Origin of the sequence: Microbacterium hydrocarbonoxydans, assembly GCF_000956475.1 — a bacterium.
Lineage (GTDB): Bacteria > Actinomycetota > Actinomycetes > Actinomycetales > Microbacteriaceae > Microbacterium > Microbacterium hydrocarbonoxydans_A.
On the sequence record NZ_JYJB01000007.1, the window covers coordinates 113981 to 169915 of the forward strand.

Here is a 55935-nt window from a genome sequence, read left to right on the forward strand (position 1 = left end):
CAGATCAGCATCCTGCTTCTTCCCGACGTGCTCCAGTCCATGACGGCCGACCGTGTCGTACTCGAGTGCGATCCGAAGTTCCGGGAACAGGATGTCCGGCCAGACCTCGGTGTGGCGGAACAACGGTCGCGACACCTTCACCGCGTTCATGGCGGTGTCGAACTCGATTCGTGCGGCGAGTTCTGCACGCAGCCGGCCCTCCGCCGCGGACGCCGGCCGCGGCGCGCACTCGCTCACGAACGCAGTGCCCGTGGGAACCCCGGGGGTCTTGGTGCAGAGTGCCGGGGCCGGCCGAGGCGGCTTGCGGGCGATCGCGCGGGCTTCACCGAGTACGACCGGCTGAGGGCGGGCCAGGGTCGAGCACTCCGGGCACCACGCGGAGCGGCGTCGCACCCGACCAGGGCGTTCACGCTGCTCGGTCGGGGTGGCGGCGAAACGATGCCCGACCGCGCACTCCCAGCACAGGAGCACATCGGCCGCGAGGGGAATCTGTGACAGGGCGATGCCGTGGTTCAGATCCGGATGGTACTGCCTGATGAGCTCCGGATAGGCCGCCCATCCGGCACGGTAGGTGCCCACGGCATAGGGAACCGCGCGACCGCGGGAGAACTGCCGTCGCGCCCACCACTGCATCACCGGTTCCGGCACGCGCCGAACATAGACCCGGGCACGGACACCGTTCCGCTCCCCGCAGGCCCGCCACCGATGTCCGCCGTCCGTGCGACGATCCGGTCGTCGATGGAAGGACGGAAGGGCGGGAGGGCGGATGCGCGGAGAAGCCACAGTGCTGCACGCCGACCTCGACGCCTTCTACGCCTCGGTCGAGCAGCGCGACGCCCCGGAGCTGCGTGGCCGACCCGTCATCGTCGGCGGCGGGGTCGTGCTGGCCGCGAGCTATGAGGCGAAGGCCCGCGGAGTCCGCACGGCGATGGGCGGTCGGCAGGCGCGCGAGATCTGTCCTGATGCCGTCGTCGTGACGCCCCGCATGGACGCCTACTCCGCGGCGAGCAAAGAGGTGTTCGCGATCTTCCGTGACATCACTCCGCTCGTCGAGGGACTCTCGATCGACGAGGCGTTCCTCGAGGTCGGGGGTCTGCGACGGCTCGCCGGCACTCCCGAGCAGATCGCGGTCCGCCTGCGGGAGCGTGTGCGCGCGGAGGCGGGGCTTGCGATATCGGTCGGTGTCGCACGCACGAAGTTCCTCGCGAAGGTCGCCAGTGCGGTCAGCAAGCCGGACGGGTTGATGATCGTGGAGCCCGAGCGCGAGGAGGAGTTCCTGCTCCCGCTTCCGGTCGAGCGCCTGTGGGGCGTGGGGGCGGTGACGGCAGAGAAGCTGCACCGCTACGGCATCCGCACCGTGGGCGAACTCGCCGAGCTCGAAGCCGCAACCGCCGAGCGGATGCTGGGCAAGGCGACGGGCGCGCACGTGCATGCGCTCGCTCGCCTCCGAGATCCGCGGCCGGTAGACACCACGCGTCGCCGTGGGTCGGTCGGCTCCCAGCGCGCGCTGGGAAAGCATCCTCGTTCAGCCGAGGAGCTCGACCTGATCCTCACGCAGATCGTCGACCGACTTGCTCGGCGTCTTCGCGGCGGCGACCGCGTCTGCCGCACCGTCGTGCTGCGGCTGCGCTTCGGAGACTTCACGAAGGTAACGCGCTCCCATTCGCTTCGGATGCCGACCGACCGCACCGCGGTCGTGCTCACGATGGCTCGCGCCCTCCTGGCTGCAGCGCTGCCCGAGATCGCCGATCGGGGGATCAGCCTGCTCGGCGTCTCACTGTCGCAACTCGACCGCGCCGATCGTGTCCAGCCCGAGCTGCCGATCGACTGGGGCGATGAGGCGCGTCTGGATGGCGTTCTCGACACCCTGAGTGACCGTTACGGTGCGAGCTCCGTGTCGCGGGCGGCGCAGCTGGGGCGCGACCCGGGGTGGTCGTCTCCGATCCTGCCCGAGCATGAGTGATCGCGACTCGTTCCTCAGGCCTTGAGCATCGAGGCTCGTGCGATCAGTCCGCCGACCACGTCGAAGGTCGCGATGGTCTCCGTCGAGACGTCCGCATTGACGACCTTTTCCTGGGCGACGACCCACCGCGTGCCGAACTGCACGCTGGTCTCGATCACGCAGGACAGCTCGGGACTCTGCAGCCGAGGCTCGTAGAACGCGCGGATTGCCGCGGATCCGATCAGCGGTTCGGGCGCCACTCCCGTGATCACCGCCGTCTCGGCGTATGTCGCGACGAATGCGTCGAGGTCGTGCGCATTGAAGGCGTCGAGCTGGGCCCGGACGGTGTCGAGGGCGGTGCGGTCAGTCAATGCGAACTCCTCCGTTGACGTCGTAGGTCGCTCCGGTGATGAAACGGGCGCGTTCCGAGGCGAGCGACGCGATGATCCAGGCGACATCTTCCGGCCGGCCGAATGCGCCGAGAGGGATTCCTGCCTCGAGCCTCGCGCGCCCTGGGCCCTGAAGCTGGTCGGTGATGGCGCTCGCGACCGGTCCGGGAGCCACGGCGTTGACGCGGATGCCCTCGGCGGCCAGATGGCGCGCGAAGCTGCGCGTGATCGCGAGGATGGCTCCCTTGCTGGCGGCGTAGTGGATGCCGGTCTGCAGCGCGCCCACCTGGCCGGCGATCGAGGAGATGTTGATCACTGAGCGGTCGCCGTCGGCGGCGCGGAGCAAGGGGAGAGCCGCGCGGGTGAGGAAGAACGTGCCGCGGGCGTTGGTCTCGAGGACCATGTCCCACTCGGCGAACTCGATGTCGTCGTAGGGCGTGTACGGGCAGACGCCCCCGTTGTTCACGAGTACGTGCAGCGCGCCCCACCCGGCAGTGACATCGTCGATCAGCGCATCGATCGACTCCTGCTCGCGCAGGTCGAGACGTGAGATCCGGACCTCGGGCGACCCCGCACGACGACATTCCTCAGCGATGCGGAGAGCCTCGGCCTCCCGCCCGGCATACGTGATCCACAGAGCGGTGCCCTCGCAGGCGAGTTCGAGTGCGGCAGCGGTCCCGATGCCGGAACTCGCCCCCGTGATCAGTACGCGGCGAACGGTCATGCGTCTGATGCTATAGCAAATCCCGTGAGGATCGAGCGCCGTATCGGGGTCGTGCATCGATCTGCTAGATGCTATAGCATCGCTGACATGACCGCACCGTTCATCCTCGTCAGCGACTGCGACCTGCCGGGAACCGTCATCGAAGACACCCTCCGGCAGGCGGGGCTGCGCGCCGAGCGCGCCGCATCAGGCAGCGCTGAAGACATCGCCGACCTCGGTCGCGAAGCCGAAGGCCTGGTCGTGCAGTGGGCGCAGATCACGGGGGAGGTGATGGACCGGATGCCGAAGCTCCGCATCATCAGCCGAGTGGGCATCGGCTACGACATGGTCGACGTCGCGGCAGCGACCGCCCGTGGCATCGCTGTCGCCAACACCCCGAGCTACTGCATCGAAGAGGTGGCCGCACACACGATCGCGATGATCATGACCCAGGCCCGCGGCATCCCGGCCTATGACCGAGCCGTGCGCGCCGGCACCTGGAAGGCGGTCGAGGCGCACCCGCTGGCCGTGCGTCCGTCAGCCACGACCGTCTCCGTGCTCGGTTTCGGGCGCATCGGCTCGATGGTCGCCCGCGGCTGCCGCGCACTGGGCTTCCGTGTGCTCGTGGCTGATCCGTACGCCGCCGTCGAGTCTGTGCGTGAAGCGGGATGCGAGCCCGTCGGCATCCCCGACGCGGTGGCGCAGGCAGACATCCTCACGCTGCACGTGCCGCTCACCGACGACACCCACCATCTGATCGACGCGGCAGTCCTCGCCACCATGAAGGCGGGGGCGGTGCTCGTCAACACCTGCCGAGGTCCTCTCATCGACGAGGTGGCGCTTGCGACGTCGTTGCGCGCCGGGCAGCTGGGGGCCGCCGCGCTCGACGTGTTCGAAGAAGAGCCGCTCGCCGCCGACTCGCCGCTACGCGACCTCGACCAGGTTCTGCTCACCCCGCACGCTGCGTGGTACTCGCCTCAGGCGCTGGCTGATCTTCCCGTGCACGCCGCCGAGAACATCATCCGGTTCCTGGCAGGCGAGACCGTGCCGATCGTCAACCCCGTCTTCGCGACTGCGCTCTGATCTGAGGACATCATGGAACTCCTGCGACTCGGTCCTGTCGGCCGCGAACGCCCCTACGTCCGAGAATCCGGGATCGTGTACGACCTCGCGCCGCTGACCGACGAGATCGATGGCCCCTTCCTCGCCACGGACGGGATCATTCGCGCTCGCCAGGCCCTCGCGAGCGGCGCGCTCGCCGCGGTCGACGTCGACGGGCTGCGCATCGGCGCTCCGGTCGCTCGCCCCGCCGCCGTCGTCTGCATCGGTCAGAACTACGCGGCTCACGCCGCCGAATCCGGTGCCGAACCGCCCGAGCATCCGGTGGTCTTCTTCAAGCACCCCAACACGGTCGTCGGTCCGGATGACGTCGTGCTGCTGCCGCCCAGCGCCGAGAAGGTCGACTGGGAGGTCGAGCTGGCGATCGTGATCGGAAAGCCGGCTCGCTACCTGTCATCTCCCGACGCGGCCCGCGAGGTCGTTGCGGGATACGCGATCTCGAACGACGTCTCGGAGCGCGCGTACCAGCTCGACGTCTCCGGAGGGCAGTGGTCGAAGGGCAAATGCTCGGAGACCTTCAATCCGCTCGGCCCTGCTCTGGTCCCTGCCGATGAGATCGACGCACAGTCATTACGGCTGCGCTCATTCGTGAACGGCGAGCCGAGACAGGACTCGTCGACGGGGGACATGATCTTCTCCGTGCTGCAGATCGTGCACGAGCTGAGCCAGTACATGGTGCTCGAGCCGGGCGATGTGATCAACACCGGCACGCCGCAGGGTGTCGCGCTCTCCGGGCGATTCCCGTACCTGCAGGACGGCGACGAAATGACCCTCGAGATCGAAGGTCTCGGCCGTCAGCGCCAGCGCGCCGAACGCGTGCGCCTGAGCTGATCGCGGTTCATCCCGCGGCCTGTGTCCGGGGCACGGTTCCTTTCGCTGAGTGCACCGTGCCTCGGGCAGAGGCCGTCGGGGTGCCTGCGGCCCTTCCCGGGCTCCTCAGCCCGCGAAGGGCGTGGCGGGGATGCCGTGCACCCCCGGTCGCACGGCGAAGAGGGAGCCGGCTTGGGTGCCGTGGTGGGCGCCGAGCCCTTGCGCCGAGGTCGTGATGTAGAGCGTTCCCAGGTCATCGCCGCCGAATGTGCACGCGCTGACCTGGGGCACCGGGAGCTCGATCGTCGCGATGTGCAGCCCCGCGGCGTCATACCCGTGAACCGCGCTGCCACCCCAGAGGGCGACCCATACGCTGCCGTCGACTGCGACCGTGAGGCCGTCGGGCGCCCCCTGCGTCTCGGGGATGGAGACGAACGTGCGCCGCCCGCGGAGTTCGCCCTCGGCCACGTCGAACACGTCGATGCGGTGCGTGGCGGTGTCGACATAGTAGGCGCGGCGAGCGTCGGGCGAGAACGCGACGCCGTTCGACATCGTCACTCGCTGCAGCAACGTTGTGACGTGCAGCTCGGCGTCGATCCGCAGTAGGCCCCCGGCGTCGGGTGTGCTGTCGTAGGCCATGGATCCTGCCAGCAGCTGGCCGTGCGGATCTGCGCATCCGTCGTTCATGCGCACGCGGGAATCGTCGCCCAGCGTTGCCACCGCGCGAGTCTGCCCGTCGACGTCATCCGCGAGATAGAGGGTACGGGCGCCGACCGCGACGAGTCCCCCACCGGAACGGGGCCGGGCGAATGCCAGATACTCGTCGTCCACATGTTGCCGGCTCACGCCTTCCAGCCCGAGCGCGAGCAGATCACCGGCTTGTGCATCGACCCAGCGCAGCCCTCCCCAGCCCGGCCACCAGACGGGTGCTTCGGCGTGGTGAGCGACAGGACCTGTGACGTTCTCGGGGGTCATGCTTCTTCTCGCGGTTGAGTCTGCGGCGAGGCGGAGCGTATCGGGTCGGCGGCGCCCTCCGCGGAATCCGGCTGTGCGGAAGCGGAAGGCAGTTCCCGGGCCACCTGCTTCTCGAGCACTTCGACGGCCTCGTCGCTGAGCAGGATCAGACCGTCGAGCTCGTCGCGCACCCGCTTGTAGGCGACGTTGCGCTCGGCCTGTGTCGCCGACTCGTCGACGGCGACCTTGAGGAGCTGCTGCGCGCGGTCGAGGCGCTTGCGCTCCGGTTCGGTGAAGGTCGAGTCTCGCAGGCGCCGGGCGTCCTTCTCGGCGATCTCGAATGCGACCGCGTAGGCGCCGACCGCATCGAGGTACTCCGAGACCTGCTTCTCCGAGACCTTGGCGTCGGCGGATGCCGGGCGCAGAGCATCCGCGGTCTTCTTCGCCCTCAGAAAGGCCGCGACCAGGGGCTGGCGGCCGTCGCTCATGGCGGGGAAGGCGATGAGCTTAGCGACGTCGAGCTCGTAGTCGAGCCAGCGCGCGGTGATCTGGTCGTGCTCGGCGAAGAGGCGGGTGAGCAGTTCGCTCGGAGCGACGGATGCCGTGGTGTCGATGACCGCGGGAGCCTGGCGCGTCGGCAGCCCGCGTGCCTCGAGCTCGGCCTTCTTGATCTCCGCCTTCATGCGCAGCGTCTCGAGGCGGCGTTCATGGCGTCGCCTGGCCGCCCACTCCCAGCGCTTGGCTACACCGCCCGCCACGCCCATCACGGGAAAGACGATCCACCAGTAGTGGCCGAGCCAGTTCAGGAGCGGTTCCATGATGTGCTCAGCCTACTTCGCGAGGCCGTTCCGCCAAGGGGCAGAGGAGCCTCTATCGCATGCGCGCCCGGGCTGGCAAGCCCCGGGCTCATTCTCCGAAGGGTCGATAGATTCATCCTGCGTGGCTCGTACGCCCCTGCTTCGAGGGGCCAGGGTCGTATTTCGGGCGAGGCACGCGCGCCGGTGGTCGACTGCGTCACGTCGTTGTGCAGTCGTCCATCGGTTCCACGCGGGTCCCGGCCCTACCAGTCGTGGACCGTCCCGTCGGCGAGGCGGTTGTACGGCAGATAGGCCTGCTCGTACGGGTACCTGCCGGCCGCGTCGACGTCCAGTTCCACACCCAGCCCCGGCTTGTCGCCGGGATGCAGCAGGCCGCCCTGCCACGTGAAGCTCTGCTGGAAGACCTCGTTCGTGCGGGCGCCGTGCTGCATGTACTCCTGGATGCCGAAGTTGTGGATGCTGAGCCCCAGGTGCATGGCCGCCGCCATGCCCACGGGCGAGATGTCGGTCGGCCCATGCATGCCCGACTTGATCTGGTACATCGCGGCGTAGTCGAGCGTCTTCTTCAGTGCGCTGATGCCGCCCATGTGCGTGACCGCTCCGCGGACGTAGTCGATGAGCTGGTCGCGGATGATGTCCTTGAAATCCCAGACCGTGTTGAAGATCTCGCCGATCGCGAGCGGTGTCGTCGTGTGCTGGCGGACGAGCCGCAGCGCCTCCTGGTTCTCGGCGGGTGTGCAGTCCTCGAGCCAGAACAGGTCGTAGGGTTCGAGGTCCTTGCCCAGGCGCGCGGCCTGGATGGGCGTCATCCGGTGGTGACCGTCGTGCAGCAGCGGGATGTCGGGGCCGAACTCGTTGCGCACTGCCTCGAACACGCCGGGCAGGTGGGTGAGGTAGGCGCGGGTGTCCCAGTCCTCTTCGACCGGCCTCGCACCGCGGCGGGCCGGCTCGTGGTCGTAGCGCGCCTCGCCTCCGCCCGTGAATGCCGACTGCGAGGCGATGCCGTAGATCGCCTTCAGCCCGGGCACCCCGGTCTGGATCCGGATGGCGCGGTACCCCTGCTCGAGGTGCGACCGCACCGAGTCGAACAGCTGGGGGAGGTCGACGCCGGATGCGTGGCCGTACGCGAGCAGGCCGCTGCGGGATGCGCCGCCGAGCAGCTGGTAGACCGGCATCCCCGCCTTCTTGCCCTTGATGTCCCACAGCGCCATGTCGACGGCGGCGATCGCCGCCATCGTCACCGGGCCCCGGCGCCAGTAGGCGCTGCGGTAGAGGAACTGCCACGTGTCTTCGATGCGATCCTCGTCCGCGCCGATCAGGAGCGGCACGACGTGCTCGGCGAGGTAGGCGACGACCGAGAGCTCGCGTCCGTTCAGCGTCGCATCTCCGAGCCCCGTGATGCCGTCGGCCGTCGTCAGCTTCAATGTCACGAAGTTGCGGTCGGGGCTGGTGACGATGACTTCGGCCTTGTCGATGGACATCGGAACTCCTCGTTGAGAACTGGTATGGCACTCAGATCCAATCACTGCCATACCAGTCGCGTCAAGCTATCGTGACGGGTATGTCCGAGACATCGCCCCGACCGTCCGCCCGTGCGGTCGCGTACGGTCGCATCCGCGATGACATCATCGGCGGACGCTTCGCCCCCGGCGCACTGCTCTCCGAGAACGAACTCGCGGCCGCGCTCGGCATCAGCCGCCAACCCGTGCGAGAGGCGCTGCTGCTGATCGCGCAGGAAGGCTTGGTCGAGGTGCGGCCGCAGAGCGGCACCTACGTCACGCACATCGATCCCGATCGGGTCCGCGAGGCGCAGTTCATCCGCGAGGCCATCGAACTGGCATCGCTCGCGGCCTGCGCGGCTCCGGCGGAGGAGGACGAGCGGATGCTGCGCGATGTCATCGCGCGCCAGCGCACGGCATCCGACCGTGACGCCTTCTACCCGCTCGACGAGGAGTTCCACCGTGCCCTGCTGGGTCTTGCGGGGCACGCGAACGCCTGGGCCGCGGTGAGTGCGGCGAAGGGGCATCTCGACCGGGCTCGCTACGTCGGCATGAGTGCGACGCGCGGCGTGCAGGACTACGTCGACGACCATGAACGCGTCGTCGATGCGCTCGCCGCAGGCGACATGGATGCCGCGGCGGACGCTCTGCGCGAGCACCTGCGGTTCGTGTTCGCCGATCTCGAGGCCGTGCGGGAGGGGCATCCGGAGCTGTTCGAGGGTGCTCCCGCACCGCGCACCGGGCGGCCCTCGCGGCGATGACGCCCGCCGCCGTGAAACATCTGAAGGCGGCTCTTGTGCATGAAACCTTAGCCGTCTAGGTTTTCAGCGACAAGGGTGTCGCCGGATGTGCGCTCGACGGTGAGCGCCGTGACACCTGCCAGGCCGAAGGAGGCAGGCATGAGTTCAGTCAGCGGCGCAGCCGCCGGGAATCCATCGAACATGACGGTGGCCACGTCTGTGGCATCGCACGAGCATCACTGGCTGAAAGAGCCGACGGAACCGGCGAAGAAGGGCTACGTCACGTGGCTGATCATCGCCCAGTTCGTCTTCTTCGTCGCACTCCTCGGGCCGGCGATCGTTGGTATCGGCATCAAGATCACCTCCCTGGTGGAAGCGGGGGCGATACCCGAGAACGGCGCGACCGGCGCTGGTGCCGTGCTCGGCGGCGTCGGAGCGCTGTTCGCGACGATCGGCAACGTCGTCTTCGGCCGGCTCTCGGACCGGACCGCCTCGAAATGGGGTCGCCGCCGCATCTGGGTCGTGCTCGGCACCGTGATCATGACCGTGGCCTTCGCGATCATGGCGCTCGCCCCCAACCTCTTCGTGGCGACCGTGGGTTGGGCGCTGGCGCAGCTCGGCGCCAACATGACGCTCGCTCCGTTCATCGCGACGATCGCCGACCAGGTGCCCAAGTTCCAGCGGGGCAAGGTCACCGCCGCCGTCGGCATCGCGCAGAACGTCGGCATCCTGGGCGGCACCTACGTCGCCGAGTGGTTCCGCGCCGACCTCGTGATCATGTTCGTCGGGCCGTCGATTCTCGCGATCGCGGCGATGGTGATCTTCGCCGTCGTGCTTCCCGATCGCACTCTCCCGGCGAAGCCTCCGCGTGCGACCTTCCGTGAATGGTGGGAGACCTTCTGGGTCAGCCCTCGGCAGTATCCCGACTACGGGCTCGCCTGGTGGTCGCGATTCATGATCATGTTCGCGAGCTTCGGATTCACGACGTTCCGCTACTTCTACCTCATGAATCACGTCGGAGTGAGCGCCGACGACGTCGTGCCCATCATCTCGCTCAGCGTGCTGATCTACACGCTCGTGCTCGTGCCGACGAGCATCCTCGCCGGATGGTGGTCCGATCGGATCGGGAAGCGCAAGGTCTTCGTCTGGAGCTCGACCGCCCTGTTCGCACTGGGGACGGTCGCGCTGATCTTCGTGCAGGACGTGCCGACGTTCTTCATCCTGGAGGCGCTCATGGGAATCGCCTACGGCATCTACGTCGGCGTCGACCTCGCGCTCGTGGTCGACGTGCTTCCGAACCCCGACGACTCGGGCAAGGATCTCGGCGTGTTCAACATGGCCAACGCCCTTCCGCAGACCTTCGCTCCCGCGATCGGCGGGATCATCGTCTACATCGGCAGCGCGAACGGCAGCAATTACGCGCTCTGGTTCTCGATCTGCGGGGTCTTGGCGCTGATCGGCGCGCTGGTCATCTTCCCGATCAAGAAGGTGAAGTGAGCGCCTGACACAGACCGGGCGGCCGGATCCTCGGGGGACTCCGGCCGCCCCACCGCCGGCATCCGTCTCGAGGGAGCGTTCTCACCACGAATTGGTATATCTCCTAGACTTATGCCGATGACTCGTCGGGGGCAGTACGCGAAGGGCGCCGCGAAGCGGGAGGAGATCCTCTCGGTGGCGCTCGACGTCGTGGCCGAATTCGGATGCCGCAGCGCATCGAACCGCGAGATCGCTCGCCGCGTCGGGCTCACCCAGCCCGGGCTCATGCATTACTTCGGTTCGCGCGAAGAGCTCTACATGGCCGTGCTCAAGGCCCGAGACGCCCGCGACGTCGCAGAGCACTGGGTCGGCAAGCCGAACTTCGAGGGATTCCTCGACGTGATCGAGCACAACACGCGCGTGCCCGGTCTCGTGCAGCTGTACGTCGAGTTCTCGGCGGAGGCGAGCATCGGCAAGCATCCGGCCCACGAGTACTTCGTCGAACGCTACGCCTGGGCGCGTGACCTCTCGGTGCAGTCCATCAGGACCGCGCAGGAGAGCGGCGAATTCGGCCCGAACATCGACGCCGAGGTGATCGCCGACATCATCGTGGCCACCGCCGACGGTCTGCAGCAGCAGTGGCTGCTCGACCGCTCGATCGACATGGTCGCACGCCTGCGCGCCGTGTGGAACGGCGTCGCCGCGCTCTCGCATCTCGGCCCGACCGCTGGCGGCCCCTCCGACGGCTGACCTGCCGTCGGGCCCCGCCCGAGACTGTCACCAGCAATAGAGGGAGCCCTGATGGAGGATCGGCGCAGCGAGCGAACACTGCCTGGCGACTACCTCGTGGGAATTCACCTTCTCATCTCGGTTGCTTCCGCGATCGTCATCTGGGCGAGGATCCTCGAGATCGCCGGATGCGCAGAAAACGAGTGCGACTATCCACTGGTCGGATCATCGACCCGGACATTCTGGTGGATGGACTTCCTTGTCTTCATCGTCGCCTTCGGGTTGTACATGTTCCTCAGAACTCGAATTCGACGGTCCTGGATCATCCCGGCCAGTGGCGGTGCCCTCGCCCTGATCGGATTCCTCATCGCCAACAGCGTGCTGAGTGGTGCACTGAGTTGACCTTCACCACGTCCGTCTCGATCGGCGTGGCCCGCTGACCCTCGGCAAGGCGTGCAGATGCACCTGTCATCAGGGCGTCGAACCGCGACCCGGTTCGGGACGTCGGCAAGGCGGCGGGATGTCGGCGTCGTGGTGGCGGGCCGAGGCACGGGAACCGCGTTGAGGGATTCAGCCTCGCGTGTCAGGATGAGCGCATCCGGCTTCAGAGAAGCCGTCCGTGGTGTGAGGGAGCGAACATGCAGCTGGCGATGGTGGGACTCGGACGGATGGGCGCGAACATCGTGCGGCGCCTCATGCGGGACGGGCATGAATGCGTGGTCTACGACGTGAATCCGGACGCCGTCGCGACGCTCGTCGCCGAGGGTGCGTCCGGTGCCGACAGCTACGCCGATCTCGCGGCCAAGCTGCAGACGCCGCGCGTCGTGTGGCTCATGGTGCCGGCATCCATCACCGGTCAGGTCGCCGACGAGGTCGCTGCCGTGCTCGACCGCGGCGACATCATCATCGACGGCGGCAACTCGAACTACCGCGACGACGTGCGCCGCGCCGCGGCGCTGCGCGAGCGCGGCATCGAGTTCGTCGACGTCGGCACCAGCGGTGGGGTGTTCGGTCTCGACCGCGGCTACTGCCTGATGGTCGGCGGATCGGATGCCGCGGTGCAGCACCTCGAGCCGATCCTGCGCACGATCGCCCCCGGGGTGGGTGAGATCGAGCGCACTCCCGGCCGTGACGGCGAGCTCGCCCCCGAAGAGCAGGGTTACCTGCACTGCGGGCCGTCGGGAGCCGGGCACTTCGTGAAGATGGTGCACAACGGCATCGAGTACGGCATCATGGCCGCGATCGCCGAGGGGCTGAACCTGCTCGAGAACGCCGACGCCGGGGTGCGCGAAGCCGAGCACTCGGCCGAGATCGCCCCGCTCGAGGAGCCGGAGTTCTACCAGTTCCCGATCGACACCGCGAAGGTCGCCGAGCTGTGGCGCCGCGGATCGGTCGTGTCGTCCTGGCTGCTCGACCTCACGGCGGCCGCGCTGCACTCCAACCCGCGTCTCGACGGGCTGGCCGGCCGCGTCTCGGACTCGGGGGAGGGTCGCTGGACGGTCAAGGCGGCGGTCGATGTCGGGGTGCCCGTGCCGGTGCTGGCGGCCTCGCTCTTCGAGCGCTTCGCCTCGCGCGACGAGGACCGCTTCGCCAACCAGGTGCTCTCGGCGATGCGTCTGCAGTTCGGCGGGCACCAGGAGCGCCCGGCCGGCGATGTCCTCGAGGCGGGCGGTCGAAAGGTCGACGAAGGCTGAGTCGCCGGCGCGCGTCGTGCAGGCTCCCGCGGGGCCCGTCTGCACTGGACGTCGGCCCAGAATACGGATGTCGGTCGAGAATGCCCTTCTCGGCCGACATTCGTATTCCGAGCCGACATCCGTCATCGAGCGACCGCTCAAAAACTTGACGCGTTAAGGTTTTCGCGGAAGACTCGGAGCCGCGCCGTCCCCATGAGGCTGTGGGGGCGGCGTCGGCTCCGAGCGCAGGTACCCGCCTGCTTCGGGGTCGCACCTCGTCACACAGCCGTGGCGAGCCGTCCGCTGAAGGAGTCATCACCATGCACCGCAGAACAGTCCGCATCGTCGTCGTCGCCGCAGCCCTCGTCGCCGCGACGACGCTCACGGGGCTCTCGGCATCCGCCGCCCCGGCCGTCGACGTCCACGCCGGCAAGGACAGATCCGACAAGAACGCCCTGGTCATCTACCTGACCCGGCACGGCCGCACGATCCTCAACACGACCGATACGGTGCAGGGCTGGGCGGACTCGCCCCTCCTCGTCGGCACGCAGGAAGCCGCGACCGCACCCGTCGCGAAGGTCGATGAGGGGCGCCCGCTCGCCTTTGCGGTCGGCGCGAACCTCGAGTCGGCCGTCGGCTCGTTCGACGCCGTGTACTCCGCCGACGGGAAGCGCCACTTCGAGACCGCGACCTACATGCTCGCGGGTGCGGAGGAGGCCAAGCTCGCCGTCGCCCAGGATTGGCGTCTGCGCGAGATCAACTTCGGTCAGTACGAGGGCAAGGAGAACAAGGAGCTGTGGTCGGCCGCGGTCGAGCACCTCGGCTACACGATCGACCACGCCGCCGCTCCGACGGCCCCCGCCGACGCCAGTGGCCAGAACGGCGGCTGGCAGACCATGCAGGGAATCGCCATCACGCAGCACGGTCTCTACGACATGATGGCGGCCGTGAAGGCTGTCGCCGACGCACCGCAGCTGGGCCTTCCCGCCGAGGACTGCGCCGACGTGAACGCCCGCATGACCGAGGCGCTCACCGAGATCGCTCAGAAGGCGAAGAAGAAGCACGACGACACCGTGCTCGTCGTATCGAGCGGACTGTCGATCAGCTGCTTCGCGGGCGCTCCCGACATGCGCACCGTCGACGGCGGCATCCCCGCCATGCCTCCGACCGGTGTCCCGAACCTCGGCGTGACCAAGCTCGTCTACAAGGACGGCGTGTTCACGGTCGACGGCGCCGTGGGCTCGAAGGCGTACTACCCGCAGGGCTGAGCCTGCGCCTCCTCCCGAACGTTCGACGCGTGTTCGGGAGGACTTCGCACGTTCGGGAGGGGCTTCGGATGCTGAGGCTCCTCCCGAGCGCGGGTTCTCCTCCCGAGCGCGGTCGCGGTCAGACCGCCGTGTGCGTCGCCACCCCGTTCACGAGCGTGAGCAGCACGCGTGTGCGCAGCAGCTCCTCCGGCGAGCACGTGAGCGGGTCACGATCGACCAGAGCGAGGTCCGCCGCCCCGCCGACGACCAGCGCGCCGCCCTCGGATCCGATCGAGCGGTGCGCGTGCGTCGTGTATCCCTCGAGTGCCTCGGTCGCCGTGAGGCCCTGAGCGGCGCCTACCGGGGCTGATCCCGGCACTGCCACGGAACGGCGCTGCTGAGCATCCGCCATGATCTCCCACGGGTCGAATGCGGCCACCGGCCAGTCCGAGCCGAGCGCCAGGACGGCCCCGCTCCGCCGTACGTCGGCCGTGCGCCATGCGCGCGCAGCGCGCTGCGGACCCAGGCGGCGCGACCAGTCGTCGCTGCCGTCTGCGCGCACGTGATGGGTGCAGTGCGTGGGCTGCATGCTCGCCATGATTCCACTGCGCCCGATCACGGCGATCACATCGTCCTCGGCCGATTCGATGTGCTCGATTCGGTGCGGCACGCCGCCGGAGGGCAGGGCGGCGAGGGTCTCGGCGGCGAAGCGGATGCCGCGGTCGCCGATCGCATGCGTCGCTGTCGGCACGCCCTCGTGGTCGAACTGGCGGATGCGCTCGGCGTAGGCCTCTGCCGGCACCCAAGCTGACGAGGTGCCCTCGCCTTCGGAGTCGGGGCGCGAGAGCCAGGCGGTGCCGCCCTCGACGGTGCCGTCGATGAAGAACTTCACTCCTTCGACGCGGTATCGGCGGCCGCCGTGACCCTGCAGGGCGATCAGTTCGGCGATCTCGGCATCCGTCGTCTGCGGGGTGACCCAGGGCGAGATCCGCAGCCGCACCGGCAGTTCGCCCTCGCCCTCGATCGCGGCGAGCAGATCGAGCGCATCGTCGTCCTGCAGGTCCATGACGTGCGCCGCGGTGATGCCGACCGCGGCCATGTCCTGCAGCAGCCCGCGCAGCTGCGCCACGCGATCGGCGAAGCCGTGCGCGGGAAGCTCCTTCTCGACGATCTCCATGGTGGGGAACTCGATCAGGTGGCCGGTGAGATTGCCGTCGGCGTCACCGGCGGCGCCGGATCCGTCTGCGTGCGTGATCGGGGCGTCGATGCCGGCTCGGGCGAGAGCGGATGCCGAGGCGATGCCGGAGTGGGCGTCGAACATCTTGATGTACGCGGGGCGGTCGGCACCGAGCACCTCGTGCAGGGCCGCGTTGTCGATCGGCCGGCCCTCGAACGCGGTGGGGTCGAGGCCCCACGCGAGGAACCATTCCTCTTCCTCCTGCTCCGCGCGCCCGCGCTCGAGCGCAGCGAGCAGCTCGGCGTAGGTGTGCACGTTCGTGAGCGAGAGTCCGCGGACGATGCCGAGGCTGTAGATCGGGTGGCTGTGCGCGTCGACCAGCCCCGGGATGATCGTCGCGTCCGGACGCGTGATGAGTTCGGTTGCGGGGCCCGCGAGCGGCAGAACCTGAGCGCGGGTGCCGATCGCCGTGATCCGGCCGGCGGTGATGGCCACGGCATCCGCTCCGTCCGGGGCCTGGGGAGAGAGCGTCCGCACCTGAGCCCCGACGACGATCGTGTCGACCACGCTCACTCCTTCAGGTCGAGGGTCGGCGTCGGACGACGGAAGAACCGTGTGACGATGAGCAGCAGCACGAAGCCCACCGCGAGCCACGAGAGGCCAACGACGAACGTCATGCCGGAAAGGTTCGTCCACAGCCAGATTGTGAGCGCGAAGCCGATGCCGGGGAGCACGAGGTTGTTCACGGCATCCCAGCCGCTGCGCTCGCCGCGGTCGACGAAGTAGTGCTTGATGGTCGACAGGTTCACGCACGAGAAGGCGATCAGGGCGCCGAAGCTGATCATGTTCGACATGGTCAGCAGGTCGGCGAAGAGGGCGTAGAGCGATACGGCAGAGACGATGAGGATCGGCACAACGGGCGTGCCGAAGCGCTTGCTCAGCCGCCCGAAGACCGCCCGAGGCAGCACGCCGTCGCGACCCATCGCGAACAGGATGCGGGCCACGGAGGCCTGCGAGGTGAGCGCGGAGCCGATGCTGCCCGCGATGAACCCGGCGATGAACAGCGTCGACACCCATGGCAGCCCGAACGAGGCGACGACCTCGATGCTCGCGGTGTCGGCCGACTCGAAGGCGTTCGACGGGTACGCGATCTGTGCGAGGTAGGTGAGCAGGATGAACAGCAGACCGGCGCCGATCGTGACGATCATGATCGCGCGCGGCACTGTGCGGCGGGAGTCCTTCGCTTCTTCAGCGAGCGTCGATACCGAGTCGAAGCCCAGGAACGACAGGCACAGGATCGCGGCGCCCTGGAACAGCGGCAGGATGCTGCCGACCGTGCCGTCGCCGGTGAACGGCACGAGCGGGTCGACGCCCTGGCCGCTTGCCGCGCCGATCGACAGCGCCACGAAGGCGATGACGAACACGGCCTGCACCGCGATCACGACGAAGTTCGCTCGTGCGACCGAGACGATGCCGACCACGTTCAGTACCGTGACGACGGCGATAGCCGCGACGATCCAGATCCAGGTGGGCACCCCGGGGAAGGACGCACCCATGTAGAGCCCGATGATGAGGTAGTTGATCATCGGCAGGAACAGGTAGTCGAGCAGCAGCGCCCAGCCGGCGAGGAAGCCGAGCGCTCCGCCGAAGGACTGCTGCGTGTAGACGTACGCGGATCCGGAGTACGGGTAGGCGACCGACATGCGCGCGTAGGAGCGGGCCGTGAACACCATCGCGACGAGAGTGATGATGTAGGTCGCGGCGACGCGACCGCCCGTGAGCTGCGTGACGATGCCGTACGTCGTGAAGGCCGTGAGCGGCACCATGTAGACCAGGCCGAACAGCACGAGCGAGGGGACGCCGAGCACGCGCTTGAAGCGGCCCTCGGTGACTTGGGCCGTGAGCTCGGTCGGGGCGACCAGGGATTCGTCGGGCTGAGACATGTGCGCTCCTGAGTTGAGGGGTGACGTCGTCGTCACGGGTGCGCCGGATTCGGGTTCGGCGTGCTGACAGAGTAGCAATATCGATAAAGCAAGCACAAGAGGTTTCTCGGTTGCCGGGGCGAGCCCTGGGCGGCGACTCAGTCGGCGCCGAGCGTGGAGGCTCGGAACTGCACGGTGATCGGCACGACCTCGATGATCGGGGCCGCGGCGTCTCCGGCATCCGCCTCGATCACCGCGAGGGCCGCGCGCACGCAGCGACGTCCGAACTCGCGCGCGTGCAGGTCGATCGCGGTGATCGACGGCTGCGCGAGCGACAGCACCTCGGAGTCGACGAGCGCTGCGACGAGCAGGTCATCGCCGACACGGCGACCGAGCTGCTGCGCGCTCGTGACCACGCTGAGCACCGTGCCGTCGGACACGGCGACGATCGCATCGACGGGCTGGTCGCCGTCGCCGGCCACGAGCTCGGCGACCGCGGCATGGATGATCTCGGGCGGGGCAGGGTGCGCGACCTCGGATATGCGCGGTCGGATGCCGTGCTCGGCGCACCACGATTCGAACGCCGCCCGGACCGTGAGCGCCCAATGGCCGCGGAGTTCGGGGAACAGCATCGCCGGATGACGGATGCCGCGCTCGAGCAGGTGGTCCATGAGCTCGCGCACCGCTGGGTCGTGCGCGCTGGTGACGGAGGCGCGCGGCTCGGGGAGTCCGCTCGGAACCGGTTCGCCCGTGATGACGGGAAGGCGCCCAGCGAGGAGGGTGTGCACCTCGGGGTCGTTGAGATCCGGATCGAGCAGGATGATCGCGTCAGCCGGAAGCTGGTCCGCGCGGTCGCCGCTCTGCTCGGTCGGCAGCAGGATGACCGTCATCCCGGCCTCGTTCGCCTCCTCGACGATGCCGAAAGTCGCCTCCATGTAGTACGACATCGCCGTGCTGTCGGGAGGCAGACGGAGTGCGAGCATGCCCGTGCGGGAGCCCTTCAAGTGGCGCGCGACGGTGTTCGGTCGATAGCCGAGTTCATCGGCCACCTCGCGCACGCGACGGCGCATCTCGTCGGAGACCCGGCCGCGTCCGGTGATCGCGAACGATGCCGTCGAGCGGGACACGCCGAGCCTGTCGGCGATGTCCTGCAGGGTCACCGCCCGGTCGCGTCGCATGTCTCGAATGTACCGCGCGCGGAGGAGGGCGGTCAGCGGCCGAGCTTCTCCGCGCAGGCCACGCAGTGGGTCGCGAAGGGACGCACCTCGAGCCGCGCGATCGGGATCGGCCGGCCGCAAACCGCGCAGACGCCGTAGGTTCCCGCGTCCAGGCGGGCGAGAGCGTCTTCGACCTGGCGGAGTTCGGATGCCGCGGCATCCGCGAGCGCCGACAGACGCGACCATTCCGACGACAGCGTGACGCCCTCCGGGTCGTGCTCGTCGTCGTCGTTCGAGCCCTCCCGATCGTGCACGAGTTCGTCGAGCACGACCGCGGACGAGGCGACTCGGGCCGCCGCCTGCACCCGCAGGCGCTCGAGGAGTGCGCGCACGTCGTCGGTCATGGCGACACACTACGCGCGGCATCCGACGTCCGGCCCGGGAGAAGTCAAGGCGGGTCGGAGTCCGCGCCGACTGGCGTAGCGTGGAAGGCCCGCATCCGCAGAATCCCGAACGAGGAGGCGTTGTGAGCATCGATTCGACAGCCCAGCAGGCCCTGACCCCGAAGCGACAGGACGCCGCCGCCACGTGGTGGCGCCAGGCGGCGGTGTATCAGATCTACCCGCGGAGCTTCGCCGATCTGAACGGCGACGGCATCGGCGACCTGAAGGGGATCACGTCGCGGGTCGGGTACCTCGAGGCGCTCGGCATCGACGCGGTCTGGCTGAGCCCGTTCTACCCCTCTGCGCTCGCCGACGGCGGCTACGACGTCGACGACTACCGCGACGTCGATCCGCGCATCGGCACGCTCGCCGATTTCGACGAGATGACCGCAGCCCTGCACGGGGTGGGTATCAAGGTGATCGTCGACATCGTCCCGAACCACTCGTCGAATCGGCACCGGTTCTTCAAGGCCGCGCTCGACGCGCCGAAGGGTTCTTCCGAGCGCGACCGGTACATCTTCCGCGACGGCCTCGGGGCGAACGGCGAGCTGCCACCCGCCGACTGGCAGTCGGTGTTCGGCGGATCCGCGTGGGAACCCGTGGGCGACGGCCAGTGGTATCTGCACACCTTCGCGAAGGAGCAGCCAGACTTCAACTGGGACAACGGCGATGTGCGCGAGGAGTTCCTCACCACGCTGCGCTTCTGGTCGGACCGCGGTGTCGACGGATTCCGCGTCGACGTCGCGCATCTGCTCATGAAGGAGCTGCCCGACGTCCTGCCGACCGTCGCCGAGCTCGCCCGGATCGACGAGGCGTCCGGTCGCCATCCACTGCGCGACCGCGATGAAGTGCACGAGATCTACGCCGAGTGGCGAAAGGTCTTCGACGAGTACGACCCGCCGCGCATCGCCGTCGCCGAGGCCTGGGTGACGACGCCGGAGCGCCGCGCGAAGTACGCTTCGCCGCTGGGTCTCGGCCAGGCGTTCAACTTCGACCTGCTGACGGCCGACTTCGATGCGGCGCAGTTCCGCCGCATCGTCTCCGACAACCTGCTGCAGGCCACCGTCACCGGGTCGTCGTCGACCTGGGTGCTCTCGAATCACGACGTCACCCGTCACGCCACCCGCTACGGGCTCGCGCCCTTGCACGGGCGCAATGTGAAGCAGGGCACCGAGTGGATCATCGCCGGAGCGCCTGAGGATCAGATCGACCGCGAGCAGGGGCTTCGTTGCGCTCGTGCCGCGACCCTGTTCCTGCTGGGGCTGCCCGGCAGCGCCTATCTCTACCAGGGCGAGGAGCTCGGACTGCACGAGGTCGCCTACATCCCCGACGGGCGGCGGCAGGATCCCGCGTACATCCGCTCGCGCGACGCGGGCGCATGGAGCTACGACGGTCTCGGGAGGGACGGATGCCGCGTGCCGCTGCCCTGGTCGACCGACACCTCGTCGTACGGATTCGGACCGGGCGGCGCGCACCTTCCGCAGCCGGAGTGGTTCGCCGATGTCGCGGTGTCGGTGCAGGAGGGCGAGCCGGACTCGACCCTGAACCTGTACCGTCGCGCGTTCGCTCTTCGACACGAGCTGCAGACGGCCGAATCGCTGGAATGGCTCGATTTCGACTCTCCCGAGGTGCTGCACTTCCGGCGGAGCAACGGCTGGGAGGTCGTCACGAACTTCGGCGAGACGTCGGTGCGGATGCCGGCGGGCGAGGTCGTGCTGTCGAGCCGTGAGCTGATCGGTGAGGAGCTGCTGGGGCAGGCGACGGTCTGGCTCAGGCGCTGAGAGCGGCTGCTATTCCGGTCACCGTTCCGGCTCGACGAGGCCGGTCTCGTACGCGAGAACGACGAGGGCGACGCGATCGCGTCGGTCGAGTTTGCCGAGCAGACGGCTCACGTACGTGCGGGAAGTGGCGGGGCTGAGGAACAGCTCGGTGGCGATCTCGTCGTTGGTGAGGCCCCGGCCCACGAGAGTGAGCACCTCGCGCTCGCGTTCGCTCAGCCCGGCGAGCGGCGTCTGATCGGGGAGGCGCCCTGCGCCGGAGGCGACGGCGCGCATCACCGATGCGGTGACGGTGGGCGAGAGCAGTGAGTCGCCCGCCGCGACGGTGCGGATCGCGGTACGCAGGTCGTCGGGCGAGACGTCTTTCAGCAGGTACCCGGACGCTCCGGCGCGGATCGCGTCGTACACATGGTCGTCCTCGTCGAACGTCGTCAGTATCAGCACGCGGATGCCGTCGAGCGCAGCATCCGCGACGATCTGTCGCGTCGCCTCGAGTCCATCCATCACCGGCATCCGGATGTCCATCAGCACGACATCGGGCCGGAGTTCGCGCACGCGCGACAGACCGCTGCGCCCGTCGGCGGCCTCGCCGACCACGACGATGTCTCCGGAGCGCTCGGCGAGGGGCCGCAACCCGGCGCGCACGAGCTCCTGGTCGTCCACGACCACGATGCGGATCGGGTCGCTGATGTCGCTGTCGGTCATGCTGCTCCGTTCGGGATCCGCGCCGTGACGACGAAGCCACTCGGGCTCGGCTGCGCCTCGAGCGTGCCGCCGAGAAGCTCTGCTCGCTCCTTCATTCCGCGGATGCCGGCTCCGGGGGTGCCGGCTCCGGGGGTGCCGTGTACACCTGATGCCTGCCCGTCATCGGCGACCCGGATCGTCAGCGCTCCGTCCTCGTCGCGGATCGTGAGCGACACGCTCGTGGCGCGGGCATGCCGCAGCACGTTCGTGACCGATTCCTGCACGATGCGGAAGGCCGCGGCATCCGCTGATCGCGTCAACGCATCCGGCGCGATCCGAAGATCGACGTCGACCTGCAGGCCGGCCGCCCGTGCGGCATCGGCGACGACATCGAGCGAGGCGAGACCCAACACCGGTGCGGGGTCGGGCTCGCGATCGTCGCGCAGGACCTTGACGGTGCGTCGGAGCTCACGGAGGGCGTCAGCGGTCGCCGCGCGGACCTGGTCGATCGCCGCCCGAGTCTCGTCTTCATCGATCGCTTCGCTCGCGACTCCCGCGTGCAGCGCGGCGACCGAGAGCGTGTGCCCGATGGTGTCGTGCAGATCACGGGCCATGCGCAGGCGCTCCGCTTGCATCCGCCCCTCCGCCGCGAGTGCCGCTTCGGATGCGGTGAGCGCGGCGATCTGCGCGGTGCGTTCACGCGCTTCGCGGGCGAGGCGGACAGCCGCGCCCAAAGCGATCGCGGCTGCAGCGAGTGCGACCTCTGTGACGAAGGTGTAGCCGTTGAGCGTCGAGTCCGGCTCCGAGCCGTCGAGGCGAAAGTAGGTGGCGACGCCGAGCAACACGGCGGCGGCGCCGATGGCCCACAGCGTGCGCCGCTGTTCGGCGGCGGAGAACAGTGCACCCACGGCAGGAAGGACCATGCCGATCGGTGGAAGATCGAGCGTGTAGTACGCGAAGATCGCGAGCACTGTGACGATCAGCAGGAGGCGGGGCAGTCGGCGGCGGCCGATCAGCAGCACGCCCAGCCCGACCGCGAACGCGTAGCCGCCGATGGCTCCTCGCGATGCCGGATCTGCCGCGACGACCACGGCGAGCACCAGCGCCATGGCGATGGCCAGCACCAGATCGGTGAGTCGGGGATCCACCTCGCTGCGCATGCCTCCAGAGTATGCGTGCGCCCGGCGAGCCGCGATCGCATCGTGGCGACCGCGATGTCGCCCCGGGGCGACGTGGACGGTGTCGCTTCGTCGTTCCAGGGATGCTGCGGTAGACGCCGCCGTGCGGATGTGTGCGCCGCCGACCGCGGCGAGGCTGAGGGCATGACTGAGATCATCCCTCCCACCACCCGCCCCGGCCTGCCCTGGCCGCTCATCGTCGGGCTCTCCGCCCTTGCGCTGCTCTGGCCGCTCGCCGAACTGATCGGCATCGGTCAGGGCGCCCCGCGCGCCCTGACGATCATCGCGATCATCGCCGTCACGTGGATCTGCGTGGTCGGTCTCGGCGGAGTGCCGCGCCCCGTGCCGGTGCTCGCCCTCACCGGGCTGGGGCACGGAATCATCTCGATGATCGCCGCCGCGATCTTCGGGGGCTTCGATCAGCCGGTGTGGACCATCTTCATCGCCCTGGGCATCGACGCGTTCTGGGGGGCGGTCGCAGGGCTCATGGCGCTGGGTATCCAGAAGATCTGGGGGAGTCGGGCATGAGAACCTGCTCCGACGGCCTGCTGCGGTGCTTGGCGGGCATCGCGGGTGTCGCGGCCGTCGTGTCTCTGCTCACCGCGTGCGACACGATCTCGACGACCGCGGTGATCCCGCGCGATTTCGTGAACGAGCTCGCCATCCCGCCCGAGGCGCCCTCTTCGCTGGAAGACGGCGTGCGCACGTTCCGGCTCACAGCCGAGGCGGGTCGGACAGCCTTCGCCGGCGTGGAACCCGCTACCGCGACCTGGGGCTTCAGCGGCTCGTTCCTCGGACCGACCCTGCGGGCGCAGCGGGGCGAGCGGGTCGCGTTCGAGATCGAGAACGACCTCCCCGAAGCGACCAGCGTGCACTGGCACGGGATGCATCTGCCGGCCGCGATGGATGGCGGCCCGCACCAGATGATCGCCCCGGGCGATGTCTGGCGCCCGACCTGGATCATCGATCAGCCAGCCGCGACGCTCTGGTACCACCCGCATCCGCACGGGGCCACCGAGCAGCACGTGTACCGAGGACTCGCCGGCTTGTTCATCCTCGACGACGACGCGAGCCTGAGCGCCGCCCTCCCGCAGGACTATGGCGTGGATGACCTGCCCCTCATCGTGCAGGACAAGCAGTTCGATGACGACGGCCGACTCGTGCTGCGCGACGACGGGTCGGAACCGGGGTCGTTGGGCGACACGATCATGGTGAACGGGACGGTCGGCGCGTATCAGGAGGTCACGACGGAGAGGGTGCGCCTGCGGCTGCTGAACGGCTCGACCGCACGCACCTACACGTTCGAGATCCCCGATCGGCAGATGACGCTGATCGCCACCGACGGAGGCTTTCTCGACGCGCCCCTGCCGATGGAGCAGGTAAGGCTCGCGCCCGGGGAGAGAGCCGAAGTCGTCGTCGCGTTCGCGCCGGGCGAGACCGTACGGCTGAGGTCGGCGAAGACGCAACTCGGCGGCATCCTGCTGCCCGGGACCAGCGGCGGCAACGATGCCTTCGACGTGCTGGAGTTCCGTGCGGCATCGTCGCTGACGCCGTCGCCGGAGCCGTCGTGGCCTCGCGCAGCGGATGCCGTCGCAGACGAGATGCACGAGGACGAAGCGAGCACGAACCGCTCCTTCGTGCTCGAGGAACGGGAGATCAACGGCGAGAGGATGGACATGTCGCGCATCGACGAGGTCGTGCACGTCGGCGACACAGAGGTGTGGACGGTGCGCAGCTCGCAGCCGATTCCGCATAGCTTCCACATCCACGACGTGCAGTTCCGGGTGCTCACGATCGACGGGAGCGCGCCGCCCGCCAAGCTGGCCGGCCCGAAGGACACGATCTACCTCGAGCCGAACCGCGAGTACCGCCTCCTGGTGCGTTTCGAGGACTACGCGGATCCCGAGATGCCCTACATGTACCACTGCCACATGCTGCTGCACGAGGACGAGGGCATGATGGGGCAGTTCGTCGTGATCGAGCCGGGTCAGGAGGATCAGGTGAAGGCGCCCGACACTGTCATGCCGTCAGGGCACGCCGACCACCACTGAGGCGTCGCGGCGGCTATTCGAGCCATTCCGTGATGAAGCGCTCGTTCGCGTGCACGTGGGTGGCTTCGTAGGTGCCAGCGTCGAGCACCTCGAAGCGATGTGCGACCAGCGCGGGGGCGACGACGATCTGGCCGCCGACGCCCACGATCTGCTCCTCGCCGACGGTGAATAGCGCCCGTCCGCTGCGGATGATGAACGTCTCGACGTACGGATGCCGGTGCAGGCGAGCGCCGCGCCCGGGGGTCGTGATGTACTCGCGCATGATGCTCACAGGTGAGTCGAACAGGAATCCCTCGATGTCTTCGTCGCGGGCGACGTCGATGGGCTGGATGGTCATGATTCCTCCGTTCCCGACCGAGGCTACGCCTCTCGTCGGTAGAGGTGAACCCTCGCACCCCTCCGGAGTTCGGCTTGCGGCGTTTCGTCTCGCTTCGCTCGCTCAACGACCCGGGGATGGTGAGTGCCCGGGGTGGTGGAGCCTTCCCGGGTCGTTGAGCGAGGAGCGCCAGCGACGAGCGCCGTACTGAACGAGCGAAGCGAGTCGAAGTGACGAAACGCGGTCAGCCGACGGTGGCGGCGATGTCGGGCTGGTCGCTGAAGATGCCGTCCATGCCCGCGTCGAGGAACACCCGGATCTCGCCGTCCAGGTCACCGGGCGCGATCGGATCGGCCGACGAGCGGAACTCGACCGGCAGGTACTGGTTCTCCAGGCGGAACGTCCAGCCGTGCACGTCGAGGCCTGCGGCGTGAGCATCCGCGATCACCGGCGACGGCGACGAGAGCCGCCCCTCCGGCGTGCGGGGGATCAGCACCGACTTCTCGGCGCCGATGCCGTCGGCGTACGACGCGACCTCGGCGAGCCCGGCGGGCTTCACGAGGTCGGCATAGGTGCGCGCGTCACCGGCGAGCGTGAAGTCGTAGGGGCGGCCCGACGAGTTGATCAGCTGTGCGAGGTGCACGTCGGTGAGGCCGTTCAGCTCCTTCAGGTTCGCGACCTCGAAGCTCTGCACGATCACCGGAGCGTCGGCGGAATCGACGCCGTTCGCCTGCAGGGCGGCGACCAGCGGCTCTTCGAGCGAGAGCCCGATCGAGTCGAAGTACGACGGATGCTTCGTCTCGGGGTAGACGCCGATCTGCCGGCCGTCGCAGCTCACGGAGTGCCGCGCGAGGTCGATGACCTCGTCGAGCGTGGGGATCATGTACAACCCGTCGAAGGCGGTGTTCGCGGGACGCGTCTGCGGCAGACGCTCCTTGGCGCGCAGCGTGCGCAGCTCGGCGAAGGTGAAGTCCTCGGTGAACCAGCCGGTGGTCTTCACCCCATCGATCGTCTTTGTCGTCTTGCGGCTCGCGAACTCGGGGTGAGCGGCGACGTCGGTCGTGCCGCTGATCTCGTTCTCGTGGCGGGTGACCAGCACGCCGTCCTTCGTCGAGACCACGTCGGGCTCGATGTAGTCGGCGCACTGCACGATCGCCTGCTCGTACGAGGCGAGGGTGTGCTCCGGGCGGTAGCCGCTGGCGCCGCGGTGCCCGATCACGGTGACCTGCTCGGGCTCGACTTTGGTGCGGTCGAGGTCGATGATCGCGAACTCGGTGTCGTCGGGGGTGCCGGTGACGCGCGCGTCGTTGCCCGGGTAGTTGTTGTCGTTCGCGATCAGCAGGTCGCCGTTCCCCAGCTGCACGATGGTCTCGAGCGACTGCACGGGCAGTGACCACACCTCACCGGTGCCGTAGCCGTTGCCGGAGCTCAGGCCATCCGGGTTCGCGATGCGCAGGGCGTCGAAGACCAGGCTCTTCTCGACGAAGCCCTCGGCATCCGTCTTCTTCAGGTCGATCTCGTAGATGCGCTTGGTGACCGCCTGGTCGCCCTCGAAGTCGTCGCGCTCGACGACGAGGAGCCTGTCGTTCTTGACCGTGAAGGCGTCGCCGATCACGTTCGGCTCCTGGTCGGTCTGGTAGCTCCAGGTGCGACCGGTGTACGCGCCGCGCTTGGTGTCGAACTCGAGGATCTCGCGGTGGCGCAGGTCGGTGTCGTCGGCGTAGGAGCCCTCGACGATCGGGTAGAGATAGCGACCGTTGACGGATGCGGCCAGCGCCTCGAATCCGCGGCTCGCTCGCACGCGCGGCGTCTCACCCGGCTGCAGGTACGGGTTCTGCGGCGACTTCGCGCCGTCGAGGGAGAAGGGCTTGCCGAGCAGCGTGCCCTCGGCGTCGAAGTGCAGCAGGAAGGGGCCGAACTCGTCGCCCACCCAGAACGTGCCGTCCTTCGCGCGCACGAGCGACTCGATGTCGAAGTCGGCGCCGGTCAGCAGGCGGTCGGCGGTGCCGTCGTTCACGATCGGGAAGTCGAGGACGTGGTTGCGGTCGTTGTACGAGATGAAGCGCTCGACGGAGACCGCGCCGGAACCGCCCTGCGCCGTCTGCCAGTCGGGGCGCACGAGATAGCTGCGCAGCAGGAAGTCGGCGGAGTTGCCCTTCGCGCCGAAGCCGTTGTCGGGCTGCGCCCAGAACGTGCCGTCGCCGTTCTCGACCACGGCGGAGAACCCGGGGATGACCTGGCCGTCCCACGGACCCTGGCGGCCGTTGCCTGCCGAAGCCTGGGCGCCGGACGGCGGCCCGTCGGCGAGGAAGTCGGCCGACAGCTCGGCCCAGGCGACGAGCGTCGGCTCGAACGCGTGGTTCGGAGAGGTGGGGGTGGTCTGGTTGCCGGCCGCCTGCGCGGGGGCGGCGAGCAGCAGGGTTGCGGCGGTCGCGGTGACGACGGCGGCGGCGATGGCGCGATGGACTCTTCTCATGCCCGCGAGTCAACCGGCGGCCGTCGGCATCGCCGTGACTTGACCGTGGCCGCACGGTGACGACGTGGTGAACGGATGCTGGACGCTGAGGTCGTGCTCGGAGACGGGCGTTTCGTCTCGCTTCGCTCGCTCAACGACCGCCGCCGCGGGTGCCTCGCTCGCTCAACGACCGCGGCGGGTGCTTCGCTCGCTCGACGACCGCGGATTCCTGCGGGTCGTTGAGCGAGGAGCGCCAGCGACGAGACGAAACGCGGTGAGTCCGCCGAGGCCTCAGCCGAACAGCAGCGTGAGCACGGTCGCGCCGCCGCCGCCGAGGATCAGCGCGATGATGACCGTCCACGCGACGACGCGGATGCGTCGGTTGCGGCGGACGTCGAGGTCGCCGTAGTCCTCCGCGTCGCCGCTCATGCGCTGACGGGCTCCGCGACGGTCGGCCCGAAGGCCGCGGGCAGAGTGGCCTGCGAGCGCTCGCGGATCTCGGCGATCGGGACGGTGAAGACGTCCTGCACCTCGAGCTTCGCGCCCTCGGAGTCGGTCACGCCGATGCGCGCGACGGGGTAGTTCCGGCCCTCGCAGAGTCCGCGGAACTTCACGTCGTCCTCGCGCGGCACGGTCACGATGACGCGGCCGGTCGACTCCGAGAACAGCGCGGATGCGGCATCCACTCCATCGCGCTCGATGATCTCGTTCAGCCACACGCGGGCGCCGACGCCGAAGCGCGAGACGCCCTCGGCGAGGGCCTGCGCGAGGCCGCCCTCGGACACGTCGTGCGCCGAGGAGATGAGCCACTCGTCGCGCGCAGCGGCGAGCAGACCCGCCAGGCGCTTCTCGCCGGCGAGGTCGACCTTCGGCGGGCGTCCGCCGAGGTGCTGGTGCACGGTCTCGGCCCAGGCCGAACCCGACAGCTCGGTCGACGTGGTGCCGAGCAGGTAGATGTTCTGGCCCTCGTCCTGCCAGCCGGAGGGGATGCGGCGCGAGACGTCGTCGATGATGCCGAGCACGCCGACCAGCGGGGTCGGGTGGATCGGCACGTCGCCGGTCTGGTTGTAGAACGAGACGTTGCCGCCCGTGACCGGGGTGCCCAGCTCGTAGCATCCGTCGGCGAGGCCGTCGACCGTCTGGCCGAACTGCCACATGACCTCGGGGTTCTCGGGCGAGCCGAAGTTCAGGCAGTCGGTGATCGCGGTCGGGACGGCGCCGGTGACGGCGACGTTGCGGTACGCCTCGGCGAGCGCCAGCTGAGCGCCGGCGTACGGGTCGAGCTGGCAGTACCGGCCGTTGGCGTCGGTCGAGATCGCGAAGCCGAGGCCCGACTCCTCGTCGACGCGGATCATCCCGGCGTCGTCGGGGAACGCGAGCGCGGTGTTGCCGAGCACGTAGTAGTCGTACTGGTTGGTGATCCAGCGGGTGTCGGCGAGGTTCGGCGAGGCGACCAGGTTCAGGAACTGCTCCTTGAGCACCTCGGGGTCGTTCGAACGGGGCAGGTTCTCGGCGGCATCCGCCTGCAGCGCGTCGATCCACGTCGGGTACGCGACCGGGCGGTCGTAGACCGGGCCGTCGACCGCGACGGTCGACGGGTCGACGTCGACGATGCGCTCACCCTGCCAGTCGATGATGAGGCGGCCGTCGCCGGTGACCTCGCCGAGCACGGAGGTCTCGACCTCCCACTTGTTCACGACCTCGAGGAACGCATCGAGCTTCTCGGGAGCGACGATCGCCATCATGCGCTCCTGCGACTCCGACATGAGGATCTCCTCAGCCGTGAGCGACGGGTCACGCAGCAGCACGTTGTCGAGCGAGACCTTCATGCCGCTGTTGCCGTTGGCGGCGAGCTCGCTCGTCGCGCAGGAGATGCCGGCGGCGCCCAGGTCCTGGATCGCCTCGACCAGCTCTTCGCGGTAGAGCTCGAGGCAGCACTCGATGAGCACCTTCTCGGCGAAGGGGTCGCCGACCTGCACCGCGGGGCGCTTGGTGGGTCCGCCGTCGGCGAAGGTGTCGGATGCGAGGATGCTGGCGCCGCCGATGCCGTCGCCTCCGGTGCGGGCGCCGAACAGGACGACCTTGTTGCCGACGCCGGTCGCGTTGGCGAGCTTGAGGTCTTCGTGGCGCAGCACGCCGACCGCGAGGGCGTTGACGAGCGGGTTGGCCTGGTAGACGGAGTCGAAGACCGTCTCGCCGCCGATGTTCGGCAGACCCAGGCAGTTGCCGTAGAAGCTGATGCCGCTCGTGACGCCGTGCACGACCCGAGCGGTGTCGGGGTGGTCGATCGCGCCGAAGCGGAGGGCGTCCATAACCGCGACCGGGCGCGCGCCCATCGAGATGATGTCGCGGACGATGCCGCCGACGCCGGTCGCCGCACCCTGGAACGGCTCGATGAACGAGGGGTGGTTGTGCGACTCGGCCTTGAAGGTCACGGCCCAGCCCTCGCCGACGTCGATGACGCCCGCGTTCTGGCCCATGCCGACCATCAGGCGTTCCTTCATCTCGTCGGAGACCTTCTGGCCGAAGCGGCGCAGGTAGTTCTTCGACGACTTGTAAGAGCAGTGCTCGCTCCACATGACGGAGTACATCGCCAGCTCGCCGGAGGTGGGGCGACGGCCGAGGATCTCGCGGATCTTCGCGTACTCGTCGTCCTTCAGGCCCAGCGCCGCGTAGGGCTGTTCCTTCTCGGGGGTCGCCTCTGAGTTGGCGACGGAGTCGGGGACGTGCTGAGCGGGGGTGTTCGGGGTGGTCACGCGCACTCCAAGATCGGGGCCAGGCGGGGCGGTTCCAGTCTACCGGCGGATGCTGCGGGCTCCGGCCGTGCGTCTCGGGCGCGCGGGCGGCCTCGCCGCCGCCCCTACCCTCGGTCTCGCACACCGCCGAGGGCTCTCGTGCCCCCAGCTGCGTATCGCCGAGACCCCCACTTATCGCCGAGACCCCCGCTTATAACTGGGGGTCTCGACAACAGGTGGGGGTCTCGACAACAGGTGGGGGTCTCGGCGAGGAGTCGGGAGAGGGGGAATACACTCGCACAGTCGCCGAGCCCGCCCGGCTCGGCCCCTCGTGAGGGAGATCGGATGCGCACTGCGATCGTCGGAGCCGCGCTGCTCGTGGCCGGTGCGGTGGCTGCGGCCATCGGCATCCTTCCGCCATCCGCTGTCTTCGAGCTGTGGGATCGCGTCTGGCCGATCCTGCTGTTCGTGCTGGCGATCACGGTCGTCACCGAACTCGCCGCGGCTGCCGGGCTGTTCACCGTCATCGCGCAGCGCACTGCACGGTGGGGGCGCGGTCGGGCCTGGGCACTGTGGCTGCTCGTGGCGCTCTTCGCCACGCTCAGCACGATCTTCCTGTCGCTCGACACCACGGCCGTGCTGCTCACTCCCGTGGTCGTCGTCCTCGCGCGGCATTCGGGGCTCGACCCGCTCCCGTTCGCGCTGACGACCGTGTGGCTCGCGAACACCGGGTCGCTCCTGCTGCCCGTCTCGAATCTCACCAATCTGCTCGCCCAGCACGCGATGGGCGATCCCAGCCCGCTCTCGTTCGCCGCGCGCATGGCGGCGCCCGCCGTCGTCGCGATCGTCGTTCCGCTGGCGGTGATCTTCGTGCTGTACCGACGCAGTCTGCTTGGCCGGTACGGCACGGGCTCGGAAGTCGATGTCGACGATCCCGTGCTGTTCCGCTGGAGCGCGGTCGTCGTCGGGGCGCTGGTGCCGCTGCTCGTCTCCGGACTCCCGGTGTGGATGCCGGCGGTCGGGGCCGCTATCGTGCTGGGCGCCGTGTTCATGGTCAGGCGGCGGGGAGTGCTGCGCCTCGGTCTGCTGCCGTGGCAGCTGATCGTGCTGGCCTCGGGGCTGTTCCTGTTCATCGAGGCGCTGCATGCGGTCGGGCTCGGAACCGTGCTCGCCGCGGTGTCCGGTGAGGGCGAGTCTCCGCTCGCCCTGCTGCGCCTGGCGCTCACCGGCATGGCAGGGGCCAACGCGATCGACAACCTCCCCGCGTATCTGGCGCTCGAGCCCTCGGCCGGGAGCCCGCTGCGGCTGGCCGCACTTCTGATCGGCGTCAACGCGGGGCCGCTCATCACTCCGTGGGCATCTCTCGCCACGCTGCTGTGGCATCAGCGGCTCACGTCGATGGGGGTCGAGATCCGCTGGCGCCGGTACGTGGTACTGGGAGCGATCGTCGCGCCGCTGACGGTGGTGCTGTCGACTCTCGCACTCGCTCTCGTGGCATAGAGAGCGCCACACTGCGGCGCCGACCCAACGCACACGGGGCGATCGCGACGGAGCCTGTCAAGGGCGTTCCCGATGTCGGTGGTCCGACGTAGGAATGACATGACGGAAGGAACATACATGGCTGCAGGAGACATCGAGACGTATCGCCGCAACGGCATCTGGTTCAACCGCATCGAGGGCGAATCGACGACGTTGGGAATGAGCTTCGAGAGCCGCGAAGACGCCGTCAAGGTGGGGCGCAGCGCCGCCGCCGCCCGGCAGGTCGATCACTCCGTGTCGGCCGACGAAGGGCCGTCGGCCGACACGAGCATGTACGAACGGCATCCGCGTGAACTGATTGCGTGATGCTGCTCCAGGCATGCATCAACGGCGCGAGAGATGCGAGGCGGCACCCCGCGCTCAGCGCGGACGAGGCTCTGTCTGCTGAGCACGCCGCCCGCGCGGTCGCCGTCGGGGCCCAGGAGATCCACGTCCACCCCAAGGATGCCGCGGGACGCGACAGTCTGGCGGGCGACGATGTCGCCCGGTGGGTGCTCGCCGCCCGGTCGGCGTGTCCTGGCGTGCCCGTCGGGGTGACGACGGGAGCCTGGGCCGAGCCAGATCCCGATCGTCGCGCTGCGGCGATCGCCGCGTGGACCGTGCTTCCGGATCTCGCCTCCGTGAACTGGCACGAGGCAGGCGCCGATGACATCGCGGCGATGCTGCGGAGTCGTGGTGTCGGTGTCGAGGCGGGCATCTGGGACGGTGCGGGGCTCCACGCATGGCAGCGCTCCCCGGTGCGCGGCGACTGCCGCCGCGTGCTGGTCGAACTGCCCGACGAGGCCGCGGCGACCGTGAGCCGCCACGCCGAGGGTCTGATCGCCCACGTCAAACGCGAAGAGCCGGCGCTGCCGATTCTTCTGCACGGGGAGGAGCGCTCCGCCTGGCCCGCCTTCGATCTCGCCGTCGAGCGCGGGCTCGACGCGCGCATCGGTCTCGAAGACGTGCTGAAGCTGCCCGACGGACGTCCGGCGCCCGACAACGCCTCGCTGGTGCGGGCGGCGGTGGCTCGAATGCGGGGGCGCTGAAACACTCCGAGCGACGTCGAGGCTATCGCGACGCAGCGATCACATGCGCCTGGATGCGCCCGCGAACCTCGTTGTCGCCGTGAAGTGACGCGATCCGCTCTGCCACCCGCTCTGTGGCCCGCTGCAGCGCGGCGGGATCCCTCGTTTCGATCTCCGACCGCACCGGAGTGCCCTGGCAGTACGCGGTCGCCGCGATCAGAGCCGAGGGCGCGACGCTCTGCGCGGTGACCGTGTCGATCGCGATGCGGGTGAACCCGGCATCCCTCAGGTCCTGCTCGATGCGCGCGACGTCGTGATAGCCATGCGGGACGCGGGCCATGAACGTCGGCGGATCGTCGGGGAACATCTCGTCGAGCTCCTCGCCGACCTCGCGCGCGAAGTCGTTCTTGTCGAGTGCGTCCCACACGCTGAACAGGAACGTCCCGCCGGGGGCGAGCACGCGCAGCGCCTCACGGTATGCGCGGACCCGGTCGGGGAAGAACATCGCGCCGAATTGGCAGAGCACGACGTCGAAGCTCGCGTCGTCGAAGGGCAGCTCGAGGGCGTCGGCGGCCCGCCATGTCACGTTCGCATCGGGAAGAGCGGATGCCGCGAAGTCGAGCATCGGCTGGCTGAGGTCCGTGGCGACGTAGTTCGCGTTGGGGGCGAGCTCGGGCACGACGAAGCGGGCCACGACGCCCGTGCCGGCTGCGGTCTCGAGCACGCGCCGAGGCGCGAGCGGTGCGACGCGGCTCGCGAGATCGGCCGCATAGGGCTCGAAGATGAGCGGCACCATGTAGCGGTCGTAGTTCTCGGGGATCGATCCGGAGAACACGTGGGCAGGCTCGGGCATGTCGCACCTCTTGAGCCGAGGGTACGCCTGCGTGGCGGCCGGCGGAAGAGGCGTCTCACAGACACCGAATATGCAAACGCTTACGCAGTGCTCGCACACCCATATCGCTCAAATTCAGCGAAATCAGCATGCGACAGCATCCACTCTCGAAACCAATCTGTAAACGCTTGCATTAACACGCGTGCGGGCGCTACCGTCATCGGGACGCACGTCGACGTGCGCCCGATCGTGCGGCGAGGATGCTGCGCGGGCGGCCCCGACAGAAGGAGATCTCGTTGCTCTCGAACGTTCTGCACCGCACCCGATCGCGTGAGCGATCACGCTCGAAGGGGCGCATCGCCCTGACTCTCGCCGCGCTGCTGGCGATCCCCGCAATCGCCGCGGCCGCACCGGCGGCGCCAGCCGAGGCCGCCGCTCCCGGTCCGAAGGACACCATCGCCGTGCTGTTCTCGTACACCTGGGATGCGATCGCCCGCGAGTGCACAGACACGCTGGGGCCAGCCGGATACGGCTACGTGCAGACCTCGCCGCCGCAGGAGCACGTCAAGGGCCCGCAGTGGTGGACGTACTACCAGCCCGTCTCGTACAAGCTCGACTCGCGGCTGGGCACCGAGGCCGAGTTCCAGAACATGGTGAACACCTGCAAGCAGGCGGGCGTCGGCGTGATCGTGGATGCCGTCATCAACCACATGTCGGGCCAGTCCGCCGGAGGCACCGGCTGGGCCGGCACGCAGTACCAGCACTACGACTACCCCGGCACATACTCGAGCCAGGACTTCCACTCCTGCCGCCGCGACATCGCGAACTACCAGGACCGGTGGGAGGTGCAGGAGTGCAACCTCGTGAACCTCGCCGACCTGAACACCGGCTCGACCTACGTGCAGAACACGATCGCCGGCTACCTCAACAAGCTCGTCGACATGGGCGTCGCCGGCTTCCGCATCGACGCCGTGAAGCACATCGCCGCCACCGACATGCAGGCGATCTGGAGCAAGGTCAAGAACCACGACTCGCTCTACGTCGTGCAGGAGGTCATCCGCGCCAACGAGCCGATCCAGCCGGAGGAGTACACCTCGGTCGGCGACATCCACGAGTTCGCATACGGACGCAAGCTCAAGGAGGCGTTCGGCGGCGGCACCATCAACTGGCTCATCGAGGGCAACGGCATCGGCCCGACGTGGAGCGGATTCCTGCCCAACTCGAACGCCGCCGTGTTCGTCGACAACCACGACACCGAGCGCAACCACGAGACGCTCTCCTACGCCGACGGCACCAATTACGACCTCGCGCAGATCTTCACGCTGGCCTGGAACTACGGATCGCCCTCGATCCACTCCGGGTACTCGTTCAGCGACAACAACGCAGGCCCCATCACGGATGCCGCAGGCAACGTCATCGACCCGGTCAAGGGCCAGGGCAACTGGACCTTCAAACACGCGCAGAACGACATCATGAACATGGTCGGGTTCCGCAACGCGACCTACGGCACCGCGATCACGAACAAGTGGACCAACGGCTCGAACGCGATCGCCTTCGGACGGGGCAGCGCGGGCTACGTCGCGATCAATCGGAGCGGCTCGCCCATCACCCGCACGTTCACCACGAGCCTGCCTGATGGCACGTACTACAACGTGATCGACGCCGTGCGCACGGGGTCGACGTGGTCGGGCCCGACCGTCACGGTCTCGGGCGGACAGTTCACGGCGACGGTCGGCGCGAACCACGCGCTCGCGCTGCACGTCGGTGCGAAGGCGACCGGCGGCGGCACCCCCGTCGGCGACGACCTGACGGTCTACTACTCGACCTCGAAGAACTGGTCGGCGTACAACGTGCACTATAAGGCGGGCACCGGGGCGTGGACCACCGCGCCCGGCGTCGCGATGGCCGCGGCGTGCACCGGCTGGGTGTCGAAGACGATCGACTCGAACGGAGCATCCGTCACGGCCGCGTTCAACAACGGATCTGGCACCTGGGACAACAACGGGGGCAAGGACTACTCCTTCAGCGGAGCCACCGCCGCGGTGAACAACGGGGTCGTGACGACGACGAACCCGTGCGCCGCGCCGCCGACCGACGACCTGACCGTGTACTACTCGACCTCGAAGGGCTGGGGCGCGTACAACGTGCATTACAAGGTCGGCACCGGGGCGTGGACCACTGCGCCCGGCGTCGCGATGGCCGCGGCGTGCACCGGGTGGGTGTCGAAGACCATCGATTCGAACGGGGCATCGGTGACGGCCGCGTTCAACAACGGATCCGGCACGTGGGACAACAACGGCGGTCAGGACTACGCGTTCACCGGCAACACCGCCGCAGTGAACAACGGGGTGGTGACGACGGTCAACCCCTGCGGCTGAGGGTGAGAAGCAGAGGGCGGCGGCGTCCGGTGGAGCGGATGCCGTCGCCCTCTGCTCGCTCCTGCGCAGGGTGTCGGATGCCGGGAGCGATCGCGGTGTGAGAGCCTGGCGCGCATGACCGTCATGACCGCGTCGGCTCGTTCGCGCATGCCCTCGTTCGCGATCGGCATCGCCGGCGGCTTTCTGGGACTGCTGCCGTGGCTGCTGACCGGCTTGCGGCTGCCGTTGCAGAATCTGTGGGCCACGGCCACGATGCCCGATGACATGCCGCTCGCGCTGCTGCCGGTGAACCAGTACTACGCGATGCAGATCTTCGCGCTTCTGCTGCTGGGCGGAGTCTTCTCCGGGCTCGCAGTGCATCTGGTGGGGCGTCGGCGCGCGCTCTCCGCGTGGCCGGGAGCGCTCGGGGTGCTCGTCGTGCACGTGATCGCCATCGCGCAGAGCTTCGCCGTCGTGGGTGCGGGGCTGCGTGACGGGAGCGAGTCGACGATCTACCTGCTCGGGCTGCTGGGAGGGGCGATCGCGTCGGCGCTGTGCGCTCAGCTCGGATTCTGGATGACCTCACGTCGCTCAGAGGGCGTCGCCGCATTCGCCGTCGCGCTGGCCGCCGTGCCGTTCGCCACCTGGATCTCGAGCCTGGTCGTCGCGTTCACGGGGGAGGCCTTCCCGCCGCCCTTCCTGTCCGAGCTCGTGCGATGGCTGCCCGCCGGCGTCGTGGGTGCGGCGCTGATCTGGTGCGGCATCCGTCCGGCGTGGAGGCTCATCGTGTGGATGGTGTCGCTGCTCGCACTGTGGGTCACGCCGGCGCTGTTCACGGCGATCTTGTACTCGCTGGGCAGCCGGGTGATGCTCGGCGACTTCCGCGAGATGCTCGCCGCTTCTGCGCAACTGTTCCCGATGGTTCTCGCGGAGGTGTGGATGCCGGTGATCGCCGCCGCGGTGATCGGCGTCGTGGGCACAGTGGTGCGGATGCTGGTGCAGAGGTCGCACGGTGGGGACCAAGCGAGGTCGATGGTGCCGGGCGACGCCGATCGGGTCGGCGTCTCGGATTGAGCCGGCATCCCGCGGCGTCGCGTCCGCCATTGTTTTCGGTCCGTCCGCCATCATGGAACCGTGCCGCAGCGAGAGCCCTCTGAAACCGCCAGGATGGAGGCGGAGTGGGGGCGCTACTCCTCGCCCGTCCGCGAGCTGGTCATGCTCAATGCGGTCGCCGCGTTCGTGCTCGAGCTCGCGATGCTCGTGTTCGTCGCCTGGTGGGCTCTGCTGCTCGATGTTCCGTGGTGGGCGCGCGTCCTGATCGCGATTGCGCTCGTCGGCGGCCTCGTCGTGCTGTGGGGGACGTTCGCGTCTCCGCGGGCTCGCGTCGCGCTGCCGACCCCCGGCGTCGTCGCGGTCAAGGCTGTCGCCTTCGGAGCCGGGGCGCTCGCGCTGTGGGGAGTGGGCGGACCGGTCGCGGCCGCGGTGTTCGCTGTCGTGGCGGCGGTGAGCGTGGCGGTGACGACGATCGTGAGGATGCCGGCGGCGTAACGCTCGAACGGCCGTAGCCAGGGGTCCTGTCGTCTACTTGTCGCAGGCGATCCCGTCGCCGTCTCGATCGAGGTCGTAGACATCTGAGCCGACGATCTGCACGGGGCCGCGCACGTACGCCGGGCCGTCCCCGCTGCCGCCTTCGCAGTCGACGTCGCTGGAGATCGGGACGCAGGCGCCTGTGTAGTTGGGGTCACAGCCGCCGGAGCCCTGCTGGACGAGCGGCACCGGAGCAGGCGGGGCGGCGGGCTGGGGAACCCGACTGCCCACCGCGGTGACTTCAGTCACCGGGGATGTCTGGACGACCTCGCTCACGACCTCCCGGTGACTCTCCACTCCGTCGACGAGCGTGAGCTTGTACGTGATGACCTTGAGCCCCGCGACTCCCGCCGTGACGATCGCCGTCGTGCCTTGGTCTCGGGCGGGGTCGTCGACCGTCGTCTGCTCGTAGGGGATCGCCACCTCTTCGGTCGCTGTGTCGAAAGTGGTGGGCTTCACCGAGGGTCGCGGCGTCACGGCATCGGCGGACCCTCCGACGAGGGTGTGCGGAGTGGGCGCGGTCACGTCGTCCGATCGCGTCGAGCTGGCACTGGCGACTCCTCCGCCAGTGGCGAGGAGCGCGGCGAGGCCGAGGGCTACGAATCCCGAGGCGCGGGTGCGAAGCCCCACCGCGGGCAACGGGCGGGCGATCAACACGAACAGGCCGATGCCGATGACTGCGACGAGGGCCAGGACGATCGCCACGGGCGACCAGCGCGCGAGCAGGGTTCCGAGGATGACGGGTGCGATGAGAACGGCTGCGATGAGCCAGCCTGATCCACGTTTCTTCGGTGCGGAACGTCGGTTCACCATGGCGATGCCTCTCACTCAGACTCTCGCCACCATATATCCATATATCGGACTCATCCTAGGATTCTTTCATCACGGTCGCCCGCCGGCCTCGCCGTCAGGCGAGGCCGGCGGACGTGCTTACTGCACTGACCATCCCCCGTCGGATGCCAGCACGGCGCCGTTGATGTTCACGGCGTCGTCGCTCAGGAGGAACGTGATCGATGCGGCGAGGTGCTCGGCGGTCGCGACGGTGGGAATCGCCTGCTGGAACGGGGCGAGGCGTCCAGAGCCGTACTCCGACATGTTCGGAGGCATCGGGATGCCGGTGGCGACGCCGCCCGGGGCGACAGAGTTCACGCGGATGCCCTTCGGGCCGTACATGAACGCCGCGGACTTCGTGATGCCGATGATGCCGTGCTTGCTGGCCGTGTAGGCGTTGCCCGAGGCGTTGCCGCGCAGGCCGGCCTCGCTCGACACGTTGAGGATCGAGCCCGAGCCTGCCGCCTCCATGATCGGGAGAACCGCGCGCATGAGCTTGAACGGGGCGGTGAGGTTGATCGCGATGACGCGGTCCCAGACAGCATCCGTCGTCTCGCCGGCCGGTGAGAAGTCGTCGTTGATGCCGGCGACGTTGGCGAGGGCGTCGATGCGGTCGCCCGCGGCGGCGATGACGGCATCGATCGCGCTCTGCTGGGTGAGGTCGCCGGCCACCGTGACGATGTCGGGCAGCTCGGCCTTCAGCGCGTCGAGCCTCTCAGCGGAGATGTCGGCGGCGATGACGCGTCCGCCTTCGCGGGCGATGCGGGATGCCGTGGCCTTGCCGATTCCGGATGCCGCTCCCGTGACGATCACGGTCTTGCCGGAGAAGCGGCCAGAGGTGGGCTTCTCGGTCCAGCCCTCGGTGCCGGTGTCTTCAGGGATCTCGCCGCCGTTCGCCGCGCGGACCAGATGGTCGACGACCGACTGCGGCAGGGCGCCCTGGCTCATCGCGACGAGCTGCTGCAGGGGAAGGCCCAGCACCGGGGTGAGGAGCTCGGGGTCGGCTCCGGTCTTCTCGAAGAGGCCGCGGACGAGCGGTCCGCCGACTTCGTCGTTCAGCCATTCGCCGATCGTGGAGTGTGCGGTGAGGGCCATTTCGGTCTCCTTCTGTTTCGCAACGGTGCGTCTAGTTATTTCTGATCGTACTCCTGAGTAGCCTGTGAACGTGCCCAGACCTCGAAGTGAATCTGCCCGGCAGGCCGTGTTGGAGGCGATGCGGGCTGCCTTGTCCTCATCGGGGTATGAGGCCGTGACGATCGAGGGGCTCGCGGAGGCGGCCGGGGTGTCGAAGCAGACCATCTACCGGTGGTGGCCGTCGAAGGCGGCGATCCTGGGGGAGGCGCTGTTGGAAGGCGCTCTTCCGCTCGTCGACCTGCCGATGACGGACGATCTGGCCGCGGATTTGAAGGCGATGTTCGCGGTACAGGGGCAGGATGCGGAGACGATCGCGCTCGCCCGCGCCCTCATCGCGGTGACGGCGACCGATCCGGAACTCGGCGCGCGGCTGAACGAGCGGCTGGCGGCGCCGATCCGCGAGTGGACGACGGAGCGTATGGCGCGGGGCGTTGCTTCGGGGGAGGTGCGGGCGGATGTGGATGCCGCGGTGGTGGCGGATCAGCTGATCGCGCTGGGGTCGTATGGGGCGCTGCTCGGGGTGCCGTTGGGGCAGGAAAGAGCGGATGCTCTCAGCGATCTCGTCCTGCGGGGGATCTCTCGCTGAGGCAGTCCGCTCGTTGAGCGAGCGCAGCGAGACGAAACGCGACGCGATTCACTCGTTTCGCAACAGCTTCCGCATCCACTCCCGCAGCCCCGGATCGCACACGTACACATACGTTCCGAGCATCCCGCGTGTGAGCAGGACCCCGTAGATGTTGCGGATGAAGGTGAGGAGCTCGGCATCCGAGAACGCGCCCTTCAGGTGGCCGGTGTTCTCCTTGCCCTTCTTGTCGCGGTAGTTCTCGCGGTCGGCGATGATGGCACCGGATACCGGGTCGACGCGGAGGTCGGGACCGACGATCACGCCGGCGTAGTTGAGGTCGTACCCCTGCACCGTGTGGATGGAGCCGACCTCGTCGAGGGAACCGCGCGAATTGATCCAGTCCTTCTGCGCCTTGTTCCACTGCATCCGCTCGCCGTCGAGCTCGATGTCGAAGGCTTCCGGGTGCTTGCGCGAGACCCAGTCCCACGCATAGCCGGCGACGAGTCGCGACAGGCCGATCTCGGCATCCTTCTGCCGGATCGCTGCCCGCATCTCTCCAAGGTCGTCGAAGAGGCGCAGGTCGTAGTCGCCGAGATCGGGGAGCTCGGCGGGCTCGCCGCGAAGCAGCGCCCGGATGAACTCCACGTAGTCGGCGCCGGCCTTCACGCGCATCTGAGTAGTGAGCGGGTAGTGCCGATGCTCGTTCTTCGCGGCATCGATCGCGGCCTTGAGGACGGCCGGCGAGAGGTCGTGCGGACGCACGCTCTGCTCGCCGTCGACGAGCAGAAGGCGGTGCCGGGAGCGGGCGTTGATCCAGTCGAGCTGCGTGTGGGCGGGGTCATCTGCGCCGAACAGCTGCTGGTTGATCGTGATGAACTTGCCGTTCTGCACGCCGGACGCCTGGTTCGCGCGCTGCCCGAGCCGGTGAGTCTCGTCGACGAGAACGAGGTCGAACACCTCCTTCGACTCGCCCACCTGGAACGGCGACAGCACCATCGACGGCTCCAGCCGTGGCGTCTTGCGGAAGACCTTCTTGACCGACTCGCGCAGCGATTGCTGGGGGATGACGAGCGCCATGCGCAGGTCTTTCAGCAGCTCGCGGTTCTCGGGAACGAAGAACTCCGCGAACATCGAGTCGGGCTCGATCTCGTCGTGCTCCCCGTGTGCACGGATGTCGGCGAGCAGCTTCATGAGATAGATCGCGATGATCGTCTTGCCGGTGCCGGGGTGGCCCTGCACGACGAGCGTGGACCGCTTCGAGTCGTCGCGCAGGTCGGTGAGCAGGCCCTCGACGATGTCTTCAACCGCGATGGCCTGGTCTTCGGTGAGTGCCTTGAACGGCGACAGCTTGAAGAGGTCGGTGTTCTCGATCTGCGGGATGCTGCGCGTGAAGAGCCCCGCCGACCGCAGCTCCTCGAAGATGTCGCGGAACGACTCGCGATAGACATCGCGGTCGTAGTACTGCGCGTTGGTGAGTCCGTCGTTGCCGTTCAGGATCTCGTACTGCCCGTCCCCGTGGAACCAGCGGATCAGATGCGCCTCGAGATCCAGACAGACCGACTTGTTGTATGTGTCGTCGACGACCACGCGGATGCTGTCGAGCGCCCGCTTCTGCGGATTCCTGAGGTGCTGACGGATGCGCTTCTGCGCGCTGGTGGTCTCGCCGACGTACACCTTCTTCGGGCGCCGGTTCCCATCGATCACGTAAACGACGGGCCAGTTCGCGAGGTGCTCGTCGGCACGGTCGACGGCCTTCTCCTGAAAGCGGAAGTGGCGGATGCTCACTGCTCGGCCCGTTTGTGGATGCTGCCCTGGTTCAGCTCGATCGGATACTTCTGCTCCGTCTTCGCCAGCTTGCTCATGACGATCTCGTCGAGGTCGACGCCGAGCTGGTTTGCGAGATGGATGCAGTAGGTGACGACGTCGGCGAGTTCATCTCTGACGTCCTGCGGGTCGGCGTCGGGTCCCCACTGATAGCACTCGAGGAGTTCGGACGCCTCGATCGCGATGCTCTTCGCCAGGTTCTCCGGGGTGTGGAACTGGTCCCAGTCGCGGGCGGCGACGAAGGCGCGGAGTGCGGCGATGGTCTGCTCGGTGGGCATGGGAGGGACGCTAGCAGGTCGCTTGACCTTCATCACTGTTCCATTGATGGTGTCTGATTTCCGCACCTCAGCAACTTCGCTCGACTTTGCCTAGCGCTATGGTTTGGTCATGCCGACCGCCCTGCCTCTCATCGTCGGAGAGTTGTACACGCGCGAAGATCTAGTCGTCGAGTACGGCGGAAGCGTCCAATCCGGTGGCATCGTCCCGGGCAACAAGTCGAATACGGTGTTCGTCTTCACCGATCCGAGCGAAGGCATGCAGTTTGGGTATGTCTATGACGGGTTCTCACCAGACGGCACCGTCTTCTATTACACGGGGGCGGGGCAGAGCGGAGATCAGGTAGAAAAGGGGCCGAATTCACCGATCGTGACACACGCCGCCAAGGGGCGTAGCCTGCACGCGTTCGTCGCCGACGGTCGAGTGCCAGGGAAGCAGACGAAGCGGCAGAGATATATCGGGGAGTTCATCCTTGATCCGGCATTGCCGTACGTGAGACGGGCTGCGCCGACCAAACCGACACGGCGCGACGAGAAGCCCGCCACGCGAACCGTCATCGTTTTCCGACTGCTGCCAGTCAGTGGGATCTCTGACGAGATCTTTGAGGCTGTCGGAGTCTCTGAAGTTGGTCGTGACAAGCTGACCTTGGAAGTGCCGGTGGAAGTGAACTCCACGTTCTTCTATGAGACGAGCGGGCGTGAAGGAGTCACTGCAGTTCGCCGCGAGTCTCAGTTGGTCGACCAATTCATGGCCAGCCAGAGCGGGCATGACTTTTCCCGGTGGTCCATCGCCATTGCCCAAGAGCCTCCGCTGCTGACCGACATCTACGACAAGACGGATCGCGTTCTTTACGAGGCCAAGGCGCTATCGGGACGGACAGACGTTCGCATGGCGGTTGGCCAGTTGTACGACTACCGCCGCCACGTATCTGTCGATGATCTTAAGTGCGCGGTCTTGCTCCCCAACCGCCCCAAGGCGGACCTGCGCGATCTACTTCACTCGGCAGGTCTAGGGTTGGCGTTTCGTGAAGGTTCTAGGTTCGAGTTCTCTCCAGCAGAGTCGTCGTAAACCCGCAGCATTCATCGCGGCGGGCCGGACCGGACCGCATTTCGCGACCATGGTCACGTTGAGTTGGTTTCGAGCAATGTTCTAACCCGCTCGACGGTCGGTAGATCTGCCGGCGCCCACCTGAGGTCGCTGAGTTCATTGGGGGTGCACCAACGCAATTCCGAGTGTTCACTAGCGATCGGCTCACCGTCGTCGATCGTGGCCCAGAAAGACGTGAACATCACAGTCCCGAATGAGTACTCGTGCCGGGTGGTCTCGATCCGCGGCCCGACCTCGATCTCACATCCGAGCTCTTCAAGCACTTCGCGACGGAGCGCTGCTTGAGGGTCTTCGTCGAGTTCGATCTTGCCACCGGGAAACTCCCAGTAGCCCGCGAGCGACATGGAGGCCCCTCGGCGTGCAGCGAGAACGCGACCATTGGCGAGGATCACGGCTCCGACCACGTCGACTTGTCCGGGCGCATAGTTCTCCTCGGTCATGCTCCGCAGCTTACGTCGCGTGAGACTTCATGAGAGCAGCCCCTTCGACGAACCCCATGATTGACGTCCCTCGATATTCCGATATCGTCTGGATAAATGCGTGTTCAACGACGAACGGAGCGACACGTGGAGTTTGCAGAACGTCTCGATGCTCTCGCCCTGAAGGTGCGGAACCAGGCGACGGCGATCGGGACTGAAGAGGCGACCAAGAACGCCTTCGTCATGCCCTTCATCTCAACGATTCTCGGTTACGACGTGTTCGACCCGCTCGAGGTAGTCCCTGAGTTCACCGCCGACGTCGGGACGAAGAAGGGCGAGAAGGTCGACTACGCCATCATGCGCGATGGTGAGGTGCAGATTCTTATCGAGTGCAAACCCTCGATGGGATCCCTCAAGATCGAGCACGCGTCGCAGCTCTTCCGATACTTCTCTGTCACCAACGCGCGGATTGCCGTACTGACTAACGGTGCGGTCTGGCACTTCTACACGGACCTCGACGCGCCGAACAGGATGGACTCGAAGCCTTTCCTCGTCCTCGACCTGCTCGACATCGACGCCACACTTGTACCCGAACTGCAGAAGCTCAGCAAGGAGAGCTTCGATCTAGAGTCGATCATCAGCGCGGCCGAAGAATTGAAGTATGTCGGTGCACTCAAGCGTGAGATCGGAGTCCAGTTCCGCGAACCCTCAGACGAATGGATCAAGTTCTTCGCAACCCGCGTTTATGAGGGTTCCTACACGCAGCGTGTGCGACAGCAGTTCACAGGCCTCGTCGGGAAGGCGACCCAGCAATTCCTCACTGAACGGGTCAACGATCGTCTCAAAACTGCGCTTCGCGCTGGCATCGCTCAGGAGCAGGTTGACCTGTCGCCGTCGAGCGCGGAAGTTGCGGCCGCCGATCTTGACCGCGATACCGAGATTGAAACGACCTTGGAGGAGCTCGAGGGGTACCAGATTGTGAAGGCGATTGCGTGCGGGGTGGTCAAGCCGCAGCGCATCGCACAGCGCGACTCGAAGAGCTACTTCGCCGTGCTGCTTGATGACAACAACCGCAAGCCGATCGCCCGCCTTCACTTCAACGGCAAGCAGAAGTACCTCGGGCTGCTTGACGAGGAGAAGGTCGAGACACGCCATCCGATCGCGGAACTTGACGACATTTACGCCCACGCTGACGCCATCAGAGATGCAGTTAGCCGCTACCAGTAGGAGTGCGTTCAGAAGCGCGACACATCGAACTTTGGGGCTTCCGTGCCGTCGCTGTCGTTCAACTGGAGTTCGTCGCAGCGCGGTCCTGCCGACGGATGGGAGCGTGAGATCGGACATGTGATTTCTCCGTCGGAGAGCATGCATGGAGCACTGGCCCGCCCGAGTGCCGAGGGCACCGATCCGCAGGCACGACGAATACCGCCCTCGATCGGGCGTGAGATGACGCATCCCCGCGGAGTCCCCCTCGGAACAGCTGAGAAAGACTGTAGGAGACAGTCGGGCATTGGCGATATACCCGGTCTCTGATCGACTGGGCGATAGCCTCGAAGTGCTGATGAACATCGGGGGGAATCATGCAGTGGGGTTGGAATCCGGATACCGTTGCGGCGATCACGACGGCGCTCGCCGCGATCGCCGCCGTCGTCGCAGGTTTCTTCGCCTGGGGCGCCTATCGGATCGAACGCGAGCGGGAGCAGCGCGTCGCTGACGAAGCCAAGCGCCAACAGGCGCAGCTGATCTCGGCCTGGGCGGTGAATCGAGAAGAGGCCGACGGCGAGAGCAGTGTCGAGCTTCACGTGCAGAACCTGTCGACTGCTCCGGTGTATGAAGTGAGTCTCGGGATCGAAGTGGCAGGAAAGTGCAGCTACGCGGGCTGGGCGAGGGTGATCCCGCCAAGCCGCACTTCGCCCCTCGTAATTCCGGTTACCGAAGAGCGCTTGAAGGGGTGGCGGCAATGGGCGGCGACGCGGACGCGAAAGCCTGCGCCGGCACCCTATGTCGAGTTCACATTCTGCGACACCGCCGGTTCATGGTGGCATCGCGATACGCGTGGCGCCTTGGCTGAGATCGATCGTGAAGAAAAGTACCGCTATTAGTACACGGGTGCAGGCTCGAGTGCTTCACGCATCGACGATCTCGTTCTCGATCCCGCCGGAGCGCCGTCAGTTGAGGATGGCGGTCAGCCGGGTGGACCGACAGACGGGGCGCGTTTCGTCTCGCTTCGCTCGCTCAACGAACGGGAAGGCTTCGCTCGCTCAACGACCGGGAAGGCTTCGTCCCTCGACGATCGGGAGCATATCGCCCCGATTTCCCCCGGGAAATCGACGCCTTACTCGAACCCGCCCGTCAATCTCCCCCGCATCCGCTCGCTGCTCTCGTTCATCCCGACGATCTCCACGCTCTTCCCGAGCGCGGCGTACTTCGTCTCGATCGCATCGAGCGCGGCGACGGTCGACGCATCCCACACATGCGACCCCGTCAGATCGATGACCACGGAGGCAGGGTCGGACGAGTATGAGAACAGCGTCGTGAGGTCGTTGCTCGACGCGAAGAACAACTCCCCGTCGACGACATAGCGGGCGACGCCGTAGGCCTCAGTACGCGTCACCGACACGAAGTGCGCCACGCGCCTGACGAACAGCACCGACGCGACGAGCACCCCGCCGACGACTCCGACTGCGAGGTTGTGCGTCAGCAGGACCAGCACCACGGTCGCCAGCATCACGAAGGTCTCGCTCTTCGGCATCCGCTTCAACGTCGATGGACGCACGGAGTGCCAGTCGAACGCGCCGATCGCGACCATGATCATCACCGCGGTGAGCGCGGCCATCGGGATCGTCCCGACGAAGTCGCCGAACACGACCACCAGGACGAACAGGAACACCCCGGCGCAGAACGTCGAGATGCGGGTGCGGGCCCCCGATGCCTTCACGTTGATCATCGTCTGACCGATCACGGCGCAGCCGCCCATGCCCCCGAAGACGCCCGACAGCACGTTCGCGACGCCCTGCCCCCAGGCTTCGCGGCTCTTGTTCGAGTGCGTGTCGGTGATCTCGTCGACGAGCTTCGCGGTGAGCAGCGACTCCATGAGCCCGACCAGCGCGACCCCGAGCGCGAACGGCGCGATGATTCCGAACGTCTCCCAGGTCAGCGGCACGTTCGGGATGAACAGCGACGGCAGGCTCCGCGGCAGCTCGCCCTGATCGCCGACGGTCGGCACGGCGATCGCGAACGCGAGCACGACGGCGGTCACGATGATCACCGAGACGAGCGGCGCCGGCACGACCTTGGTGATGCGCGGCATCACGATCATCACGACGATTCCCAGCGCGACCAGCGGATACACCAGCCACGGCACGTCGATCAGCTGCGGGAACTGCGAACTGAACACGAAGATCGCCAGCGCGTTCACGAATCCGACCATGACGCTGCGCGGAATGAACCGCATGAGCTTCGCGACTCCGAGCACCCCCAGCACCACCTGGAAGATGCCGGCCAGGATCACCGTCGCGATGAAGTAGTCGAGCCCGTACGTCGGCGCGACCGGCGCGATCACGAGCGCCACGGCCCCGGTCGCCGCCGTCACCATCGCCGGACGCCCGCCGAGGAACGCGATCGACACCGCCATGATGAACGACGAGAACAGCCCCACCTTCGGGTCGACCCCCGCGATCACCGAGAACGCGATCGCCTCGGGGATCAGCGCGAGCCCGACGACCAGCCCCGCGAGCACCTCGCGCGTGAGCATCCGCGGACTCTTCAGCGCTTGCAGCACGGTGGGGTTCGCCCGATAGCGGGCACGGTCGTCGACCGTCGTTTCAGACATGGGAGGCTCCAGGGGATGTGCCGCGAGAGAGAGGCGGACATTCCAGGGTAGAGCGGATGCCGGGATCGCAGCGACGGATGAGGCGGTCCGCTGGCTCGACGCGATCCGCGACGAGCTCGCTCCCTTCTTCGCGTGACGCGGCGCGTTCGGTGCGACCCTCAGTCGTCGCTCGAGTGCAGACCGCGCCGCGCCGACAGCACGGTGATCTCAGGGTGCTGCTCCGACAGCATCCGCTCGGCCTGATCGAGCACGTCGCGCACATGCGACGCATGCGTCGCGACGATCGACACCCCGATCTCGGTGCGGCGGTGCAGGTCTTGCGCGCCGACCTCGGCCGCGGCGCATTCGGTGCGTCGGCTGAGCTCGGCGATGAGAGGACGGATGACGCTGCGCTTCTCTTTCAGTGAGCGCACATCGCCCAGCAGGATGTCGAACTCGATCCACCCGATCCACATGCCGACAGTCTCGCACCGGCGTCCCGAGTCGAAGAATGACGGAGATCGAAAAGCGAAGCAAGCATCAAACAAAGAGAGCAGAAAGACAAGGAGTCATAGATTGTTGCATTGCGTCTTGCTCTCAGATTTGGAGCGGATGCCGTCGCGGGCGGATACTCGTGGGGTTCGGGCCGCCCGATCCCGGCCCGGGAATCGACATGGAATCCCTCCCTCTCCCTGCGTCTGACACGTCCATCGCCGTGATCGGCGCCGGCCGTCTCGGCGGTGTCATCTCCCGCGCGCTCCGTGCCGCCGGCTTCGACGTTCACGGTCCGTTCGGACGCGACGAGCACGCGCCCGAGACTGACCTCGCGATCCTGGCCGTGCCCGATTCGGCGATCGGCGAAGCCGCCGAGAAGGCGCGTGCCGCGAAGACCGCCCACCTCTCAGGTGCCACCGGCCTCGACGTCGTCGACCTCAGCATCCATCCGCTGCAGACGTTCACGGGAACCGAGCCGCCAGGGGTGCTCCACGGCGTCGGCGCCGCGGTCGACGGACGCACCGACGACGACCGACAACTCGCCGGTCAGCTGGCGCGTGCCCTCGGCATGATCCCCTTCACGGTGACCGACCGCGCCGGCTATCACGCGGCCGCGTCTTTCGCCTCGAACTTCGTGCTCACGGTGCTCGATGTGGCAGAGCGACTCGCCGCAGCCTCCGGCGTCGACAACCCGCGCGACCTTCTCGCTCCGCTGGTGCGTCAGTCGGTCGACAACTGGCAGCGCCAGGGCGCGCGAGCGGCGCTCACCGGGCCGATCGTCCGAGGCGACGAGGCCACTGTGGCGCGACAGCGCGCCGCATCCGCCCAGCACGGAGAGCTCTTCGACGCCCTGGCCGCAGCCACCCGCGAGATCGCGGGCCGACCCGACAGGGATGCCGAACCGCAGCACACAGAAGACGAGGGCCGCGCATGAGAATCCTCCGCACGATCGCCGAGGTCCGCGCCGCGGTGCAGGGCGCGAAGAGAGAGGGCCAGACTGTCGGCCTCGTCCCCACGATGGGCGCCTTCCACGAGGGCCACCTCTCCCTCATGCGTGAAGCGCGCGCGAGCAACGACCTCGTCGTCGTCTCGCTCTTCGTCAACCCGACCCAGTTCGCCCCGAACGAAGACCTCAGCACGTACCCGCGCAACGAGCACGAAGACGCAAGGCAGGCCGAAGCAGAGGGCGTCGACATCCTCTTCGCCCCTGCGCCTGAAGAGATCTACCCCGACGGTTTCGCCACGAACATCCACGTCGCTGGCCTCACCGACGTGCTCGACGGCGCCAGCCGCGGCGCCCACCACTTCGACGGCGTCGCCACGGTCGTCACCAAGCTGTTCGGCATCGTGCGCCCCGACGTCGCCTACTTCGGCCAGAAGGATGCGCAGCAGGTGCTCGTCGTCCGCCGCGTCGTGAGCGACCTCGACCTCGACGTGCGCATCGTCGCCTGCCCCATCGTGCGCGAACCCGACGGACTCGCCATGAGCTCGCGCAACGTCTACCTCGACCCCGCCGCTCGGCAGCAGGCGACCGCGCTGAACCGCGCACTCGACTCCGCGCAGGCGCTGCATGACGGAGGGGAGCGGGATGCCGACAGCATCCGCTCTGCCGCCCTGGAGGTCCTCGCGGAGGCCGGTATCCGTCCCGAGTATCTCGAACTCCGCGATGCCGAGACCCTCGAGCCTGTCGCGGACACCACCCGCGCCACCCTGATCGCCGTCGCCGCACACGTCGGCGCCGCCCGACTGATCGACAACCACGTACTGAAAGCGAGCAGCTGATGCGCCGCACCATGCTCAAGTCGAAGATCCACCGCGCCACCATCACCGGCAGCGACCTCAACTACGTCGGATCCATCACGATCGACCTCGACCTGCTCGAGGCGGCCGACATCCTCCCGCACGAACAGGTGCATGTGGTCGACGTCGACAACGGCGCGCGCTTCGTCACGTACACCCTGATCGGGGAGCGGGGGAGCGGTGTGATCCAGGTCAACGGCGCCGCCGCCCGGCTCGTGCACACCGGCGACACCATCATCGTCATCTCCTACGCCGACTACTCCCGCGAGGAGCTGGCCGACTACGAGCCCACCGTCGTGCACGTCGACCGCGCGAACGCGATCATCCGTGTCGATGACGCGGTCGGCGAGCTGGTGACGGCGTGAGCGCGCACGCGGGCCCCACGAAGCGGCTCACGCTGGGCGACATCGCGGCGAAGAGGGATGCCGGCGAGCCCATCGTCATGGTCACCGCCTACGACTTCCCGAGTGCGCAGATCGTCGAGGCCGCGGGCGTCGACCTCGTGCTCGTGGGGGATTCCGCCGCGATGGTCGTGCTCGGCTACGACAGCACCGTTCCTGTCACGACCGACGAGATGCTCATGCTGACTGCGGCGGTGCGCCGGGGTCTGACGCGGCCCCTGCTGATCGGCGACCTGCCCTTCGGCTCCTACGAGGCATCGGACGAGATCGCGATCGCCACCGCGCAGCGCTTCATCAAGGAGGCGGGCGTCGACCTCGTCAAGATCGAGCGCGGCGGCACCACGGTCGAACGGGCGCGGGCGCTCGTGAACGCCGGAATCCCGGTGGTCGGACACGTCGGACTCACCCCGCAGACCGCCACCGCGCTCGGCGGCTACCGTGCCCAGGGCCGCACCGCCGAGGCCGCGCAGGCGGTGATCGACGACGCGCTCGCGCTCCAGGCTGCCGGCGTCTCGATGCTCGTCGTCGAGGCCGTGCCCTCCGAGGTCACGGCGGCACTCATGCCGCTGGTCGACATCCCGGTGATCGGCATCGGAGCCGGAGCGGATGCCGACGGCCAGGTTCTCGTCTTCCACGATCTGCTCGGCATCCACGCCGGCGGAGCGGCCAAGTTCGTCAAGCGCTACGCCGACCTGCGGACCGCCGCGATCGACGGCGTCAGGTCGTACGCCGACGAGGTGCGCGACGGCGCCTATCCCGCTCCCGAGCACAGCTACCGAATGCCGGAGGGCGAGGCCGCTCGCCTCAAGGGGATACTCGCTCAGCCGTAGTTGATTCGCGGCGCGGGAGTGCGGGCCGGCCGCGGGCGCGGCTGCCCGGGTGCAGGGCGCGCGGCGGAGGTGCGGGTTGTGGTCGGCTTCTTGGTCGCGGGGCGGCGTTTGGGCGCACCTCGAGAACCGGGTGGGCCGCGGTCGGTGCCGACCGCGCGCCGGGTTCGGCCCCGCGGTGAGCGCGGGCGCCCGCTACTCCGCCCGACGCGCCCGCAGCACGAGCGCCACCACCGCAAGCGCGATCACGACAACCCCGTACCCCACGCACACGGCCCCGAGCCCGAACACGCCGACGAGCATCCCGGCGAGAACCGCTGGGACGCCGAACGCGAGGTACGCGAGCAGGTAGATGACGGCGAACGCGTCCGCCCGCTGGGACGTCGGAATGTGCGGCGCGAGCGACGCGACCACCCCCGAGAACGCGGTGCCGAAGCCCATGCCGGTGATGCCGGCGGCGACGAGGTAGAACCACAGCGATCCGGTGCCGAGTGCGGCGAGTGACAGCGCGGTGCCCGCGGCGAGCGCCGCCGTGCCGAAGATCGTCATGGTGCGTGCGCGTCGACCGCGCATCACGAAGGCGGTCACGGCTCCGACTCCGGCGAGCAGTGCGACGGTGAGTCCCTGCCAGACATGGGCGGTGCCGCCGAGCTCCCCATGCACGATGTTCGCGCCGAGTGAGAGGAAGAGCCCGCCGGTCGCCCATCCCGCGACGACTGCAGGGGCGCCGCGCCAGAAATCGGCGCGGATGCTCGCCGGGATCGACAGGCGGAAGCTCAACGACGCCCACGCACCGGGTTTGCGCGGTGCGGTCTCGGGGAGCAAGAGCAGGCTCACCGCGATCGCGACGTAGATCACGGTGAGAGCCGAGAACACGTCGACGAGTGCATCGCGGGTGAGATCGAGCATGATGCCCGAGACGAGCGCGCCCACGGCCAGCCCGATGCCCGGGCTCAGCGAGTTCCACAGCGCCGCACGCTGCGGCTTTCCGGCCGGCGCGAAATCGAGCACCGTGGCTGAGAGGGCGGCGATCAGCAGACCGCTCGCGACGCCCTGAGCGATACGGGCGAGGAACAGCATGACCACGGCATCCGCATGCCAGAACAGGAGCATGCTGATCGCAAGCAGCACGAATCCGGTGATCGCGACAGGGCGCCGCCCGATGTGATCGGACAGCGACCCGGCAGTAAGGAGGGTCAGCAGCAGCGCGACCGCGTACACGGCGAACACCGCACTGATCACGACGGCGTCGAACCCGATGTCGTGTGCGAGCACGGGGTAGAACGGCGACGGCGCGCTCGCCGCCACCATCATGAGGATCTGCGCGACGACGGCGAGGGCGAAGCCGAAAGAGGATCGTGATTCTGAGCGGGCGGGAGCGGATGCCGCGCGCGGCGGCACGACGATCGAATCGGTGGCGGGCATGGCGGCTCCTCGATGGTCGGCAGATTGATGGTTCGACATTTGTCGAACCATCGGAGCGTACTCGCCATTCCTCAATTGTTCAAGTATTCTCGAACCATGCCCGGAGAGCTCCCGCACCCCGAGCGCTCCGACATCCAGCTGACGGACGTGCTCTTCGCCCTCAGCGACCCCGAGCGCCTCGCGATCACGCGGCAGCTCGCCGACGGCCCGCTCGACATGGCCGAGTGCCACGCGACCGACCCGAACCTGCCGAAGTCGACCAAGTCGCACTTCATGAAGGTGCTCCGCGAGGCCGGGGTCATCCGCAACGAGCCGAACGGCCGACGGCGCATCCTGACGCTGCGCCGCGACGATCTCGACGCGCTCTTCCCCGGGCTGCTCGATTCCGTGCTGCGGGACTGATCGACCGCAGTCGAGCGTCAGGACGCGAGCTGTACGCCGCTTCCCCGCGCGGGCCGTGGGTTGACCTCGGCCCATACTGCGTCGAGGGAGAGGCCGAGGACGTGCGCGATCGCGGCGATCGTCGAGAACGCAGGCGTCGCGACGCGGCCCGATTCGATCTTGCGCAGGGTCTCGGGCGAGACGCCGGCATCGAGCGCGACGCTCAGCATCGACCGCTCGCCCCGGGCTCGGCGGAGCAGTGCGCCCAGGCGCTCGCCGCGTTCGAGCTCGGCGGGCGTCAGCGGCAACCGGACCATCATGGTGACGATTCTAATACCGGGATAGTATTACCGGGATAGTTATTGGAAGGCGTGACATCGTGATCGAGATCCTGAACCCCGAAGAGCTCAGCAGGGCGCGCGACACCGGTGCTCTCGTCGGGAGCATCCTGCAGTCCCTCAAGGCGCGTGCGACGGTGGGCGTCAACCTGCTCGAGCTCGACGAGTGGACGAAGGAGATGATCGCGGATGCCGGCGCGGAGTCCTGCTACGTCGACTACGCGCCGTCGTTCGGGCGCGGTCCGTTCGGCCATTACGTCTGCACGGCGGTCAATGACGCGGTTCTGCACGGGATGCCGCACGACTACGCGCTCGCGGACGGCGACCTGCTCACTCTCGACCTCGCCGTCTCGCTCCGTGGCATCGCGGCCGATGCCGCGATCAGCTTCATCGTCGGAGAGACGAAAGCGCCGGAAGATCTCGCGATGATCGACGCGACCGAGCGTGCGCTGGCCGCGGGTATCGCCGCCGTTCGACCCGGTGCCCGTGTGGGAGACCTCTCGCGAGCGATCGGCACCGTGCTGCGCGAGGCCGGCTATCCGATCAACCGCGAGTTCGGCGGTCACGGCATCGGCTCGACCATGCATCAGGATCCGCACGTCGCCAACGACGGTCGCCCAGGGCGTGGCTACATCCTCCGGCCGGGACTGCTGCTCGCCCTCGAGCCATGGGTCATGGCCGACACCGACCGGCTCGTCACGGACGACGACGGCTGGACGCTTCGCAGCGCCACAGGAAGCCGCACGGCGCACACCGAGCACACGATCGCCGTCACCGCTACCGGTGCGGAGGTGCTGACGCTCCCGCCATCGGCGTGAAGGCGGCGCATGCTGGCGCGAGGCGGGCGGATCACCCTCGCCGGGGGCCTTGAGTGACGTCATGTCCGTCGAGATCCCGCAGCTGAGACTCCCATCCCACTCACAGCCCTAACGACATATCGTTAGCTATCGCTACCGATATCGGGAGGTCACCATGAACAACGCATTCCCCTCAGGTCCGTTCGGCGGAGCGAATCCGGCATCCGCTCTCTTCGATGCCATGGAGCAGCTCCGCAAGTCGTTCGATCCGCGGCCCAGCGGCGGCTCGCGCATGGCGCGCGGCGACGTGCGCACGGCCGTCCTGTCGCTGCTCGCCGAGAAGCCGATGCACGGCTATCAGATCATCAACGAGATCGCCGAGCGCAGCGGCGGCAGCTGGAAGCCGAGCGCGGGATCGGTGTACCCGACCCTGCAGCTGCTGGCCGACGAGGGACTCATCACGGCCGAGGAGCAGAACGGTCGCAAGACCTACTCGCTCACGGACGCCGGTGCCGCCGTCGCGGAGGAGGCCGCCGAGACTCCCGCTCCGTGGGAGGCCTCTGGTCCTCGAGACCACACCCGGTTCGCCGCGTTGCCGAAGGCCGGCGTCGATCTCGCGGCCGCCGCAGCGCAGGTCGGTCGCACCGGCTCGCCCGAGCAGGTGCAGCAGGCCATCGACGTTCTTGATGAGGCCCGCCGTAGGCTGTACTCGATCCTCGCCCAAGACTGATCGGATGCCGGCGGAAGGAACGAGATGACGGATGCCGAAGGTGCTGGCGACGTGTCGTCTCGCTCCGCTCGCTCGACGACCGGGGGTCAGTCCCGCTCGTTGAGCGAGGAGCGCAGCGACGAGACGAAACGCCTGTCTCCTGCGTCGAGCTCGGCTGACGTTGCCCCTCGCTCCGCTCGCTCGACCCCCGGCGGTGCGGGTACCGGACCCGACCAGGCCCGGTACCGCCGCATCCTCGGGTTCGCCTCTCGCCAGCTCGTGCAGCTGTGGTGGTTCGAGCTGTTCCTGCCGCGCATCGGTCTCGGCCGCGTCTCCGACCGCACCCGCACGCATCGGCTGCAGCTGCTCGCCCGGCGCTTCCACGGGCTCGCGGTCGAGCTCGGCGGACTCATGATCAAGGTCGGGCAGTTCCTCTCATCCCGTCTCGATGTCCTGCCGCCCGAGATCACCGACGAGCTCGCCGGCCTGCAGGACGAGGTGCCGGCGGTCCCCTTCGCCCAGATCAGGGAGATCGCGGAGCAGGAGCTCGGTGCTCCGCTGAACCAGATCTACGCCTGGTTCGACGAGGTGCCCGTCGCGGCGGCATCCCTGGGGCAGGCTCATCGCGCCCGCCTCTCTGCTGCCGACGCCCTCGACACCGGCCTCGGCGAGGTCGTCGTCAAGGTGCAGCGCCCCGGCATCGACCGAGTCGTCGCGACCGACCTCGCGGCGCTGCGCCGCGTCGGCCGCTGGCTGAGCCGCGTGCGCGCCGTGTCGAGCCGCGTCGATGCCCCTGCACTGGTCGAGGAGTTCGCGCACACCAGCCTCGAGGAGATCGACTACCTGCACGAGGCCGCGAGCGCGGAGCGGTTCGCCGACGACTTCGCCGACGACGACAGCATCCGCACTCCCGCCGTCGTCTGGTCGCGCAGCACACGACGCGTGCTCACCCTGCAAGACGTCACCGCGATCAAGATCAACGACACCGACGCTCTGCGCGCCGCCGGCATCGACCCCGCGCGCGTGGCCGACGCCTTCGCCCGCGCGATGTTCGATCAGGTGTTCGCCCATGGCTTCGTGCACGCCGACCCGCACCCGGGGAACGTGTTCGTGGACCCTTCGACAAGCTCAGGGACCCAGGTGGGGACCCAGAACTTCCGCCTCACCTTCATCGACTTCGGGATGATGGCCGAGGTTCCGGCCTCCCTCCGCGGCGGCCTGCGGAGCCTCGTGATCGCGATCGCCACCCGCGACGGACGCGCCATGATCGAGGCCGCCCGCGCGATCGGCGTGCTCATGCCGACCACCGACACCGCCGACCTCGAGCGCGCGCTGACGGCGCTCTTCGATCGCTTCGGCGGCATGGGCTTCGGCCAGCTGAAAGACGTGGATCCGCGCGAGTTCCAGGACTTCGCCGACCAGTTCGGCCACGTCATGCGCTCGCTGCCGTTCCAGCTGCCCGAGCGGCTGCTGCTGCT

The 55935-nt window shown here is 68.0% G+C and carries 56 protein-coding genes (2 of these 56 only partly in view); 30 read left to right on the forward strand and 26 right to left on the reverse strand.

The window, feature by feature from the left end:
* Nucleotides 1-648, reverse strand: partial view of a zinc-ribbon domain-containing protein gene (locus tag RS84_RS05450; protein ID WP_045256760.1) — the 5' portion only. Its footprint begins 183 nt before the window's first position; 648 of the gene's 831 nt are visible here — the first part of the coding sequence; it begins with the start codon at nt 646-648; the stop codon falls past the left edge of the window.
* Between the two features lie 118 nt (nt 649-766).
* Between RS84_RS05450 and dinB the strand changes: the two genes are divergently transcribed.
* Nucleotides 767-1963, forward strand: a complete 1197-nt coding sequence (gene dinB, locus RS84_RS05455) for a DNA polymerase IV (protein WP_045256761.1) — start codon at nt 767-769, stop codon at nt 1961-1963.
* A 14-nt stretch (nt 1964-1977) separates the two neighbouring features.
* Here dinB and RS84_RS05460 read toward each other — a convergent pair whose 3' ends face one another.
* Together RS84_RS05460 and RS84_RS05465 are read right to left on the reverse strand one after the other, a co-directional pair.
* The gene (locus RS84_RS05460; RefSeq protein WP_045256762.1) at nt 1978-2313 is read right to left on the reverse strand and encodes a nuclear transport factor 2 family protein; all 336 of its coding nucleotides are present in this window, start codon (nt 2311-2313) and stop codon (nt 1978-1980) included.
* Nucleotides 2306-3055, reverse strand: a complete 750-nt coding sequence (locus RS84_RS05465) for an SDR family NAD(P)-dependent oxidoreductase (protein ID WP_045256763.1) — start codon at nt 3053-3055, stop codon at nt 2306-2308. Before RS84_RS05465 ends, RS84_RS05460 begins: the two co-directional genes overlap by 8 nt.
* Nucleotides 3056-3142: 87 nt before the next feature.
* Between RS84_RS05465 and RS84_RS05470 the strand changes: the two genes are divergently transcribed.
* Both RS84_RS05470 and RS84_RS05475 read left to right on the forward strand, forming a co-directional pair.
* Nucleotides 3143-4117 (forward strand): C-terminal binding protein, encoded by a 975-nt coding sequence (locus RS84_RS05470; RefSeq protein ID WP_045256764.1) that lies wholly within the window; start codon nt 3143-3145, stop codon nt 4115-4117.
* Nucleotides 4118-4129: 12 nt separating this feature from the next.
* A complete protein-coding gene (locus RS84_RS05475) occupies nt 4130-4984 on the forward strand; it encodes a fumarylacetoacetate hydrolase family protein (RefSeq protein ID WP_045256765.1) in 855 nt (284 codons plus the stop codon).
* 105 nt (nt 4985-5089) lie between these two features.
* Here the strand turns inward: RS84_RS05475 and RS84_RS05480 are convergent, their stop codons facing one another.
* The 3 genes from RS84_RS05480 to manD form a co-directional block, all read right to left on the reverse strand.
* Nucleotides 5090-5938: an SMP-30/gluconolactonase/LRE family protein gene (locus tag RS84_RS05480; protein WP_045256766.1), complete on the reverse strand. Its 849-nt coding sequence runs from the start codon at nt 5936-5938 to the stop codon at nt 5090-5092.
* Nucleotides 5935-6735: a hypothetical protein gene (locus RS84_RS05485; protein ID WP_045256767.1), complete on the reverse strand. Its 801-nt coding sequence runs from the start codon at nt 6733-6735 to the stop codon at nt 5935-5937. The genes RS84_RS05480 and RS84_RS05485 overlap by 4 nt, the downstream gene beginning before the upstream one ends.
* A 242-nt stretch (nt 6736-6977) precedes the next feature.
* Complete coding sequence (manD, locus tag RS84_RS05490) at nt 6978-8216, reverse strand: D-mannonate dehydratase ManD (protein WP_045256768.1); 1239 nt, start codon at nt 8214-8216, stop codon at nt 6978-6980.
* A gap of 80 nt (nt 8217-8296) precedes the next feature.
* Between manD and RS84_RS05495 the strand changes: the two genes are divergently transcribed.
* From RS84_RS05495 to RS84_RS05520, 6 genes are all read left to right on the forward strand, one after another.
* Entirely contained in the window at nt 8297-8995 is a 699-nt protein-coding gene (locus RS84_RS05495; RefSeq protein ID WP_045256769.1) for a GntR family transcriptional regulator, read from the forward strand.
* 138 nt (nt 8996-9133) lie between these two features.
* The gene (locus RS84_RS05500; RefSeq protein WP_052676231.1) at nt 9134-10471 is read left to right on the forward strand and encodes an MFS transporter; all 1338 of its coding nucleotides are present in this window, start codon (nt 9134-9136) and stop codon (nt 10469-10471) included.
* A gap of 117 nt (nt 10472-10588) precedes the next feature.
* A complete protein-coding gene (locus RS84_RS05505) occupies nt 10589-11200 on the forward strand; it encodes a TetR/AcrR family transcriptional regulator (protein ID WP_045256991.1) in 612 nt (203 codons plus the stop codon).
* 51 nt (nt 11201-11251) lie between these two features.
* Entirely contained in the window at nt 11252-11581 is a 330-nt protein-coding gene (locus RS84_RS05510) for a hypothetical protein (RefSeq protein WP_045256770.1), read from the forward strand.
* A 236-nt stretch (nt 11582-11817) separates the two neighbouring features.
* Entirely contained in the window at nt 11818-12873 is a 1056-nt protein-coding gene (gnd, locus tag RS84_RS05515) for a phosphogluconate dehydrogenase (NAD(+)-dependent, decarboxylating) (protein ID WP_045256771.1), read from the forward strand.
* Between the two features lie 299 nt (nt 12874-13172).
* Nucleotides 13173-14120, forward strand: coding sequence for a histidine phosphatase family protein (locus RS84_RS05520; protein ID WP_045256772.1), 948 nt, complete (start codon nt 13173-13175; stop codon nt 14118-14120).
* A 118-nt stretch (nt 14121-14238) separates the two neighbouring features.
* Here RS84_RS05520 and RS84_RS05525 read toward each other — a convergent pair whose 3' ends face one another.
* The 4 genes from RS84_RS05525 to RS84_RS05540 all read right to left on the reverse strand — a co-directional run bounded on the left by RS84_RS05525 (nt 14239) and on the right by RS84_RS05540 (nt 18759).
* Complete coding sequence (locus RS84_RS05525) at nt 14239-15843, reverse strand: amidohydrolase (RefSeq protein WP_052676232.1); 1605 nt, start codon at nt 15841-15843, stop codon at nt 14239-14241.
* Between the two features lie 2 nt (nt 15844-15845).
* Nucleotides 15846-17219, reverse strand: coding sequence for an APC family permease (locus tag RS84_RS05530; protein WP_045256774.1), 1374 nt, complete (start codon nt 17217-17219; stop codon nt 15846-15848).
* A 137-nt stretch (nt 17220-17356) separates the two neighbouring features.
* Complete coding sequence (locus tag RS84_RS05535; protein ID WP_052676233.1) at nt 17357-18376, reverse strand: LacI family DNA-binding transcriptional regulator; 1020 nt, start codon at nt 18374-18376, stop codon at nt 17357-17359.
* A 32-nt stretch (nt 18377-18408) separates the two neighbouring features.
* Nucleotides 18409-18759 (reverse strand): TraR/DksA family transcriptional regulator, encoded by a 351-nt coding sequence (locus RS84_RS05540; protein ID WP_045256775.1) that lies wholly within the window; start codon nt 18757-18759, stop codon nt 18409-18411.
* A 128-nt stretch (nt 18760-18887) separates the two neighbouring features.
* Between RS84_RS05540 and RS84_RS05545 the strand changes: the two genes are divergently transcribed.
* Complete coding sequence (locus RS84_RS05545; protein ID WP_045256993.1) at nt 18888-20579, forward strand: glycoside hydrolase family 13 protein; 1692 nt, start codon at nt 18888-18890, stop codon at nt 20577-20579.
* A gap of 18 nt (nt 20580-20597) precedes the next feature.
* Here the strand turns inward: RS84_RS05545 and RS84_RS05550 are convergent, their stop codons facing one another.
* The gene (locus RS84_RS05550; protein ID WP_045256776.1) at nt 20598-21281 is read right to left on the reverse strand and encodes a response regulator; all 684 of its coding nucleotides are present in this window, start codon (nt 21279-21281) and stop codon (nt 20598-20600) included.
* The gene (locus RS84_RS05555) at nt 21278-22420 is read right to left on the reverse strand and encodes a sensor histidine kinase (RefSeq protein WP_045256777.1); all 1143 of its coding nucleotides are present in this window, start codon (nt 22418-22420) and stop codon (nt 21278-21280) included. The genes RS84_RS05550 and RS84_RS05555 overlap by 4 nt, the downstream gene beginning before the upstream one ends.
* A 162-nt stretch (nt 22421-22582) precedes the next feature.
* Here RS84_RS05555 and RS84_RS05560 point away from each other — a divergent pair, with 162 nt between their 5' ends.
* Both RS84_RS05560 and RS84_RS05565 read left to right on the forward strand, forming a co-directional pair.
* Nucleotides 22583-22966: a hypothetical protein gene (locus RS84_RS05560; RefSeq protein ID WP_152641762.1), complete on the forward strand. Its 384-nt coding sequence runs from the start codon at nt 22583-22585 to the stop codon at nt 22964-22966.
* Entirely contained in the window at nt 22963-24489 is a 1527-nt protein-coding gene (locus RS84_RS05565; RefSeq protein WP_045256779.1) for a multicopper oxidase family protein, read from the forward strand. Before RS84_RS05560 ends, RS84_RS05565 begins: the two co-directional genes overlap by 4 nt.
* Before the next feature lie 13 nt (nt 24490-24502).
* On the opposite strand, the gene RS84_RS05570 is transcribed toward RS84_RS05565, so the two are convergent.
* The 4 genes from RS84_RS05570 to purL all read right to left on the reverse strand — a co-directional run bounded on the left by RS84_RS05570 (nt 24503) and on the right by purL (nt 30016).
* A complete protein-coding gene (locus RS84_RS05570; RefSeq protein ID WP_045256780.1) occupies nt 24503-24826 on the reverse strand; it encodes a cupin domain-containing protein in 324 nt (107 codons plus the stop codon).
* 223 nt (nt 24827-25049) lie between these two features.
* A complete protein-coding gene (locus RS84_RS05575; protein WP_045256781.1) occupies nt 25050-27281 on the reverse strand; it encodes an esterase-like activity of phytase family protein in 2232 nt (743 codons plus the stop codon).
* A gap of 270 nt (nt 27282-27551) precedes the next feature.
* On the reverse strand, nt 27552-27689 hold the full coding sequence (locus RS84_RS19415; protein ID WP_192625681.1) for a hypothetical protein: 138 nt from the start codon (nt 27687-27689) through the stop codon (nt 27552-27554).
* Complete coding sequence (gene purL, locus RS84_RS05580) at nt 27686-30016, reverse strand: phosphoribosylformylglycinamidine synthase subunit PurL (RefSeq protein ID WP_045256994.1); 2331 nt, start codon at nt 30014-30016, stop codon at nt 27686-27688. The genes RS84_RS19415 and purL overlap by 4 nt, the downstream gene beginning before the upstream one ends.
* Nucleotides 30017-30340: 324 nt before the next feature.
* Between purL and RS84_RS05585 the strand changes: the two genes are divergently transcribed.
* The 3 genes from RS84_RS05585 to RS84_RS05595 all read left to right on the forward strand — a co-directional run bounded on the left by RS84_RS05585 (nt 30341) and on the right by RS84_RS05595 (nt 32562).
* On the forward strand, nt 30341-31495 hold the full coding sequence (locus RS84_RS05585; protein ID WP_045256782.1) for an SLC13 family permease: 1155 nt from the start codon (nt 30341-30343) through the stop codon (nt 31493-31495).
* A 117-nt stretch (nt 31496-31612) separates the two neighbouring features.
* Complete coding sequence (locus RS84_RS05590; RefSeq protein WP_045256783.1) at nt 31613-31840, forward strand: hypothetical protein; 228 nt, start codon at nt 31613-31615, stop codon at nt 31838-31840.
* Nucleotides 31840-32562, forward strand: coding sequence for a 3-keto-5-aminohexanoate cleavage protein (locus tag RS84_RS05595; RefSeq protein ID WP_045256784.1), 723 nt, complete (start codon nt 31840-31842; stop codon nt 32560-32562). The genes RS84_RS05590 and RS84_RS05595 overlap by 1 nt, the downstream gene beginning before the upstream one ends.
* 22 nt (nt 32563-32584) lie before the next feature.
* Here RS84_RS05595 and RS84_RS05600 read toward each other — a convergent pair whose 3' ends face one another.
* A complete protein-coding gene (locus RS84_RS05600) occupies nt 32585-33394 on the reverse strand; it encodes a class I SAM-dependent methyltransferase (RefSeq protein WP_045256785.1) in 810 nt (269 codons plus the stop codon).
* Between the two features lie 275 nt (nt 33395-33669).
* Between RS84_RS05600 and RS84_RS05605 the strand changes: the two genes are divergently transcribed.
* From RS84_RS05605 to RS84_RS05615, 3 genes are all read left to right on the forward strand, one after another.
* Entirely contained in the window at nt 33670-35751 is a 2082-nt protein-coding gene (locus tag RS84_RS05605) for a carbohydrate binding domain-containing protein (protein WP_160298161.1), read from the forward strand.
* Between the two features lie 114 nt (nt 35752-35865).
* A complete protein-coding gene (locus tag RS84_RS05610) occupies nt 35866-36804 on the forward strand; it encodes a hypothetical protein (RefSeq protein WP_052676234.1) in 939 nt (312 codons plus the stop codon).
* A gap of 60 nt (nt 36805-36864) precedes the next feature.
* A complete protein-coding gene (locus RS84_RS05615) occupies nt 36865-37278 on the forward strand; it encodes a YrdB family protein (RefSeq protein WP_152641763.1) in 414 nt (137 codons plus the stop codon).
* Nucleotides 37279-37311: 33 nt separating this feature from the next.
* Here RS84_RS05615 and RS84_RS18890 read toward each other — a convergent pair whose 3' ends face one another.
* Entirely contained in the window at nt 37312-38130 is an 819-nt protein-coding gene (locus RS84_RS18890; protein WP_082062076.1) for a G5 domain-containing protein, read from the reverse strand.
* A gap of 117 nt (nt 38131-38247) precedes the next feature.
* Complete coding sequence (locus tag RS84_RS05625) at nt 38248-39243, reverse strand: SDR family NAD(P)-dependent oxidoreductase (RefSeq protein WP_045256787.1); 996 nt, start codon at nt 39241-39243, stop codon at nt 38248-38250.
* 118 nt (nt 39244-39361) lie between these two features.
* Here RS84_RS05625 and RS84_RS05630 point away from each other — a divergent pair, with 118 nt between their 5' ends.
* Nucleotides 39362-39868, forward strand: coding sequence for a TetR/AcrR family transcriptional regulator (locus RS84_RS05630; RefSeq protein WP_052676254.1), 507 nt, complete (start codon nt 39362-39364; stop codon nt 39866-39868).
* A gap of 48 nt (nt 39869-39916) precedes the next feature.
* On the opposite strand, the gene RS84_RS05635 is transcribed toward RS84_RS05630, so the two are convergent.
* Both RS84_RS05635 and RS84_RS05640 read right to left on the reverse strand, forming a co-directional pair.
* A complete protein-coding gene (locus RS84_RS05635; protein ID WP_235281393.1) occupies nt 39917-41632 on the reverse strand; it encodes a DUF2075 domain-containing protein in 1716 nt (571 codons plus the stop codon).
* Complete coding sequence (locus RS84_RS05640) at nt 41629-41949, reverse strand: nucleotide pyrophosphohydrolase (protein WP_045256789.1); 321 nt, start codon at nt 41947-41949, stop codon at nt 41629-41631. Before RS84_RS05640 ends, RS84_RS05635 begins: the two co-directional genes overlap by 4 nt.
* A gap of 109 nt (nt 41950-42058) precedes the next feature.
* On the opposite strand from RS84_RS05640, the gene RS84_RS05645 reads away from it, so the two are divergent.
* Entirely contained in the window at nt 42059-43015 is a 957-nt protein-coding gene (locus RS84_RS05645; RefSeq protein ID WP_052676235.1) for a hypothetical protein, read from the forward strand.
* Between the two features lie 53 nt (nt 43016-43068).
* On the opposite strand, the gene RS84_RS05650 is transcribed toward RS84_RS05645, so the two are convergent.
* Nucleotides 43069-43494: a (deoxy)nucleoside triphosphate pyrophosphohydrolase gene (locus tag RS84_RS05650; RefSeq protein ID WP_045256790.1), complete on the reverse strand. Its 426-nt coding sequence runs from the start codon at nt 43492-43494 to the stop codon at nt 43069-43071.
* Nucleotides 43495-43620: 126 nt separating this feature from the next.
* On the opposite strand from RS84_RS05650, the gene RS84_RS05655 reads away from it, so the two are divergent.
* Nucleotides 43621-44700, forward strand: a complete 1080-nt coding sequence (locus RS84_RS05655; protein WP_045256791.1) for a type I restriction endonuclease — start codon at nt 43621-43623, stop codon at nt 44698-44700.
* A 353-nt stretch (nt 44701-45053) separates the two neighbouring features.
* On the forward strand, nt 45054-45575 hold the full coding sequence (locus tag RS84_RS05660) for a hypothetical protein (RefSeq protein ID WP_045256792.1): 522 nt from the start codon (nt 45054-45056) through the stop codon (nt 45573-45575).
* A 233-nt stretch (nt 45576-45808) separates the two neighbouring features.
* Here RS84_RS05660 and RS84_RS05665 read toward each other — a convergent pair whose 3' ends face one another.
* Together RS84_RS05665 and RS84_RS05670 are read right to left on the reverse strand one after the other, a co-directional pair.
* Nucleotides 45809-47305 (reverse strand): SulP family inorganic anion transporter, encoded by a 1497-nt coding sequence (locus RS84_RS05665; RefSeq protein WP_045256793.1) that lies wholly within the window; start codon nt 47303-47305, stop codon nt 45809-45811.
* 158 nt (nt 47306-47463) lie between these two features.
* The gene (locus RS84_RS05670) at nt 47464-47760 is read right to left on the reverse strand and encodes a DUF503 domain-containing protein (protein ID WP_045256794.1); all 297 of its coding nucleotides are present in this window, start codon (nt 47758-47760) and stop codon (nt 47464-47466) included.
* Between the two features lie 197 nt (nt 47761-47957).
* Between RS84_RS05670 and RS84_RS05675 the strand changes: the two genes are divergently transcribed.
* The 4 genes from RS84_RS05675 to panB are packed head-to-tail and all read left to right on the forward strand — an operon-like array spanning nt 47958 to nt 50810.
* Nucleotides 47958-48713, forward strand: coding sequence for a Rossmann-like and DUF2520 domain-containing protein (locus tag RS84_RS05675; protein ID WP_045256795.1), 756 nt, complete (start codon nt 47958-47960; stop codon nt 48711-48713).
* Nucleotides 48710-49561 (forward strand): pantoate--beta-alanine ligase, encoded by an 852-nt coding sequence (panC, locus tag RS84_RS05680; RefSeq protein WP_045256796.1) that lies wholly within the window; start codon nt 48710-48712, stop codon nt 49559-49561. The genes RS84_RS05675 and panC overlap by 4 nt, the downstream gene beginning before the upstream one ends.
* The gene (panD, locus tag RS84_RS05685) at nt 49561-49944 is read left to right on the forward strand and encodes an aspartate 1-decarboxylase (RefSeq protein WP_045256797.1); all 384 of its coding nucleotides are present in this window, start codon (nt 49561-49563) and stop codon (nt 49942-49944) included. The genes panC and panD overlap by 1 nt, the downstream gene beginning before the upstream one ends.
* Nucleotides 49941-50810, forward strand: a complete 870-nt coding sequence (gene panB / locus RS84_RS05690) for a 3-methyl-2-oxobutanoate hydroxymethyltransferase (protein WP_045256798.1) — start codon at nt 49941-49943, stop codon at nt 50808-50810. The genes panD and panB overlap by 4 nt, the downstream gene beginning before the upstream one ends.
* 192 nt (nt 50811-51002) lie before the next feature.
* Here the strand turns inward: panB and RS84_RS05695 are convergent, their stop codons facing one another.
* The gene (locus RS84_RS05695; protein ID WP_045256799.1) at nt 51003-52232 is read right to left on the reverse strand and encodes an MFS transporter; all 1230 of its coding nucleotides are present in this window, start codon (nt 52230-52232) and stop codon (nt 51003-51005) included.
* A gap of 96 nt (nt 52233-52328) precedes the next feature.
* On the opposite strand from RS84_RS05695, the gene RS84_RS05700 reads away from it, so the two are divergent.
* Entirely contained in the window at nt 52329-52634 is a 306-nt protein-coding gene (locus tag RS84_RS05700) for an ArsR/SmtB family transcription factor (RefSeq protein WP_045256800.1), read from the forward strand.
* Between the two features lie 17 nt (nt 52635-52651).
* Here the strand turns inward: RS84_RS05700 and RS84_RS05705 are convergent, their stop codons facing one another.
* Complete coding sequence (locus tag RS84_RS05705; RefSeq protein WP_045257000.1) at nt 52652-52930, reverse strand: helix-turn-helix domain-containing protein; 279 nt, start codon at nt 52928-52930, stop codon at nt 52652-52654.
* A 62-nt stretch (nt 52931-52992) separates the two neighbouring features.
* Between RS84_RS05705 and map the strand changes: the two genes are divergently transcribed.
* The 3 genes from map to RS84_RS05720 form a co-directional block, all read left to right on the forward strand.
* Nucleotides 52993-53769: a type I methionyl aminopeptidase gene (gene map, locus RS84_RS05710; RefSeq protein ID WP_045256801.1), complete on the forward strand. Its 777-nt coding sequence runs from the start codon at nt 52993-52995 to the stop codon at nt 53767-53769.
* Nucleotides 53770-53923: 154 nt separating this feature from the next.
* Entirely contained in the window at nt 53924-54478 is a 555-nt protein-coding gene (locus RS84_RS05715; protein WP_045256802.1) for a PadR family transcriptional regulator, read from the forward strand.
* Between the two features lie 24 nt (nt 54479-54502).
* Nucleotides 54503-55935, forward strand: the 5' portion of a protein-coding gene (locus tag RS84_RS05720; RefSeq protein WP_082062066.1) for an ABC1 kinase family protein. 421 nt of this gene lie beyond the right edge of the window; 1433 of the gene's 1854 nt are visible here — the first part of the coding sequence; the start codon lies at nt 54503-54505; its stop codon lies off the right edge, out of view.

Coding starts and splice junctions, on each gene's coding strand:
- dinB (WP_045256761.1), top strand. CDS start 767: ATGCGCGGAGAAGCCACAGTGCTGCACGCCGACCTCGACGCCTTCTAC.
- RS84_RS05465 (WP_045256763.1), bottom strand. CDS start 3,055: ATGACCGTTCGCCGCGTACTGATCACGGGGGCGAGTTCCGGCATCGGG.
- RS84_RS05470 (WP_045256764.1), top strand. CDS start 3,143: ATGACCGCACCGTTCATCCTCGTCAGCGACTGCGACCTGCCGGGAACC.
- RS84_RS05475 (WP_045256765.1), top strand. CDS start 4,130: ATGGAACTCCTGCGACTCGGTCCTGTCGGCCGCGAACGCCCCTACGTC.
- RS84_RS05480 (WP_045256766.1), bottom strand. CDS start 5,938: ATGACCCCCGAGAACGTCACAGGTCCTGTCGCTCACCACGCCGAAGCA.
- RS84_RS05485 (WP_045256767.1), bottom strand. CDS start 6,735: ATGGAACCGCTCCTGAACTGGCTCGGCCACTACTGGTGGATCGTCTTT.
- manD (WP_045256768.1), bottom strand. CDS start 8,216: ATGTCCATCGACAAGGCCGAAGTCATCGTCACCAGCCCCGACCGCAAC.
- RS84_RS05495 (WP_045256769.1), top strand. CDS start 8,297: ATGTCCGAGACATCGCCCCGACCGTCCGCCCGTGCGGTCGCGTACGGT.
- RS84_RS05500 (WP_052676231.1), top strand. CDS start 9,134: ATGAGTTCAGTCAGCGGCGCAGCCGCCGGGAATCCATCGAACATGACG.
- RS84_RS05505 (WP_045256991.1), top strand. CDS start 10,589: ATGACTCGTCGGGGGCAGTACGCGAAGGGCGCCGCGAAGCGGGAGGAG.
- RS84_RS05510 (WP_045256770.1), top strand. CDS start 11,252: ATGGAGGATCGGCGCAGCGAGCGAACACTGCCTGGCGACTACCTCGTG.
- gnd (WP_045256771.1), top strand. CDS start 11,818: ATGCAGCTGGCGATGGTGGGACTCGGACGGATGGGCGCGAACATCGTG.
- RS84_RS05520 (WP_045256772.1), top strand. CDS start 13,173: ATGCACCGCAGAACAGTCCGCATCGTCGTCGTCGCCGCAGCCCTCGTC.
- RS84_RS05530 (WP_045256774.1), bottom strand. CDS start 17,219: ATGTCTCAGCCCGACGAATCCCTGGTCGCCCCGACCGAGCTCACGGCC.
- RS84_RS05535 (WP_052676233.1), bottom strand. CDS start 18,376: ATGCGACGCGACCGGGCGGTGACCCTGCAGGACATCGCCGACAGGCTC.
- RS84_RS05540 (WP_045256775.1), bottom strand. CDS start 18,759: ATGACCGACGACGTGCGCGCACTCCTCGAGCGCCTGCGGGTGCAGGCG.
- RS84_RS05550 (WP_045256776.1), bottom strand. CDS start 21,281: ATGACCGACAGCGACATCAGCGACCCGATCCGCATCGTGGTCGTGGAC.
- RS84_RS05555 (WP_045256777.1), bottom strand. CDS start 22,420: ATGCGCAGCGAGGTGGATCCCCGACTCACCGATCTGGTGCTGGCCATC.
- RS84_RS05560 (WP_152641762.1), top strand. CDS start 22,583: ATGACTGAGATCATCCCTCCCACCACCCGCCCCGGCCTGCCCTGGCCG.
- RS84_RS05565 (WP_045256779.1), top strand. CDS start 22,963: ATGAGAACCTGCTCCGACGGCCTGCTGCGGTGCTTGGCGGGCATCGCG.
- RS84_RS05570 (WP_045256780.1), bottom strand. CDS start 24,826: ATGACCATCCAGCCCATCGACGTCGCCCGCGACGAAGACATCGAGGGA.
- RS84_RS05575 (WP_045256781.1), bottom strand. CDS start 27,281: ATGAGAAGAGTCCATCGCGCCATCGCCGCCGCCGTCGTCACCGCGACC.
- RS84_RS19415 (WP_192625681.1), bottom strand. CDS start 27,689: ATGAGCGGCGACGCGGAGGACTACGGCGACCTCGACGTCCGCCGCAAC.
- RS84_RS05585 (WP_045256782.1), top strand. CDS start 30,341: ATGCGCACTGCGATCGTCGGAGCCGCGCTGCTCGTGGCCGGTGCGGTG.
- RS84_RS05590 (WP_045256783.1), top strand. CDS start 31,613: ATGGCTGCAGGAGACATCGAGACGTATCGCCGCAACGGCATCTGGTTC.
- RS84_RS05595 (WP_045256784.1), top strand. CDS start 31,840: ATGCTGCTCCAGGCATGCATCAACGGCGCGAGAGATGCGAGGCGGCAC.
- RS84_RS05600 (WP_045256785.1), bottom strand. CDS start 33,394: ATGCCCGAGCCTGCCCACGTGTTCTCCGGATCGATCCCCGAGAACTAC.
- RS84_RS05610 (WP_052676234.1), top strand. CDS start 35,866: ATGACCGTCATGACCGCGTCGGCTCGTTCGCGCATGCCCTCGTTCGCG.
- RS84_RS18890 (WP_082062076.1), bottom strand. CDS start 38,130: ATGGTGAACCGACGTTCCGCACCGAAGAAACGTGGATCAGGCTGGCTC.
- RS84_RS05625 (WP_045256787.1), bottom strand. CDS start 39,243: ATGGCCCTCACCGCACACTCCACGATCGGCGAATGGCTGAACGACGAA.
- RS84_RS05630 (WP_052676254.1), top strand. CDS start 39,362: ATGCGGGCTGCCTTGTCCTCATCGGGGTATGAGGCCGTGACGATCGAG.
- RS84_RS05640 (WP_045256789.1), bottom strand. CDS start 41,949: ATGCCCACCGAGCAGACCATCGCCGCACTCCGCGCCTTCGTCGCCGCC.
- RS84_RS05645 (WP_052676235.1), top strand. CDS start 42,059: ATGCCGACCGCCCTGCCTCTCATCGTCGGAGAGTTGTACACGCGCGAA.
- RS84_RS05650 (WP_045256790.1), bottom strand. CDS start 43,494: ATGACCGAGGAGAACTATGCGCCCGGACAAGTCGACGTGGTCGGAGCC.
- RS84_RS05660 (WP_045256792.1), top strand. CDS start 45,054: ATGCAGTGGGGTTGGAATCCGGATACCGTTGCGGCGATCACGACGGCG.
- RS84_RS05665 (WP_045256793.1), bottom strand. CDS start 47,305: ATGTCTGAAACGACGGTCGACGACCGTGCCCGCTATCGGGCGAACCCC.
- RS84_RS05670 (WP_045256794.1), bottom strand. CDS start 47,760: ATGTGGATCGGGTGGATCGAGTTCGACATCCTGCTGGGCGATGTGCGC.
- RS84_RS05675 (WP_045256795.1), top strand. CDS start 47,958: ATGGAATCCCTCCCTCTCCCTGCGTCTGACACGTCCATCGCCGTGATC.
- panC (WP_045256796.1), top strand. CDS start 48,710: ATGAGAATCCTCCGCACGATCGCCGAGGTCCGCGCCGCGGTGCAGGGC.
- panD (WP_045256797.1), top strand. CDS start 49,561: ATGCGCCGCACCATGCTCAAGTCGAAGATCCACCGCGCCACCATCACC.
- RS84_RS05695 (WP_045256799.1), bottom strand. CDS start 52,232: ATGCCCGCCACCGATTCGATCGTCGTGCCGCCGCGCGCGGCATCCGCT.
- RS84_RS05700 (WP_045256800.1), top strand. CDS start 52,329: ATGCCCGGAGAGCTCCCGCACCCCGAGCGCTCCGACATCCAGCTGACG.
- RS84_RS05705 (WP_045257000.1), bottom strand. CDS start 52,930: ATGGTCCGGTTGCCGCTGACGCCCGCCGAGCTCGAACGCGGCGAGCGC.
- RS84_RS05715 (WP_045256802.1), top strand. CDS start 53,924: ATGAACAACGCATTCCCCTCAGGTCCGTTCGGCGGAGCGAATCCGGCA.